The organism is Algoriphagus resistens (assembly GCF_001442615.1).
In the GTDB taxonomy this organism is placed as follows: Bacteria; Bacteroidota; Bacteroidia; order Cytophagales; family Cyclobacteriaceae; genus Algoriphagus; species Algoriphagus resistens.
In genome coordinates, this window is sequence record NZ_LMXN01000022.1 from 1 (window position 1) to 57,671 (window position 57,671).

Annotated in this window: 47 protein-coding genes and 1 pseudogene (1 of these 48 running past the window's edge); 16 read left to right on the top strand and 32 right to left on the bottom strand. The window is 42.4% G+C overall.

The window, feature by feature from the left end:
- The 6 genes and pseudogenes from AS141_RS27495 to AS141_RS24375 all read right to left on the bottom strand — a co-directional run.
- The coding region (locus AS141_RS27495) for a zinc ribbon domain-containing protein (protein ID WP_157243580.1) at positions 1 to 159 on the bottom strand (159 nt) is incomplete at its 3' end.
- Positions 107 to 841, bottom strand: a pseudogene (locus tag AS141_RS24355) (RNA-guided endonuclease TnpB family protein); the annotation flags it as partial. The gene AS141_RS27495 and the pseudogene AS141_RS24355, both read right to left, overlap by 53 nt.
- Positions 842 to 856: 15 nt before the next feature.
- On the bottom strand, positions 857 to 1,015 hold the full coding sequence (locus AS141_RS27500; RefSeq protein ID WP_082632426.1) for a helix-turn-helix domain-containing protein: 159 nt from the start codon (positions 1,013 to 1,015) through the stop codon (positions 857 to 859).
- Positions 1,016 to 1,875: 860 nt separating this feature from the next.
- Entirely contained in the window at positions 1,876 to 2,340 is a 465-nt protein-coding gene (locus AS141_RS24365; protein ID WP_198293611.1) for a VOC family protein, read from the bottom strand.
- A gap of 339 nt (positions 2,341 to 2,679) precedes the next feature.
- Positions 2,680 to 3,399, bottom strand: coding sequence for a sugar transferase (locus tag AS141_RS24370; protein ID WP_057940331.1), 720 nt, complete (start codon positions 3,397 to 3,399; stop codon positions 2,680 to 2,682).
- Positions 3,400 to 3,774: 375 nt separating this feature from the next.
- Positions 3,775 to 4,605 (bottom strand): DeoR/GlpR family DNA-binding transcription regulator, encoded by an 831-nt coding sequence (locus tag AS141_RS24375; RefSeq protein WP_317043082.1) that lies wholly within the window; start codon positions 4,603 to 4,605, stop codon positions 3,775 to 3,777.
- Positions 4,606 to 4,648: 43 nt separating this feature from the next.
- Here AS141_RS24375 and AS141_RS24380 point away from each other — a divergent pair, with 43 nt between their 5' ends.
- Entirely contained in the window at positions 4,649 to 5,908 is a 1,260-nt protein-coding gene (locus tag AS141_RS24380; RefSeq protein WP_082632427.1) for an MFS transporter, read from the top strand.
- A 267-nt stretch (positions 5,909 to 6,175) separates the two neighbouring features.
- Here the strand turns inward: AS141_RS24380 and pbpC are convergent, their stop codons facing one another.
- The 9 genes from pbpC to AS141_RS24435 all read right to left on the bottom strand — a co-directional run bounded on the left by pbpC (position 6,176) and on the right by AS141_RS24435 (position 21,148).
- A complete protein-coding gene (pbpC, locus tag AS141_RS26445; protein ID WP_057940332.1) occupies positions 6,176 to 8,545 on the bottom strand; it encodes a penicillin-binding protein 1C in 2,370 nt (789 codons plus the stop codon).
- Entirely contained in the window at positions 8,546 to 14,101 is a 5,556-nt protein-coding gene (locus AS141_RS24390; RefSeq protein ID WP_057940333.1) for an alpha-2-macroglobulin family protein, read from the bottom strand.
- 734 nt (positions 14,102 to 14,835) lie between these two features.
- The gene (locus tag AS141_RS24395) at positions 14,836 to 15,858 is read right to left on the bottom strand and encodes an LLM class flavin-dependent oxidoreductase (RefSeq protein ID WP_057940334.1); all 1,023 of its coding nucleotides are present in this window, start codon (positions 15,856 to 15,858) and stop codon (positions 14,836 to 14,838) included.
- A 614-nt stretch (positions 15,859 to 16,472) separates the two neighbouring features.
- Positions 16,473 to 17,393, bottom strand: coding sequence for a helix-turn-helix domain-containing protein (locus tag AS141_RS24405; protein ID WP_057940336.1), 921 nt, complete (start codon positions 17,391 to 17,393; stop codon positions 16,473 to 16,475).
- A 60-nt stretch (positions 17,394 to 17,453) separates the two neighbouring features.
- A complete protein-coding gene (locus AS141_RS24410) occupies positions 17,454 to 18,308 on the bottom strand; it encodes an SDR family NAD(P)-dependent oxidoreductase (RefSeq protein WP_057940378.1) in 855 nt (284 codons plus the stop codon).
- A gap of 252 nt (positions 18,309 to 18,560) precedes the next feature.
- A complete protein-coding gene (locus AS141_RS24420) occupies positions 18,561 to 19,295 on the bottom strand; it encodes a GNAT family N-acetyltransferase (protein WP_057940338.1) in 735 nt (244 codons plus the stop codon).
- Entirely contained in the window at positions 19,295 to 19,744 is a 450-nt protein-coding gene (locus AS141_RS24425) for a DMT family transporter (protein ID WP_057940339.1), read from the bottom strand. The genes AS141_RS24420 and AS141_RS24425 overlap by 1 nt, the downstream gene beginning before the upstream one ends.
- A gap of 22 nt (positions 19,745 to 19,766) precedes the next feature.
- The gene (locus AS141_RS24430; protein ID WP_057940340.1) at positions 19,767 to 20,465 is read right to left on the bottom strand and encodes a dienelactone hydrolase family protein; all 699 of its coding nucleotides are present in this window, start codon (positions 20,463 to 20,465) and stop codon (positions 19,767 to 19,769) included.
- Between the two features lie 53 nt (positions 20,466 to 20,518).
- On the bottom strand, positions 20,519 to 21,148 hold the full coding sequence (locus tag AS141_RS24435) for a Crp/Fnr family transcriptional regulator (protein WP_232425000.1): 630 nt from the start codon (positions 21,146 to 21,148) through the stop codon (positions 20,519 to 20,521).
- 252 nt (positions 21,149 to 21,400) lie between these two features.
- Here AS141_RS24435 and AS141_RS24440 point away from each other — a divergent pair, with 252 nt between their 5' ends.
- Entirely contained in the window at positions 21,401 to 23,737 is a 2,337-nt protein-coding gene (locus tag AS141_RS24440) for a GH92 family glycosyl hydrolase (RefSeq protein ID WP_057940342.1), read from the top strand.
- A gap of 320 nt (positions 23,738 to 24,057) precedes the next feature.
- Here AS141_RS24440 and AS141_RS24445 read toward each other — a convergent pair whose 3' ends face one another.
- Positions 24,058 to 24,762: a hypothetical protein gene (locus AS141_RS24445; RefSeq protein WP_057940343.1), complete on the bottom strand. Its 705-nt coding sequence runs from the start codon at positions 24,760 to 24,762 to the stop codon at positions 24,058 to 24,060.
- A 407-nt stretch (positions 24,763 to 25,169) separates the two neighbouring features.
- The gene (locus AS141_RS24450; protein WP_057940344.1) at positions 25,170 to 25,910 is read right to left on the bottom strand and encodes an SDR family oxidoreductase; all 741 of its coding nucleotides are present in this window, start codon (positions 25,908 to 25,910) and stop codon (positions 25,170 to 25,172) included.
- Between the two features lie 102 nt (positions 25,911 to 26,012).
- On the opposite strand from AS141_RS24450, the gene AS141_RS24455 reads away from it, so the two are divergent.
- Positions 26,013 to 26,432, top strand: coding sequence for a winged helix-turn-helix transcriptional regulator (locus AS141_RS24455; RefSeq protein WP_057940345.1), 420 nt, complete (start codon positions 26,013 to 26,015; stop codon positions 26,430 to 26,432).
- Between the two features lie 232 nt (positions 26,433 to 26,664).
- Here AS141_RS24455 and AS141_RS24460 read toward each other — a convergent pair whose 3' ends face one another.
- The 5 genes from AS141_RS24460 to AS141_RS24480 form a co-directional block, all read right to left on the bottom strand.
- Positions 26,665 to 27,498, bottom strand: coding sequence for an endonuclease/exonuclease/phosphatase family protein (locus AS141_RS24460; RefSeq protein WP_082632428.1), 834 nt, complete (start codon positions 27,496 to 27,498; stop codon positions 26,665 to 26,667).
- Positions 27,499 to 27,552: 54 nt separating this feature from the next.
- A complete protein-coding gene (locus AS141_RS24465) occupies positions 27,553 to 29,193 on the bottom strand; it encodes a RagB/SusD family nutrient uptake outer membrane protein (RefSeq protein ID WP_057940346.1) in 1,641 nt (546 codons plus the stop codon).
- Between the two features lie 22 nt (positions 29,194 to 29,215).
- Positions 29,216 to 32,563, bottom strand: coding sequence for a SusC/RagA family TonB-linked outer membrane protein (locus AS141_RS24470; protein WP_157243582.1), 3,348 nt, complete (start codon positions 32,561 to 32,563; stop codon positions 29,216 to 29,218).
- Positions 32,564 to 32,717: 154 nt separating this feature from the next.
- Positions 32,718 to 33,749, bottom strand: a complete 1,032-nt coding sequence (locus tag AS141_RS24475; protein ID WP_157243583.1) for a FecR family protein — start codon at positions 33,747 to 33,749, stop codon at positions 32,718 to 32,720.
- A 39-nt stretch (positions 33,750 to 33,788) separates the two neighbouring features.
- Positions 33,789 to 34,331: an RNA polymerase sigma factor gene (locus AS141_RS24480; RefSeq protein WP_057940349.1), complete on the bottom strand. Its 543-nt coding sequence runs from the start codon at positions 34,329 to 34,331 to the stop codon at positions 33,789 to 33,791.
- 459 nt (positions 34,332 to 34,790) lie between these two features.
- On the opposite strand from AS141_RS24480, the gene AS141_RS24485 reads away from it, so the two are divergent.
- From AS141_RS24485 to AS141_RS24535, 11 genes are all read left to right on the top strand, one after another.
- Positions 34,791 to 36,278: a glycoside hydrolase family 32 protein gene (locus AS141_RS24485; RefSeq protein WP_057940350.1), complete on the top strand. Its 1,488-nt coding sequence runs from the start codon at positions 34,791 to 34,793 to the stop codon at positions 36,276 to 36,278.
- A gap of 64 nt (positions 36,279 to 36,342) precedes the next feature.
- The gene (locus AS141_RS24490; protein ID WP_057940351.1) at positions 36,343 to 36,687 is read left to right on the top strand and encodes a hypothetical protein; all 345 of its coding nucleotides are present in this window, start codon (positions 36,343 to 36,345) and stop codon (positions 36,685 to 36,687) included.
- A gap of 66 nt (positions 36,688 to 36,753) precedes the next feature.
- Positions 36,754 to 37,248, top strand: coding sequence for a hypothetical protein (locus AS141_RS24495; RefSeq protein ID WP_057940352.1), 495 nt, complete (start codon positions 36,754 to 36,756; stop codon positions 37,246 to 37,248).
- A 292-nt stretch (positions 37,249 to 37,540) separates the two neighbouring features.
- Positions 37,541 to 37,975: a (4Fe-4S)-binding protein gene (locus AS141_RS24500; protein WP_057940353.1), complete on the top strand. Its 435-nt coding sequence runs from the start codon at positions 37,541 to 37,543 to the stop codon at positions 37,973 to 37,975.
- A 13-nt stretch (positions 37,976 to 37,988) separates the two neighbouring features.
- Complete coding sequence (gene kefF, locus AS141_RS24505) at positions 37,989 to 38,549, top strand: glutathione-regulated potassium-efflux system oxidoreductase KefF (protein ID WP_057940354.1); 561 nt, start codon at positions 37,989 to 37,991, stop codon at positions 38,547 to 38,549.
- Positions 38,550 to 38,560: 11 nt separating this feature from the next.
- Positions 38,561 to 40,441 carry a monovalent cation:proton antiporter-2 (CPA2) family protein gene (locus tag AS141_RS24510; RefSeq protein WP_057940355.1) on the top strand — a complete coding sequence of 627 codons (1,881 nt, stop codon included), beginning with the start codon at positions 38,561 to 38,563 and terminating at the stop codon, positions 40,439 to 40,441.
- 66 nt (positions 40,442 to 40,507) lie between these two features.
- A complete protein-coding gene (locus AS141_RS24515) occupies positions 40,508 to 41,119 on the top strand; it encodes a TetR/AcrR family transcriptional regulator (protein ID WP_057940356.1) in 612 nt (203 codons plus the stop codon).
- Between the two features lie 58 nt (positions 41,120 to 41,177).
- Positions 41,178 to 42,533 carry a TolC family protein gene (locus tag AS141_RS24520; RefSeq protein ID WP_057940357.1) on the top strand — a complete coding sequence of 452 codons (1,356 nt, stop codon included), beginning with the start codon at positions 41,178 to 41,180 and terminating at the stop codon, positions 42,531 to 42,533.
- 2 nt (positions 42,534 to 42,535) lie between these two features.
- On the top strand, positions 42,536 to 43,588 hold the full coding sequence (locus AS141_RS24525; RefSeq protein WP_057940358.1) for an efflux RND transporter periplasmic adaptor subunit: 1,053 nt from the start codon (positions 42,536 to 42,538) through the stop codon (positions 43,586 to 43,588).
- On the top strand, positions 43,588 to 46,620 hold the full coding sequence (locus AS141_RS24530) for an efflux RND transporter permease subunit (protein WP_057940359.1): 3,033 nt from the start codon (positions 43,588 to 43,590) through the stop codon (positions 46,618 to 46,620). Before AS141_RS24525 ends, AS141_RS24530 begins: the two co-directional genes overlap by 1 nt.
- Positions 46,621 to 46,935: 315 nt before the next feature.
- Positions 46,936 to 47,184 (top strand): hypothetical protein, encoded by a 249-nt coding sequence (locus tag AS141_RS24535; RefSeq protein WP_057940360.1) that lies wholly within the window; start codon positions 46,936 to 46,938, stop codon positions 47,182 to 47,184.
- Between the two features lie 87 nt (positions 47,185 to 47,271).
- Here AS141_RS24535 and AS141_RS24540 read toward each other — a convergent pair whose 3' ends face one another.
- Entirely contained in the window at positions 47,272 to 47,520 is a 249-nt protein-coding gene (locus tag AS141_RS24540; protein WP_057940361.1) for a hypothetical protein, read from the bottom strand.
- Positions 47,521 to 47,742, bottom strand: coding sequence for a hypothetical protein (locus AS141_RS24545; RefSeq protein ID WP_057940362.1), 222 nt, complete (start codon positions 47,740 to 47,742; stop codon positions 47,521 to 47,523).
- A 154-nt stretch (positions 47,743 to 47,896) separates the two neighbouring features.
- On the opposite strand from AS141_RS24545, the gene AS141_RS24550 reads away from it, so the two are divergent.
- Complete coding sequence (locus AS141_RS24550; RefSeq protein WP_057940363.1) at positions 47,897 to 48,112, top strand: YwbE family protein; 216 nt, start codon at positions 47,897 to 47,899, stop codon at positions 48,110 to 48,112.
- A gap of 5 nt (positions 48,113 to 48,117) precedes the next feature.
- On the opposite strand, the gene AS141_RS24555 is transcribed toward AS141_RS24550, so the two are convergent.
- The 7 genes from AS141_RS24555 to AS141_RS24585 all read right to left on the bottom strand — a co-directional run bounded on the left by AS141_RS24555 (position 48,118) and on the right by AS141_RS24585 (position 55,385).
- Positions 48,118 to 48,582 carry a YehS family protein gene (locus AS141_RS24555; protein ID WP_057940364.1) on the bottom strand — a complete coding sequence of 155 codons (465 nt, stop codon included), beginning with the start codon at positions 48,580 to 48,582 and terminating at the stop codon, positions 48,118 to 48,120.
- Between the two features lie 360 nt (positions 48,583 to 48,942).
- Entirely contained in the window at positions 48,943 to 49,380 is a 438-nt protein-coding gene (locus AS141_RS24560) for a VOC family protein (protein ID WP_057940365.1), read from the bottom strand.
- 61 nt (positions 49,381 to 49,441) lie between these two features.
- Positions 49,442 to 49,603 (bottom strand): hypothetical protein, encoded by a 162-nt coding sequence (locus AS141_RS26735; RefSeq protein WP_157243584.1) that lies wholly within the window; start codon positions 49,601 to 49,603, stop codon positions 49,442 to 49,444.
- Positions 49,604 to 49,791: 188 nt separating this feature from the next.
- Positions 49,792 to 51,171, bottom strand: coding sequence for an MATE family efflux transporter (locus AS141_RS24570; protein ID WP_057940367.1), 1,380 nt, complete (start codon positions 51,169 to 51,171; stop codon positions 49,792 to 49,794).
- A 135-nt stretch (positions 51,172 to 51,306) separates the two neighbouring features.
- Positions 51,307 to 52,020 carry a 6-phosphogluconolactonase gene (locus tag AS141_RS24575; protein ID WP_057940368.1) on the bottom strand — a complete coding sequence of 238 codons (714 nt, stop codon included), beginning with the start codon at positions 52,018 to 52,020 and terminating at the stop codon, positions 51,307 to 51,309.
- Positions 52,021 to 52,419: 399 nt separating this feature from the next.
- Positions 52,420 to 53,808, bottom strand: a complete 1,389-nt coding sequence (locus tag AS141_RS24580) for an MATE family efflux transporter (RefSeq protein WP_057940369.1) — start codon at positions 53,806 to 53,808, stop codon at positions 52,420 to 52,422.
- A gap of 101 nt (positions 53,809 to 53,909) precedes the next feature.
- Positions 53,910 to 55,385 carry a calcineurin-like phosphoesterase C-terminal domain-containing protein gene (locus AS141_RS24585; protein WP_057940370.1) on the bottom strand — a complete coding sequence of 492 codons (1,476 nt, stop codon included), beginning with the start codon at positions 55,383 to 55,385 and terminating at the stop codon, positions 53,910 to 53,912.
- A 394-nt stretch (positions 55,386 to 55,779) separates the two neighbouring features.
- On the opposite strand from AS141_RS24585, the gene AS141_RS24590 reads away from it, so the two are divergent.
- Positions 55,780 to 57,390 (top strand): amidohydrolase family protein, encoded by a 1,611-nt coding sequence (locus tag AS141_RS24590; RefSeq protein WP_157243585.1) that lies wholly within the window; start codon positions 55,780 to 55,782, stop codon positions 57,388 to 57,390.
- 150 nt (positions 57,391 to 57,540) lie between these two features.
- Here the strand turns inward: AS141_RS24590 and AS141_RS24595 are convergent, their stop codons facing one another.
- Positions 57,541 to 57,671, bottom strand: the final stretch of a protein-coding gene (locus AS141_RS24595; protein ID WP_057940372.1) for a tryptophan 2,3-dioxygenase family protein. The gene runs 829 nt beyond the window's last position; 131 of the gene's 960 nt are visible here — the last part of the coding sequence; the start codon falls outside the window, past its right edge; its stop codon occupies positions 57,541 to 57,543.

Sequence of the window (57,671 nt, forward strand, 5' to 3'; positions counted from 1 at the left end):
CTCACCACAAGATCCACAGACCCACGCCCTTATGGAAAGGGTTAAGTCTTGTTTTATCCATCCACAGGTTGAACAGCTTTTGCTTGATGGGAACCATCGGTCGATTTTAACGAATGGCCTTATATTTAAGCATACTGTAAAATGCACCCAACGAAACATCGCCCATTGCCTGTGCCAGGCAATGGTTCTTCATTATATTCTTTACAGCAAGGTCTTCAACTGATATCATGTCGTGGTTTTTGACAATTTCAGTTGATACCTTATGCAGGTAATCCTTTCTGATATCCGTTAGTTGTTCGTGGACAGCTGCAAGTTTTTGTTTTTGCCTGCCCCTTGATCTGCTTCCTTTTGTTTTCTTCGAAAGCTGTCTTTGCCCAAACCTGAGCTTCTTTAATTTGGTTTTAAGTGATCTGATATTTTCATAACAGCTTCCATCTGAAAGAATGGCAAGCTTTTTTATACCCGTATCAATGCCTACTGGTTTACCAGTTTTGTCATAGGGTTTATGTTCTGTTTCACACGTAATAGAAACATAATACTTACCGGTTGTTGATTTTGAAACAGTGGCAAACAAAGGTTCACCTTCCAACTTTCTATGAAGGTTTATTTTAATCCCTTCTTTGAATTTGGGTATCACGAGTTTGCTGTCTTGAACGGATACATTTTGTGGTATTCTGAAACTTTGCCTGCCGTACTTTGATTTAACTCTTGGGAACTTGTTCTGCTTGTTAAAAAAGTTCTTGTAGGCGGTATCCAAGTTTCTTATAGATGCCTGTAATGATTGGCTATTCACCTCTTTTAACCAGGCAAACCCCTCCTCTTTTTTCAGTTCAGTTAAAGTCCTCGCATTATCATACTAGTTAAGAGAAGTCTTTTCGTTTAAATATTTCTCTTTACGTTCATTTAAGAACCTATTGAACACAAACCTACAATGCCCAAAATGTTTGGCCAACAAAGATGCCTGTTCCTTTGTCGGGTAGATCCTAAACTTGTATGATTTGTATATCAACTTCATTCTACTGACCAAATAACCTTGTTTTTTACTGACAACCAAGCTATTGTCACCAACTGTCAGTATATAAGCTACCCGCAGGATTCCCTATATCCCTATTGAGTAAAATCCCATCTGATCCCTGTTACCACGTAGCCGAGAAATAGCTTGGCAGGCCAGTTAAATGAGGAGTTAAACCTTATTTTTCACCATAGCCCCTAAAGCAGGTTTTGAAACTGAAGTAAGGGGGCCAGAGGTAACCCCTATCCATTTTCTTATCCGGTACATTCCCCCCTAGCTGTACTGTATGGTCCGTAGGTTAAAACAAGGATCATCCGTCAGTTATGGTTTCTGCACCCATCTACACTTCGTAAACACTATGGGGATCAGCATCTACTTTGGTCGGATGGAAATTTCGTTTGTTCAATAGGTGAAGCATCACCAACGATCCATCAGTACATTCTTTCACCAGGTTAGTGTTTGTCGCTTACATCCCACCCACGCTAAGGCGATGGGTGGGTTTTACGCTCCTATTTATAAAGACTGAAGAGGACCGACAATTTGTTCTATGGATCTGAGTTCAGCAGTCCAAGGGTTGTTTTTTCCGGACAGTTCTTGGAATGAAAAGCCCCGCAAGACCATTCTCCAAAAACCATTGGAATTTTTCAATTTCTTCTCCAACACAAAATGGCACAGGTCGTGAATAAGATAGGTTTTTGTTTCTAGCACTGTTTTTTTCAGTTGAACCATCCTTCCTGAGAACGGTGTATTCACATCTGAAGTTTGAACGTTTCAGGATATAGATTCTCATTATTCCAGTTCAGGTACTTAATTGTAGTGCGGCATCTATGGGGAAGAGAGTTTGACCTGCTTCCATCTCACCGTTACTGTGCTGAATAGCTAACAATATCAATCCCAACCCCATTTGGGTCAACAACCGCAAAGTGTCTATCTCCCCAAGGTTCGTCCCTAATTTCAATTTTGATTTCAACACCTTTTTGTTTGAATTCCCGGTAAATGGCATCCACATCCTCTACTTCAAGAGTTAGATACATTCCCTGATTTTGAAAAGGCTGTTGAAAAATAGGTTGTTGACTGGGATGATCCGGAAGCAAAAAACTAATTTCTGCTTCATTGTTTGGAGTATGGAGCAAGAGGTAAAATTCGTTTTCGAAGGTGACTCCAAAGTGTAATATGTCCGTATAAAACTCCTTCGTTTCAGCCAATTTATCTGTTATAATCCCAGCATTAAGTTTCATTCCTCTGTAGATTTTAGCTAATGAATCTGTTTGTGAAAACGCATTTACCGATAAGCAAGCAACTATAACGGTAATTATTAATTTTTTCATTCCTTTTGCAGTTTTAGAACATAACAAAGGTCGCAAAACTGAATTTGCTGAAATTGTAAAAAACAGACAACTATACCCTCCCAAATGCCCATTTTGGAGTGGCAGCTTAAAAAGAATTTAAAATTCTTACTATCTGAGTAAATCGGGACTGTTACAGGAAGGTGTGTTCCTATTCCAAAACTCATTATTTCAGAGGCTACCAGGTTGGAAGGTTCCTATATCTACCCAAAAGCCTATTGATGTAAACAGCATTTATATAGGAGCTAAACCTGCAGGAGGATGCCACCCAAAAGTTCAGGTTGTCCTGAATATTCCATATACCGTCCAGTTTACCAAAATCTATTTCCCTTTCTTATTGATCATGGTCAGGATTGTACTGCCTATTATCTTAAGGTCGGTAAGTAGATTCACCTGCGTAAGGTATTGTAGGTCCAGCCTCACACGCTGACACATTTCCTGTACAGTCTCTGCGTATCCATAATCTACCTGGCCAATAGAGGTAATCCCTGGACGTAAGGCAAGCAGCTGGACGTATTTTGGTTGTCTTACTACAATCTGTTTGATAAAGTGCTCCCGCTCCGGACGGGGTCCTACTACAGACATATCCCCCATGAGTACATTGAAGAACTGTGGAAGCTCATCCAAATGCGTTTTTCTCATAAAATTACCCCACCCAGTAATTCTCGGATCATTATCGGTAGTCAGCTGCGGTCCATTCAACTCAGAGTCCACGATCATACTTCTGAACTTCAGGATATGGAATGGTTTACCATTCCTGCCGATTCTTTCCTGACGGTAAAACACAGGTCCTTTGGAGGTAAATTTGGTGATCAGCATCAGGGAGATAAATACCGGTAAACCGGCGAGAATGGCTATTGCTGAAAATATAATATCAAAAGCTCTTTTGGCGACAGCTGTAGTAGCTTCAATCCCCGCATTCATCGTTTGGGTAAATGCCCTTGTTGAACCGTCGGCAAGAAAGAAAAGATCAGGAACCATGCTTCCCGATTGGTAACCTTTAAAAACAATTTCCTGGTGATAAGTGCTGTTGGATTTCATAGATCTGGAAGTTTAAGTTAAGCGTTCTGCTGATAACTATAAACCAATCCGGATGCCAGGTCAAAACAGGGCTATTCCCTGGGGTTTAACAATAGATTAGGAATACTACTGTGGCGCCTCTCCGCAGATTGAGATAAGAATTGCCTGATCGCGGTATCTGCCTTACGCTGTTGTTTAAGTATTATAAGGGATACTTATGACTCCATATGAAACAGAGCCTAAATAAGGTAAGCCCGCTGCTGCAAAAGTCAAATAATGATCACTGCTTGCAATAGCCCCGGTATGAAATATCACAGTACAGCCCATACCCATCCTGTTTTTATTCACAACATCCAATTCTCCATAGTCACAGCGCGATGCAAGAAATGGAGTTTGCTATAGAATGGAGATCCCTGAATCTTTCAGGAGTTCCGCAGTCGATTCTTTTCCTTCATCATCTGTGATAACAGTGTGCACGGCCGAGGTTGGACAAATAAAAAATACCTCAGCTGTGTTTATCCTTTGGTGTGGTGTCAATGCGACAACGTTCTTGGATACCTGGACAATTGCTTTCTTTACTTCGCTTTCTTCGTAGTCTATCGTAGTTACTCCAATGGTAGGATGAATGCTGCAGATCCCCATAAAGTAAATATCGGCACGTATATTTTGAAAGAAACGTAAGGTGTCGTGACCGATTGCCGTAAAAGCGCTTTTATGAAGACGTCCCCCGGCAAATAAAACATCTACACTGGGATGCGACTCCAATACATTTACAATGGGGAAGCTGTTTGTCACTACCGTAAGATTCAGCTCATGGGGCAAAATACCCGCAATTGCCAGTGCAGTAGTCCCGCCATCAAAAACCACTACCTGACCGGGCTGTAAAAGCGTGACAGCTTTTTTTGCAATTTCCTGTTTTGCCTCGCTTTGATAAGTGAGCCGATCTGAAAAATGATGGGGCGTAGGTGAATTTGGAATGGCGCCACCCCGCACAGCTTTCAAAAGCCCTTGATCAGTTAGTTGCTTAAGGTCCCTTCGAATTGTATACTCGGATACATTCAATTGCTTGCTTAGGGTTTTCAATGTCACTTTCTGATCCTGAGACAATGTTTCGAGGATCTGCCGAAATCGTTCTTCTTTAAACATCGCTTGCAATATTATGTCTTTTTGATCAATAATTTCTACATAGAATAAAATTATTGCAATATCAGGCGCAAAAAATTGCAATATATTGCAAATTATGATTTACTTTATGTCAAAATATTGCAATATGGAGCAAAATAAAATTCAGAAATCTCCCCGCCCCCTATATCTACGGAGTGATGTAACAACTGCTTATAAAGAATTTGCCAAAGCAATTTTTATTGATTCGGCATCACCACACCCGGTATCTCCACGCTTAAACCGGATAGCGGTGGGGTTAATGTTCTTTATGCACGGTCTGTGCTTTGCGAGCTGGGCATCACGCATCCCTACAATCCAGGATAGTCTCAAGCTCTCTGCCTCTTCACTTGGCGGAGTGCTCTTTGCCCTGCCCGTAGGCTTTTTCATTTCCCTCCCACTTGCAGGCTGGCTGGTCAATGCGTTTGGAAGCAGAAGAGTAGTCATCATCGCTTCTATGTTTTATAGCGCTGCCCTGATTTTTATTGGTATCTCTTCAACGACAGTTGCACTTGTTCTCTCATTGCTGGCATTCGGGCTAACCTCCAACTTACTCAACATTGCCATCAATACACAAGCGGTATCAGTTGAGCGATTATACTCTAAAAGGCTGATGGCATCTTTCCATGGACTATGGAGCCTCGCTGGTTTTGTAGGTGCAGCATTTGGAGCGTGGATGATCGCGCAAAGCACCGCCCCTGCGATCCACTATGCCATGATTTCCGCACTGTTTCTATTGCTTACGGTTTCCTGCTCCCGCTTTCTGGTCGTAACAGATGACGTAAATAAGGAAAAAAGACCCGTTTTCGCCATACCCGACAAGCCATTGGTCGGTCTGGGAATAATTGCCTTTTGCTCTATGATGATTGAAGGAGCGATGTTTGACTGGAGCGGTATCTATTTCATAGAAACAGTGAAAGTTGACACCAAATTGACCGGAGTCGGATACAGTACATTCATGATCGCTATGGCTGCCATGAGATTTCTTGCAGATGGTATCTCAGGGAGGTACGGACTGCAGAAAATACTTCAGTTCAGCGGAGTATTGACCACTGTTGGCCTTCTTCTGGCTGTGCTTTTCCCTTCACTCCTACCTGCTATACTCGGATTCTTTTTTATCGGACTGGGCGTATCCTCTGTGGTGCCTATGGTCTATAGTGCGGCGGGAAAATCAAACACCTTATCACCCGGAACTGCATTGACCGCAGTTTCTTCTTTGGGGTTTATGGGACTTCTTATCGGCCCGCCGCTTATAGGTTTGCTGGCTGAGGCTACCAGTTTGAGAATCTCTTTTCTCGCCATCACAACAATGTCAATTGCAGTAGTTGTCCTGTCTTCTCTTATACCATCCAAGACAGGGTCTGATTAAGAGGATAAGTGTGCCTAATGGATCTGGTGTTTACCTAATCGTGAAAGCAGGGGGGATTTATGGTTTGTGCTAACCAGGGACTTTTTCAGCATGCTTCAATTAGACAGGGTTGTCTTTCAGATTCTTTACAGGATCAATACCTCGGTTATACTTTTCACGTAAGCGCTGTTCGAATCCCTGGAAATGGAAAAGCAAAGACTGTTTGGCTTTAGTCCATCGCTTGCTAATGTCACTGAATGATTAACATTAGGCAGCAACCGGAAAACTTTAATGTGTTGGAACCACTTCAATTTTCTCCATTATGGAATTCCCCTGCTGATCCGTAGCAGTCAGCAAGTAGCCTCCGGGAGCTATTACTATTGCCAGTTCGTGAAAAGTTTTTGTTGTTCCTATAAAAGTCTCGTCGAGGTACCAATAGACGTTGGTGTCAGGATTGCGGTGAGCAAGCCTAAATACGACATCATTAACGGTTTCATCAAAATCCTTGGGCAAAATCACCTGTTGATTTCTACGAGGATAGATAAATGCCATCAGCGGCTCATCTTCTGCAACACAGTCAGGAGCCAGAGGCGGCATTTGTTTATACTGCGGGTTGACTGAAGCAAAATAATAAGCCATCACCGGAGGTAAATCAAACCAATTGACGGCCTGCATATCCTCCATTGGATAGCAGGAAGAATTGACCCGGTAAGTTCCTGAGGCATTCAAAAACACCGGCTTATGGTAGGGACAAGAAGCCGTTTTGATACCCTGGGCCGGTAACCATTCCGTAGTAGTGGCATCACAATATAATCCCGCGCGATGCCCACTGAGGGGACATACTTCATCCTGCACCAAATCATCATAGGGCATATCGAACCACAGTTTTTTGACAGGCAATTCCTTTAATACATCAAATAAGACAGGAGCGGCTGCCAGAACTCCCGTTAGCCCGGGACGTCCTTCTCCATCCGCATTGCCGACCCAGACACCGATTGCGTAATCAGGAGTGGTCCCCACAGCCCAGGCATCTTTGAATCCATAGCTTGTTCCCGTTTTCCAGGCAATAGGTCTGGCATCTTGATAGAATCCCCAGGATTCATCCGCATTGGGACGGTTGGTCTCCCGAAGACTCTCAAATGTTTTATAAATTGCACCGGCTCCAAGCACCGGAGGATCAAACTGTAATTTACCGAAATCCACCTCTTGTCCCAGCTCATAGATGGGAGCCATAAACTCATCAGTTCTATATTGACCGGAATTAACAGTATATTCATTCAGCGTGGAAGCTAATCCTGCATAAACCTTTGTCACATCCAGCAGGCTGCTCTCCGCTCCTCCAAGTATCAGGGTAAGCCCGTAGTGGTCAGCAGGCTTAGTCACATGGCCCAGTTTCATTTTTTTCAGCTGATTATAAAATCGCTGCAGTCCATAGTTCTGCAATAGTCTCACGGCAGGTACATTCAAGGATCGGCTTAATGCACTGCCCGCACTGACGGCACCATGGAATTTCTTGTCGAAGTTTTGCGGGCTGTATCCATTGATCGAGGTAGGCACATCTGCAAGTAGTGTCTGCGGTAGCAGTTCTCCCGCATGCATCGCAGAAGCAAACAGCAGAGGCTTCAGAATGCTCCCTGTACTTCTGGGTTTATCGACTATATCTACATATTTCCCATGCTCGGTTTCTGTTGGGCTATTGCCCACATACCCAATGATCTGCCGGGTATGTACGTCAAGGACCACGATGGATAAGTTGTGGATCTGGTTTTGTTTCAGGCGGTAGTGATGATCTTGGGCAATCTGATTTAGCTTGGATTGCAGCAGTGAGTTCAATGTGGATTTTACCCGTTGTCCTTCACGCTTTTGCCTTACTTTTTCAGTAAAGTGCTCTGCTGCATCAGGTAAAGCCAAAGGTTTGCCCGGCAGGGGCTCTAACAATGCCAACTCATACGTCATCTCATCAATCACTCCCTTTTGATGAAGCTTGAGAAGTAGTCTATCTCTTTTTCCCCTGAGCAAAATCTCATTTTTCCCGGGGTAAATCAATGCAGGGGCATTAGGAAGGACAGCCAAAGCAGCGCTTTGCCCCCAGCTCAGATCTTGCGAAGACGTCCCAAAATACCGCCATGCTGCAGCCTCCAACCCAACCACATTTCCTCCAAAAGGTGCGTGTGAAGCATACAGGTTAAGAATCTCTCTTTTGCTATACCCTGCTTCCAGCCTAGTGGCCTGGATAAGCTCCAGTAGTTTTTCGAAATAAGTCCGCTTTTTATTTTTCCGGGAGAGTCTGATTACCTGCTGTGTCAGGGTGCTTGCCCCCCTGCGTTGGCCTCGGGTCAGGTTATCAAGAATTGCTTTCGCCATAGCCACCGGATTGAAGCCGGGATGGCGAAAGAAATACTCGTCTTCAAAATACCGGATAGCATACTCAAACCGCTGCGGGACAGAATCCTGAGCAGGAAAACGCCATTGTCCGTCCATAGCGATACGTGCACCTAGAAGCTCTCCCTCACGGCTTTCCACCACAGTGGACATAGGGTCATCAAAAATCGGTTTAGGCAGAGAAAAAAACCAAACCAGAAAAATCAGCAGCCCCAGTAAAACTTTTACTTTGTGTTTTACCAGGACGGCTTTTATCTGTTCCTTTTTCCGGATCATTTACTTTTCCACAACGACCCATTGGCCTTTGGTTCTGGCAAAATACGTATTATCATACATTCCTTCTGCCTGGGAACCCGGCAAATAATAGCTCCCCAAATAAGAAGCGTTCAATTTGACAGTAAATATCCTGCTCTCCTTGCTGTTGAGATCAAAATAGAAATAAACCCGATCATCACGGATATCGGTATAACTGGCATTGCCCATAGCTCCCCCGCCCATCTCAGTGAAACTGGTATTGACGATCTCCCAGCCACTTGGGAATAACTGCGATAAGGCCACATTAGCTATAAAATCAGCCGACGTATTTTCCACTCGGATTTGTGCGGTGATCTGAGATCCCTGTCTGAGAGAAGCTGGGTCCAGCTTCTTCCCTTCTCCATCGAAATAGGTAGCTACAACCTGTAAGTTGCGGCGCTCATCCAGCTCCTCTCCCACAGGAAGTTTTCCGGATTGGATCAGCCGTACATAGACAAGATTATCCTTGGCGTTTTTGACCATGACTGTATTTTCCCCCAGGGAAGTTGCCAGCTCCCGCTGCGAGATTGCCTGATGTGTCTTTACCGTAGCCGTTTTACCGTTTTGCTTGAAACTGACTTCAAGCTCCTTTCCCCCATTTTTCTCTACCATCTTGGACAGCGCAATCAGCGCATAAGAAGTCTCTTGTGTGCTGAACCATCTGGAAGAGGAAAGATCTTTTGCCAAGGAAGTAGCCAAATCCCGCTGTTTTGCCTCACCTAGCATCACCATGGTTTCCAATGCCAACGCACGGTTTCTGAAAGGAGAACCATAGGTATAGTAATCATAAGTGGACGGCTGGAAATCAACCACAGCAGTAGCGATCAGTTCTTTGGCTACACGCTGCTGACCAGCCAGTGAGTATGCGGCTGCCAGCCTCCATTTCGCATCATTGCCCAATTTATCAGTCTCCCGCAACCGGTTCATCGCCGCAAGCTCCGGCTCACCTGCCAAAGCCAAGGTATAAAGTCGGTACGCCTGAATGAGGGTAGTGTTGTAAGGCTTGCTCGTTGTCCGCCATTGTCTGGCAGCAAGCTGCTGAAAACGCAGCCAGCTGCTTAAGAAAGTCAATGGTAAAGCATAGCCTTTACGCTTTGCTTCCAGCATGAAATGCCCCACATAGTTGGTACTCCATTCATCTGCCTCCCGGGCCCCAGGCCAGTAGCCCAATCCCCCATCAGGGTTTTGGTACGTACTTATCTTACGGATAGCAGCTTCCACATTTTTTTGGATCTGCTGCTTCCGGTCCAGGGTCACATCAAATATATCTGCAAGAAACAACTGTGGGAACGCAGCAGAAGTGGTCTGCTCCACGCAGCCATGAGGGTATTGAATCAGATACTGCATCCTTCTGGTGAAATCCATCGGGGGAAGAGTTGAAAATTCGAGGAAAGCGGCATTGCTGCCTTCCTCCCCAAACGTGCTGAATGAGAAGGTCTGGGTCGCATTGGGCTCCAGGTTCAGATCTTTTACAGAATGGGTAACCGGATTTGGATTTTCCACATCTATTTCCACCTGATAACTGGCCTCTTCACCAGATCCTGAAGCACTTATTTCAACCGTCTGGATTCCGGTATCATTAACCTCATAGTCAAAATTCACGATTTGCTCACCCGGAGCAGAGAAGCTTACTGTCTTGCTGTTTCCTCCAATGGCTTTCAGGCCTTTTGAGGTTTTGACAGTTATTTTCGCCTTTTTCACATTATTCTCCATAGCAAAAACGGTCACAGGCAAGGTTACCTTTTCCCCGGGTGAAAGCTTCCGGGGTAAGGAAGCCAAAACCATGAGCGGTTTTCTTACAGGTAAAGTTTTGTCCGCCGACCCATAAGCAGCTATGGAATTGTCTGCCGCCACTACCATAGCCCGCACCGAACCGACATAATTTGGCATCCTCAAAGTATGTGAAACCTTCTCTCCCGCCTTCAGCGTAAAGGGACCCAAAAAAGTGACTACCGGCTTAAACCGGTCAGCTTTCCGATTCTTAGCTCCGGCGGCATCGTCACTTCCTCCTATGGCATAGATATTTTCCACACTTCCTGAATAGGCCCCGATCACATCATCATACATATCGAAGGTTTTCACCCCAAGAGCTTCTTTGGTATAAAATGCATTGTGGATCTCAGGGGTTTTGAAGCGTGTCAAGTCCAACAATCCTTCATCAACTACAGCAATGGTATAGCTCATTGGCTTTCGGTTTTGCTCGGAAACCTTAACCACATAATTTTCCTCAGGCTTCAGCACCTGCGGCAGTTCAAGCACGGGAGACAGCACCGTGGAAGGATCCTCTACTAAAATGGGGATAACCCCATAAAGACGTATTGGAAGGTCATTGGCTGTTTGCTCATGGGGCTGGAGCAATGAAATATTCACAAAGATATTCGGAGCCATTTCTTTAGTGATTTCCAGCGTAGTTTGGGTTTCTCCCTGTTGGGTTTCTACCCATTTGGTCTCAAGGACTTCCGTGCCGTTTTCGATGCTCAGTAATGCCCGTCCTGCAGCTCCTGAAGGAAATTTAATGACTGCTTTATCCCCTACATTGTATTTTTCTTTGTCAGCTGAGAATATCAGCATCTTAGCACTTTCCGCATCATCAGTACCCGCACTTGCCCACCAATTTCTATAGAAATAGGTTACCCGACCGGTGGCATGCCCACTCGTAGGATCTATGACCCTAATAAGGTATCGCCCACTCTCTTCCTCCGGAATAGATAAGTCAAAATTTGCCTTTCCTGTAGCATCGGTACTGACATTGATGTCTTTGAATGGTGTGTGTAAACTGGCATTTTCATAGGTCGAGAGGTTATCACCTCCACGGCTCCACCACCAGCGCCACTCAATACGGTAGACCTTAACCTGCAAATCGCGATTACCCGCAGGTTTGCCATGTTCATCCACAGAGACTACTTCAAATCGGGTATTCTCATCTGTGAAATACGATCCATAACCTTGTGTTTTTGGCGATTTAAGACCCACAAAATGGCTAAAAGGAGCAATGTCTTTAGTAAACACGTCCAACGAAAAATCACCTCCTCCCTCAAACACTTTGGTAAGGATGCTGGCCCGGAGCATTCCCGGGGCATTTTTGTTAAGTTCCAACTCCTTGAAAATGGAAATCTTACCGGCAGCATCCACTTTGCCTTTTAAGATAGAGACTTCTGTTTCTTCAAAATTCCTGATGGGGTCTGTAAATATATAATTCGGAAAATCCTTAAAGGCAGTCGATGTACTTCTGATCGTTGCCTCCATTTCTATATCCAGATTTTTGGCTATGGCACCATGCAGCCAGTTTACCGTAGCAGTTCCTTTGATAGGCTTTGCTGCTGAAAGCACTTCTTCATCAAAATCCAGGTTGATTTTCAATCGGTTAGGCTTGACGGTTGCCACCCGCAGCAGCTCTGTGAAATTAGCCCCTCCTACATGAACCGTTGCTCTCCAGTTACCGGTGGGCGAATCCGTCTCTGTACTGATGGGAAAGTAATAAAGATTCGATTCAGAGCCCTGCGACACAGTTTTCTGCACGATTTTACCCTGGGCATCCGAGACCTCCAGTGTCACGGGATGTCCTGCAGGCAAAGGATTCCCCAAGTCATTCAGCGCAAATGTCAAGTGGATTGTATCTCCCGGTCTATGGACACCGCGGTCTTTATAGATATATCCCTTGAGGCCTTTTTGGAGCTCTTTTCCGGAGATATCAAAATTACTAAGGGACAACATATTCCCGTCGTCCAGTTTTAAATATGCATAGTTGTTGTTCTTCTGAGCCACTGCAAATGCAATATGCTGCTTCTCCTCATGCGTGACCATACCGTCCGCTTCCGTGGTCAGTTCACGGATGAGCTGCTTCTGAAAGTTGTACAGGGAAATCTTCACACCTCCCTCAGGATTGGTTGTCAGGAGATTTGTCGTAATAAAACGATAGGTTTTATTACCGCCACTCTTGGCGATGAATCCCAGATCCGAACCGAGCACGTTGGTAGACAACACTCTTTCTTCATTGTAATAGGCCGCATGGCATGGATTATCCCGCTGTTCCCAATTGTATGAATAAGTCCTCCAGCGGTAAATTTTATTGTTCCAGTACTGCTCTTCCCGCTCTTCTTCATCCAAATCCTGAGAGGGGCTATCATATTCATCGTAATAATAATCATCCTCGAACTCATCAGAAACAGTACTGTCCACTGTCTGCTCACAATTGTAGGCGGTATGTTCTTTTTTAAAGCTCAACTCCACCCGGTATATAGCTCCGGGGTCAGCCTTAAAATATTCTGACAGGTTTAACCCATAGGCTTTCCAGACCCCATCATTACCCAGCTCGGTACTTTCAAGCTGAATGGTTTTCTTGGCAATTCTTCTGCCTACTGTATTCAGATTGTAGGAGGATTGATCACCGAGATTGGAGGTCTGCAGGTACTGTAGTATGTTGTTTTGGAAGATTTTAATAATCCGTACTTCCACCGAGTTGAGATTAACCGCTTCAAAATAAAAGGGAGTAGAAGCCGAACCGGGAAGAATTGCCCCTTTGGAAACAGCTCTCAATGCCGGCTTCAATTGCTCGAAAGCAATCAGCTCAGAAAAGTTTTTTTTCAGTTTATAGCCATAGATACTGGAAATCCCTTCAAAAATCTCCACGGGTACGGCTCCTGTGATCCTCTCTTCCGGATAGACACTGAGCACATTTCCATTCACTTCAAACCTCAGGTTATTTCTGCCCTGTATGCTGACCAGTCCGTTGAAGTTTTGGTTTTCCACCAAAGGATCCGAAAAGTTGATCTTCAGAAAAGTCCCCTGTACCATAGAGGAGCTTACAGATAAAATAGAGAAGTTGCTTTTGCCCGGAATAGGAAAAACAGCTTCTCCGTTGTTTTTGGATTTGATGGACTTCCCGTCCCAAGTGATAAGAAGCTCCGAGTCTTCATTGAAACGTTTGATGCTGTCAATAACAAAGCTGAAGTGTCTTGCAGCAGGAAGAGCTTCAGTAAATCTGACTTTGAGGTTTTGTTTGTTTTGACTTGCCCATATAATCCCGGCAGCTTCTTCTTTGGTGAGGATATCATTGGACTCCAATGTACCGTTGATATATTGCCAATCCTGTGAGTAAGACTGAAGATCCTCTGTCTTGATTTTGAAATTTGGCGTAAGCGTCTTGAAGCTAAAAGAAAATGTTCTAAAATCCTTGCTAAGATCATCATAGAGCTTGTCGAGTTTAAGGGTGACAAAATATTCTGTGTCGGCCTTCAGTTTTTCATCAGGTACAAACATCAGGTTTGTGCCATTCTCTATCACCAGTTTCCCTGATGTTTTAGGAGAGATTTTCAGGTAATCAGCAGGCAACTCCTGTGTCAGATCATATTGATCCAGTGGTTTGACCAGTTCAATTACAATGGGGTCTATCACAGATTGTCTTCCTGAAGTATGGTGCCGAATGTACTCTCTGAATCTATAGAGACTATCCCCTTCACTGCTTGAATCACCGGCTCCGCAAGAAAATATGCCAGCTATAACTGCTGCAAAAATCAAAAACGTAACTATTCTTTTCATCTGTTTATAATAGTTTTTCAAAGGTCATATGGAATCTCGCATGCATTATAATCATCCCAGTGTGTGACTCTTGAGTCATGCTCGATTTCATCTGATTATAATTTGCTTTTTAAAGTCCATATGGAATCTCGCATGGTAGATAATCATCTCTCTGTGTGCTGCCTGCAACATGCTCGATTTCATATGATTTTAAGTTGCTCATAAAAGCCACATGGAATCTTTTACGATTAAAATAATCATTGCCCATTGAGATTTAATGATGGTTTTAACCGTGTCGATTTCATGTGTTTATAATTGATTTTTTATCACATGGAATCTAGCATTATGGATAATCATCCCTCTGTTGTCGTTTTCGAAATGCTCGAGTTCATATAATTTAGACTTTCATGAATCCTGCCTGTTGAAATTTTTAGATCTCAACTTCATTTTTTTCCCCATAGCCTTGATCAGGGGCCTTCTTTTAAAATGGGCTTATCCTCAGGATCTAAAAGCAACTAAATTAAAACTAAAAACAATCAGAATATAGGTTTATGATTAATCAATTTGTACGATAAGCTTTTTTAACGTTCTTCACCATTGCCTATCCACATCGGCTCAGTCTGTCCTGCCCAAACAAAACCGGCTTTTTTTAGAAGTCAACCGTCTCGCTGTCTACGGTTTCAGAAAGTTCGGCTGAACCGCTACTATGCTTGAAAATTTTGTATTACACCGGATTTTTATTGCCATTGCCCCACTTAACGCCAGCCCAATTCCGGTGCCACATAACTTAAAATTGATTCGAGCACATGAACATTGTATCTTACACCCAATGTATTGGGAATGGTCAATAATATAGTATCAGCCTCCTGAATAGCTTCATCTTGGGCAAGTTCTTTGATCAATTGTTGCGGTTCGGCAGCATAACTTCTACCGAAAATTGCGCGCTTATCGGCTTCTATCATTCCGATCTTATCGGTTCTGTCTGCTTCGCGTCCGAAATAATAGTTATCCTGATCGTTGACCAATGCAAAAACAGATCGGCTCACCGAAACCCTCGGTTCGCGTTGATGTCCCGCTTTTTTCCAGGCTTCTTTGTAGGCTCTGATCTGTTCTGCTTGCTGAATGTGAAACGGTTTTCCGCTCTCGTCGTATTTCAGTGTAGAACTCTGCAGGTTCATGCCGATTTCCGCCGCCCAGACAGCGGTAGCATCCGAAGCAGAACCCCACCAAATACGCTCGCGCAACCCTTCTGAATGCGGCTCTACCCTCAATAATCCGGGTGGATTCGGAAACATGGGGTTCGGGTTAGGCTGCGCAAAACCAACTCCTCTTAGTTTTTCAAAAAATTCCAATGCTTTCCTTCTTCCCATATCGGAATCGGTTTCATCTTCTTCCAAACCGTAGCCGAAATACTTCCAACCATCAATTACCTGCTCCGGGGAACCTCTGCTGACGCCTAACTGCAATCGCCCTTCAGAAATCAAATCTGCAGCTCCTGCATTTTCCACCATATACAGTGGATTTTCATAGCGCATATCGATAACGCCAGTGCCAATTTCAATTTTTTGGGTTTTAGCCCCTATAGCAGCCAATAAAGGAAACGGTGAAGCCAATTGTTGGGCAAAATGATGCACGCGAAAATACGCCCCATCAATTCCGATTTCTTCGGCTGCCACTGCCAGATCAATGGACTGAAGCAGGGTATCACTTGCTGTATTTGCCTGATAGGAAGGATGATTCGCCCAATGACCAAAGGATAGAAATCCTATTTTTTTCATGTGTTTATAATTGTTTTAAATGGTCAGATGGAATCTCGCATGCATTATAATCATCCCAGTGTGTGACGTTTTCGTCCTGCTCGATTTCATCTTTTGCTTTTCTTAAATACCTGTTCGGTAGTGTAAAATGCCTATATAATAAAGCTGTCAAACATGTTTTTATCAAAATCTGTTCAGCTACCTGCATTTAATATCAAAACAATTAACTAGTATTTGCGTCTCCCATTTACCTAAATACATCCTTGATTTCAGCTATGAGTGAAAAAGACTCCTCAGGAGTTAACAGCTGCCATCATTCTCTTTCAAATCAAGAAATAAATTAAATTCAGCACTTTTTGGATGTAAGCTTAGGATATTCCACTGCTAACCGTTTGTTGAGTTCATTTTTCCTACAACTCAACAAACTGCAGATTGCTACCATCGGCAGATTTAAACGAGTAAGACAGAATGGGAATCTTTAGTTCATAGATTAGTATTTATAAATGGAATGCCCATTACAAAAAAAAACTAAGTTATTAATTTATTCTGATTTTTATACCTGTTACTTTCTAAAAATGCGTTTCCTAATAAAATATAAACCATTTCAATTCATTATGTAAACCACCCATTAGGATTTAATTAAATGATCTCCTGAATTCAAGGGGAGACATTTCCATCTTGGTTTTGAATAGTCTGCTGAAAGATTGTGAGTAGTCAAACCCAAGCTGATAGGCAATTTCGCTTACCGACAGATTGGTAGTGGAAAGCAAATCCTTAGCTTTTTCGATTAATTTATCCTGAATGAGTTGCTGGGCATTTCTGCCGGAATGTAAACGAAGCAGGTCACTTAGATAATTTGGGGACAGATTGACCTGTCCAGCCAATGACTGAACACTGGGAATACCACTTGTCAGCGGATTACCCTGGCTCAGATAATCATCGAGATAGGCTTCCACCTGAGCTAAGACATCATGATTTACTACCTTGCGGGTAATAAACTGGCGTTTGTAAAAGCGGTTTGAGAAATTAAGCAGAAGTGCAATCTGGGAAATCACCACATCCTGACTGAAATCATCAATACGGCTGTTCAGCTCAGTCTCAATCATGTTGAACAGCGAGACAATGGTGTCTTTTTCCTCCTGCGAAAGGAGCAATGCCTCCCGGGTAGAATAGGAAAAGAAGCCATACTGTTTGATTTCCTGGGCCAGTGGATAACCAAGCAGGAAATCCGGATGGATTATCAAGGTCATCAATGAACACTCAGCAGGAGTTGGCTCATCTTCATCACTCCCTACAATCTGATGAGGTGAGGCGAAGAGCATTCCTCCCTCATTGAAATCATAATATCCCTGACCATATTTCACCCGGGAACTTAGTCTGGGATTGAACGAGATCTTATAGAAATTCAATACATGGGTTCCTCCGGGTGTCCTGATATTCTCGCCCATCACTCCTGAGATCAGGCTGATCAGTGGATGCTTAGGCTCAGGCAGGCCAAAGGCTCTGTGTGCTTCGGCAATAGAATCAAATTTGAGATGGGCGGGGTCTTTTTTCATATCCAGACAACAAGGTAGGGATGGCCTGATCTGATAATCTGCCGGCCATCCTCCTCAAATTTAGTGTATAACATTAATTCCCTGTGCAGCTGTGGATAATTCATCCCACTCCTCCCATTCTTCCAGCCGTTCCTTGTATGCAGCTTTAACCCCCGATAAATTATGACTGCCCAGGTTAAATCTCAGCGGTGGGTTTTCTGAATCGACCATGGAGAAAAGTGCATCAGGAGTAGCCTCCGGATTTCCCCGCTCCATGGTGCTGAGTTCTTCAAAAAAATTCTCTTTAAAACCGGCATATATTTCCATTCCTTCAGCAAACTTTAAGGACTGCTGGCTCCCAAATTCTGTGGCATAGGCACCCGGCTCTACGATGGTCACCTTAATATTGAATTGGGCTATTTCGGTGGCCAGGCTTTCATGGATGGATTCAAAAGCCCACTTGGATGAGCAATAATAGCCTATCACCGGAAACGTGATGTGCCCCAAGTTGCTCGATGTGCCCAGAATATGTCCATAACCCTGCTTTCTTAACAGTGGCAATGCAGCCTTAATTACTGACAGTGACCCAAAAATATTGGTTTCGTAAAGCGCCCGGACATCGTCTGGATCGGATTCCTCAATGGTTCCTACCAGAGAATATCCCGCATTGTTAAAAACTATATCCACCCTGCCAAAATAAGCAAATGCACGCTCCATAGCCACCTCCACCTGCTCAGGCCTGGTCACATCCAAGGATAAAAGCAACACATTATCCCCGTAGCGCTCTTTAAAATCCGCGATGCTTTCCATATTTCGTGCAGTGGCTGCCACTTGATCGCCCCGCTTTAAAGCAGCTTCAGTCCATACCCGTCCAAATCCTCTGGAAGTACCGGTAATGAACCACACTTTTGATTTCTTTTCAATTTGTGATGTCATCGTTTTCATGTTTATCGTACCCTACAAAGGTCTGACCGAGGAAACTGAAGTTTGTAACCCAAACAGGGGGAACTGTAACCAAATCGAGGGCAAGGATACAATGGGCAGTTGCAAATGGAAGGAAATTGTTTTGTCCCCTATCCCATGCATTTTAAAATTAGCTATGCAGAAACTACAACTCATGATCTCAGTTACTTCACATAAAGCACATAACTAAGCAGATTTTAAACCTGAACAGAAATCCATACATTATTATAAGTCAAACATTTTATAAGTCGTCATTAAAAAATCTTCCGTGAACCCCAACTTCAGGTACATATTTTTCCCCATACTTGAGGATTGAAGTGTAGCCCACTTGATATTATGGTGAAGGGCGTTATTTATCAGAATCCCCATAGTTTCTTCGGCAAAACCCTGTTTTCTAAATTGGGGAAGAATACCCAACCCATGTATCCCGATTACGTTTTCCGTCGGGTATACGATTACCGTACCTATGGGATGCTCGTCTAGGTAAATGAGGTAATAAAGTATACTGCCCTTGGTTTTTAAAAGTGTTGCTGCCGAAATGGTATAGCCAAAACTCTTTGGGTAAATTTCCGACCAAAGCCGGGCATCATGTTCTGAGTCCACTCTCCTTAAACGGATGCGGCCGAGGGATTTAAATTCCTGCTCAAGTCTTAATGACATTCCAATTTGCCCGCTCTTTTTCACAAATCCTTCGGCTTCCATAGCCGATTGAAAAGTGTCGCTCTCTTTCCCCCAATAACTCACCGATAATGGTACAGATGTGCTTCGGACGGTTTCAATTGCCGCTTTCAGAGTTTCCTTTTTATAACCCTCCCCATGAAACCAAAGCCGGTTGGGCCATTCGGAACCCGGTACCTGACAATAGCTAAATCCCTTCCCACCAGTCATGTTCTGAAAGGAATCCCCAACGGTTTCCCATAAAGAAACAAGGTTGTTTATGTTTACCTTATTGATGTCCATTATTTTAGATTTATTAAGAATATTCCCACAATCATTGCCAATACCCCCATTAGCTTTTTAAAGGTTATGGGATCTCCGGGAAGGTTCAACCAACCGAAATGTCCCGCCACCACAGAAAACAAAAGCTGCCCGCAAAGCCCCATGGTTATCATTTTGGTAATTCCGATTTTGGGAATTAGGAAATAATAGAAAGTAATGCCCGTGACACTGAACAGCCCTCCAATAAACCATAGGTACCAGGGTACTTGCCTGGCGTTCTGAAGATTGATTCCTTCTTTCGAGAAAACAACTACAAAAGCGGTAGCCAGCAAAGCCCCTGTGGCATAGGTGCAGGCAGAGGCCAATATAGGTTTTTTAAGTAGTGCACCCAATTGGGCACTAAAACCCGATTGCACAGCCAGCAACACCCCGGCAATCAGCGCAAATGCGGATAGTAAAGATTGATTCATAAATTCACGGCATTGTGAGTTTTCACTTTAGTAATTCTTGTAAGAACAAAAGCATATGTTGCCAAGCCCGGTTGGCCATCTGTTTGTTATAGTCCACTGACTGCGGATTGGTAAAGGAATGCCTGCAATGGCCGTAGCAGAGCAGTTGCCAGTCGGAATTGGATTCGTTCATTTCGACGATAAGCTTATCAAGGTCGTCCTTCCTTACCGTTTGATCATTGGCAGGATGCTGTATCAACACCTTGGCATGTATGGGATAGTTCTTCCTTTCGGGATCTTTATACAGTCCTCCATGGACACATATCGCCCCGGCTACCGGAAAATTCCCCCGGAGGGTTTCCAGTGCCCCCGTTCCGCCAAAGCAATATCCGATGACTGCTATTTTATTTGGAATGGTACCGCATTTGGCAAGTTGGTTCAATGCAAGGGAAATCCTTCTTTGGTAAACCCTAAAATTTTGTTTGAACCAAGAGGCGCTTTTAAAGGCTTCATCACGACTTTTAGGAGTGTTTCCTTCCCCATAAATATCAGCAATGAAGGCGATGTAACCTTCCTTTTCCAGATTCAGGGCTGCATTGGCCGCTTCCTCATCTATGCCATATATAGCGGGCAGAATAAGGACAGCCGGCAGGGATTTTCCTGCATTTTTGGTTATAAAGCCATTCAGTTTTTGACTTGCATCATGATATGAAACAGAGTCTAAGCGTTTTGAAACGTTCATAATCTTTGCCTTTTTTATAAGACAAAGTAAATGACCCTGACAGGTTTGGTCCTTTACATAGGTTGAGTGGGGCTATTTTTTTTAAGGCTTTTACGGATACGGCTCAACTGCGTAGGGGTTATGCCGAGGTGTGAAGCAATGTGCTGCAAAGGGATTCTTTGATCGATTCCGGGATTTGCGGCAAGAAGCTTTTCATACCGTTCAGTGGCATCTTCCATAACTATTGAAATCTCCCTTTGCTCCTTGTCTATCACCCAGTTTTTTTCAAGATAAGCTATGTAGAAATTAATAAGCTCTTCATTACTGTAAATCAATTCTTTGTATCTACGGTAATCAAGGCTTATCAATAAACTGTCCTCAATAGCCTGCAGGGTAAATTTTGAAGGGATTTTCAATAAGGCGGAAACTTTGGAACCGGCAAACTGCTTTTCCAAAAAGATGTTTTTGTTGTAGGTGTTGCCTTGCTCATCTACAAAATAGGCTATTACTGCGCCTTTACATATAAAATACAGCTGTTTCGAAATTTGCCCAATGTCCAAAAGTATTTCATCTTTTTTGATGGTTTTGAACTTAATGAGGTCTTTTAACTGATGAAATGCCTTGTCTGAAACAGGGTAATAACCCCGAACAGTTTCTTTGAATTCAGTGATATACTTTTCTCCGGTCATCCGTATTATGCTCAAGCGATTTTAATATTACCCAAAACGATTTATTAATGGTGAATTTTCTCGCCTCAGGGTAAATTTAAATTTTTAATCAATAAGTCCATATGTTTATACATATTGCCTTTTTATCTTTGATATGCAAATCCTGCGAATTAATATTGAAGGGCAAGCCTATCAAAATAATCCTACAACTATTTAAAATTCAGGGAAAGTTCTTCAGGAATTCGGACAGTGGAGCATCCTGCATTCATCATTAAACCAGACTAATCCATGAGAAAAATCATAGGTTCAAGTTTTTTACTTTTCAGCACCCTTTTAACTACGCTTTCTGCCCAAGAACCCGTTAAATCCGTTGACCCCTTGATTGGCACCGCCCACGCAAGATATTTTCATTTTGCTCCCGGGGCTATGCCTTTTGGTATGGCCAAGCCTGCCCCATCCACCAATGGTAGCTTGGGAAATAAAAGTGGATGGGAAGCCACCGGATACGATTACCGGGATAGTTCTATAGAGAATTTCCCAAATTTTCATGAGTTCCAGATAGGTGGGGTAGCGCTCATGGCTACCACAGGTGCACTGCAGACCGTTCCCGGAATAGCTGAAGATCCGAGCTCAGGATATCGCTCAAGGTTTGACAGGAAAGATGAAGTTGCCGAAGCAGGATATTATAGCGTCCTTTTGAAAGATTATGGAATAAAGGCCGAACTCACTGCTACTGAAAGGGTTGCTTTTCATCGCTATACATTCCCAAAAAGCGAGCAGTCCCATATTCTTTTTGATATAGGAAATATGATGGGTGAGAGTGGAAAAGTGAAGGATGCCGAAGTCAAAATCAATCCTGACGGGACAGTTGAGGGCTATGTGATTACTGCTCCGGTGTACGTCGAGAAGTATCAGACAGGAGCGGATATCAGCATGTATTTCTATGCGGTACCCAGCAAACAGAGCCAGAAGTTCGGAGTATTCAAAGGAGATCAGATTACAAATGATGCAACCGGTGTTAATGGAATTTCAAGTGGTGCATTTTTCACGTATTCTACTAAAAAGAATGAGGCAATTGAGCTAAAGATCGGCTTATCCTATACTTCTGTGGATGCTGCTAAAGCAAATTATCTCTCGGAGGCAGAAGGTTTGGATTTCGATACCGCCAAGAGTAGAAACCAACAGGCCTGGAATTCAATGTTGGGAAGAATAAAAGTGGAAGGCGGAAAAAAAGAGAACAGAACGAAGTTTTATACCGGGCTTTATCATGCCCTGCTGGGAAGAGGATTGGCCAGTGATATTACGGGAACATATCCTAAAAATGACGGTTCTGTAGGTCAGATCGTATTGGATAAAAATGGCAGGCCCATTCACCATCATTATAATACGGATGCGATATGGGGGGCATTTTGGAATCTGACGCAAGTCTGGGCAATTGCCTATCCTGAATATCTTTCCGAATTTATCAATTCCCAATTGCTGGTTTATAAGGATTCCGGTTGGCTGGCAGATGGAATTGCCAACAGCAAATATGTATCCGGTGTAGGGACCAATTTTGTGAGTCTGGTAATAGCAAGTGCCTACCTTCAGGGTATCAGGGATTTTGATGTGGATCTCGGTTATGAAGCTGCTTTAAAAAATGAACTGGAGGGAAAGGATAGACCCCGGGGTGCGGGAAAACTGGACGTAGATAGATTTGTCCAAAATGGCTATGTCGCCCATATCGATGAATCAGACAATGAGATTCATGAATCATGGATGTTCTCAGCTTCACATACCTTGGAATATTCTTTTAGCTCATATGCGGTCGGACAATTTGCAAAGGCTTTAGGAAAGAGTGAAGATTACGAAAAGCTCAATAAACTCGCCAATGGATGGAAGCATTTATTCGATCCGCAGCTCAAATTAATCCGTCCAAAATTAGAGGATGGTACTTTTATTGGAAACTTTAAACCAAGCCAGGCGTGGCGTGGATTTCAGGAAGGCAATTCTTATCAATATACTTTTTATGTGCCCCATGATGCCAAAGGGTTAATTGATCTCATAGGTAAGGATGAGTTCAATACAAGATTGGACAGTATATTTATTAAAGCTGAACCCTTAGAATTTGGTGGTGGAAAGACTATTGATGCATTCAGTGGTCTGGAAGGTATGTACAATCAGGGAAATCAACCGAATCTACACGTGGCCTGGCTGTTCAATTATTCTGGAAAACCATCCTTAACACAGAAATGGGTCCGGGAAATCTGCAATAAATTTTATGGAACTGAAGGAGTTCACGGGTATGGATATGGACAGGATGAGGATCAGGGACAGTTAGGTGCATGGTATGTTTTGGGAGCAATAGGGCTATTTGATGTGGCCGGACTTACAAAACCAGAGGCAAAAATGGGATTATCCTCCCCGTTATTTGATAAAATAACCATCACTTTGAACCCCAAATACTATCAAGGCAAAGAGTTTGTGATCAAGAAAAAATCCGGTAAAGCTACGGGCACATTTATAGAGAAAATTATGCTGAACAATAAAGAAGTACACGAACCTTTCATTCCATTGAACGCCATCACTTCGGGAGGGCAACTGGAATTGGAAATGGGAAATGCGGCAAAAGATTCTTATAACTGATTTCCGCCTCGATCCTGGCTATAGACTAGGTAGAAACAATTTTATCCTAAAAGGAAAAAAGCAAAATGCCCCTCAAAAGTGGCATTTTGCTTTTTATGCATATCCGCTTTTCCGCCGGTAACAAGACAAAAGCACTATAGGAGTTGGTTAACAATGGCATTCAGGCCAGTTAGGTCACCTGTCTGAGATCTTCTGACAGGGCGAACAAAGAAATTTGGTTACGCGTATAACGGTGGAAAATCATTTTACTTTTTTAAGTAAATCAGCTTCTGCTATACCGTATCCAGCTCCTGCTCAATCTGAGAATGAAAAATTCAGGGCTATTTTTCAAAGCTCAACATACTAAATGGAGCATCTTTAAAAGAACCACTTGCTTCACCCTTTTTTGGTTTGGAGGCATTGGTATTTATTCCGGCTATACTAAAGTTACCGGAAACAGTACCTTCAATTATCCCTCCTTTATTACTTAAAATTTTCAGATCAGAAAAGGTAATTGTGCCACTTTCGGTATGGATATCATCATCTGCCCCTGCCAAGCTGTTCATTCCGCCATCTGGGGAAGTCCCTCCTACCAGTCCATAACCAAGACCTATACAACCTTCCGGATTATTTCCGCAATCCCTCTCTTCCCAAAATGTATGGGGATGGACCAAGTTCGCAGTGAATGCACCCCCCTGTTGGGTTATCAGCTTATCGGAATAAAAGGTAAAGGTGGCAGAGGTGCATTTCCCTTTCGCTTCAGTAAGTAATCCCATACTGATTCCGGTGGTATAAACGCCTTCAGCATCTGTAGGGAGTTGACTGAAGCTGAAATCAACTTCTTCCGGATCCCAGGTGTCAGCAGAGCCGTTATGGGTAAGTTTGTATTCAGCGTTCAGGACCAAATCATATTCCTCGTCGTCTGAAAAATCCTCCTCAATCAAATCCTCCTCTTCGTATTCTTCTTCAGAATTGTTTTTTGAAGTACATGATACCAATACCAGAAGGCATATACATGCCAAATAAGTTAGCTTGATAGTTTTCATTGTTAACAGTAAATAATTTGACTATAAAATTAATAAACAATTCTGAAATCAGAACCCCCGATACCAGACCAAAAAATCACCCTATCTAATACTAAAATCAAGAGGAGAATTGAATTAACAGACTGACTTTAAAAACAATCAATAGTAACGAATCCCTGCTCCTTTTTCTGGAAGTAGGCACAGAAAAATCATCACTTAACTTCCTCATCTGAATACTTGATCAAGAAAGGTCATATGAAATCTCCCATGCATTGTAATCATTCCAGTGTGTGACGCTGGAGTCATGCTCGATTTCATATGATTATAATTTGTCTTTTAAGGGTCATATGGAATCTCGCATGCATTATAATCATTCCTCTGTGTGTTGCCTGCAACATGCTCGATTTCATCTGTTTAAAAATTCTCGGTTAAACTTCAGAATCCACCGCAAGCTTAGCGGCAACTTCGGCAATTAGCGCATGAATTTTTTTGGTATCTCCAACCGGTACCTCTACCTGGTCTTTCCCCAGAGCAATAAACAGTTCGTCGGCCACCTCAGCAGGTGGAATCCCATTTGCCCCTCCTATTTCAGCAGAGAATTCTGTATTGACTAAGGGCGGATATAATTCATATACCTTCAGGTTTTTGTTGCCCTCGAAAGTATCTCTCAAACCTTGCGTGTAGCTATGCAGCGCAGCCTTACTCGCGGAATAAGTCGGCAAATATTGGTTTCCTCTGAAAACTGCAATTGAAGTCACATTTACGATTGCAGCATCTTTTTGCTCCAGAAGATGGGGCAAAAGCAAGGAAGTAAAATGAATTACACTGATATAATTTGTATTGATTTCCTGATAGGCTTTGTCAGCCGCGTTATTAGTTGGGTCGTTGAGGAGGTTCATAAATGCAGCTCCAGCATTGTTAACAATGATATTGACTGCTGGATACTTTTCGGTCAATTCCCTGGCAATTCGAGCACGCTCAGATTCCAAAGACAAATCACCTTGAATGGCTACAGCATTGTCTAATTCATTCAAAGCATGTTGTAATCGCTCTTGATCGCGGCCATTGATAATTACCTTATTTCCGGCCTCGCTAAAACGCTTTGCGATAGCTAAGCCTATCCCGGCACTTCCACCGGTTATAAAGATGGTATTTCCTGTAGTTTGCATGTTTCTTGCTTATTTTAATTAATTGCCTTAAATTTGCTTGCAATTTGCAAGCGCAAATATACTTACTCACTTTCATTTTGCAAGTGTTTTAAAAAATTTTCTATGACTACGTCAAAAAAAAGATCTTCTTGTCCGGTAAGCAGTACCCTTGATATCTTTGGAGACAAGTGGTCTCTACTGATTATTAGGGACTTAATATTCTCCAAAAGCTGCACTTATGGTGACTTTCAGAAATCTGAAGAAAAAATCGCAACCAATATCCTTGCTTCCAAGCTTAAGGCATTAGAGGAAAATGGAATCATTAAAAAATCCCGTCATCCCGAAAGCAAGGCGAAAGTACTCTATCAACTCACTCAAAAAGGGATAGATTTGCTTCCGGTCCTTATAGAAATAAATCTTTGGGGACAAAAGTATTTTGAAGTTCCAAAAGAGCTGGAACCCATCATCAATGCAATAAAGAAAGATAAGGCAGCCTTTATCGAAGTACAGTCGAAAGAACTGATGGAAGCCAGCGGACTTTAAAATCCGCCTCCTCCCCCCTCTTATAAAAGACCACTAACCGGAATATACCAATCAATGCCAATAGCCCATATCGAGTAGCTTACAGGTCACCATTGAAGCATTTGATCAATATCCACTCTGATCCCTAGTTGAGTATACTAACTATTAAATAATGGGCCAGGGGCCTCAAAGCATGGAAAGTATCAAACCAAAAAGCATATTTTCATACCTGGTAGAAATCTATGTTCATTTATCACTTCTGTTTTAGAAGGATCAGTTCAGCAGCTACAGGCAAATGATCTGACGCATACGTCTCCTGAATCACCCGATGGTTTTCCACCTTAAAGTCCTTTTCACTACTGAACATGATAAAGTCAATAGTTTTATTAGGATTAATGACTGGAATGGTAGGTGCGCAATCATTTTTACAAGTCCTGGTAAAACTACCATCCAGTTTTAGGATAGGGGCACTATTCGGAGTGGAATTAAAATCTCCTACTAAAATCAACGGGCTCTTCTCCCCTTCAAAATAATCGACTATACTTTCTGCCTGAGAAAGTGCATTAGTAGCGCTGCTAAAATCCAGGTGTGTATTGGCAAACTTATACCTTGAACCATCTTCCAAAGAGACTGTGGCGATGGATATAGTTCGCTGTTCTGTACCTTCCTCGGCAGGAAGCAAAACTGTGGCTGTCTCCGAAAGCGGGAATTTTGAAAGTATAGCAGTACCATATTCACCTCCTTTATAATCTATGCCTTTGCTAAAATAGTAATAAGGCATTCCGCTCATTTCGGCAAGTTCCTTAGCCATATCCAAGTCAGATCCGGACCGGGAAGTAAATACATCTACTTCCTGAAGTCCTACAATTTCGGCTCCACTCTCCACTATTACCCGAGAAATTGCCTCAAGATCTATAAAATCAGGTCGGGAAGGCGGATTACAGTGATGGATGTTGTATGAAAGGACTTTGATTGGCCTGCCCTCATAAACAACTGGATCTTGTAGGATAGGCTTGGTTGGTTCTTCTGAATTGGCGCAGGAAGAAATGCCGAAAAACAAACTGAGAAGTAACAGAAATTTGTGCATGATTGGTTGATTATAAGGAAATCCTGACCCCATAAGGGCCAGGATAAGGTCAATTTACCAGTTAGGGTTTTGTGAAAGATTAGGATTGAGATCCCGCTGAGCCAATGGAACTGGCCACAGATAATGTTTGGACTCATCAAAGGTATTACCGCTCAAAAATACAATATACCCCTCTTCATCGATAGGAACATTTTCTACATCTCCCTGACGAATGATAAAATCCTTTTTAATCCCCTTTACATCTTTTGCAAGCAGGTCACCCCTTTTCCATCTGAGAATATCAAAATATCGCTGGCCTTCCAGTACCAATTCAACCCGCCTTTCTCTTCTGATCTCCTCCCTGAGATCCATTCCCCATTCCTGTAGTTCAGAAATAACCATGGGATGCATATTGACTCTCTCCCTCAACAGGTTAACGGTATTATCCAAATCCTCCTGTGTAAGCGTTCCCTGCTCCAATCTGGCTTCAGCATAGTTGAGCAATATTTCAGCATACCTCATGATAATGATATCATTTTCATCCCGATTGTAGGTTGGAACAGCATTCAGATCACAGTATTTACTGAAATAATACCCGGTAGGAGTTACAGAACCCTGTCTGTTTTGGTTAAACTTTGGAGCGGTAAAAACAGAATTATCCGTATTTTCAGGATTCCCGTCCTGCCTGCCTCCCCAAGGACTGCCAGGAGAAAGAATGGTCATTTTCATCCTGGGATCCCGGTGTTCAAAAAGGCTGTCGTAAGTGGTTTCATTATATAACGGGGAGTCCTGGATTGTTTTACCATCCACGCACAAATAAGCATCTACCAGAGATTTTGTAGGATTCCACCTGGCTGACTGGTCAGGAACCTGAATTTCCCGGCTCAGGTTATGCATGCTGATATCGGTTGTATAAATCCTGCTAAACATGGTTTCCCTATTTGTTGGGGATTTGGATGCATCACTTTCAATCATAAAAAGTTCATGGTAATCAGGATAAAGCTGGTAGACCCCAAGATCCATTACCTCTTTGGCAGCAGCCTCCGCCACATCAAACTTCTGATAAAACAAGGCTACCCTGGACTTCCATCCCAACGCTGTTCCTTTGGTTATCCTTCCATAATCCGAGGAGGAATAACTTTCCGGAAGATCTGCGGCTACTGCGGTAAGTTCTGCCAAAATCCATTCTACAATTTCTTCCCTTGAATTCCGCTCCCCGTAAATTTCCGGGTCACCCACATTCAGTGCCTGGGTCACGTGGGGAACATCTCCGAACAGAAAGGTCAGATAACTGTATAAGTAGGCCCGTATGAATCTTACCTCACCTGCATACCTGTTTTTGAGCTCTTCATTTACCATTTCCGCCTTTTCATAATTTTCAAGGAAATGGTTGCATCTTCTAATTCCCGCATAGGCTTGCGTCCATTCAGTATTTAAGGTTCCCAAATCATTGTTATAATTCCCACTGGAAATCAGCCGATAGGAAGTCTGTGTAGGCCATACGGTGTTATCCCCCATATTTTCCATGTCCACGGTATTTTTCCCTTTAACATAGGCATAGGTACCATTGACCGCCAATAGCAATTGTTCCTCATTTTGCCAAAAATTGGCATCAGAAATAGCATCCAAAGGCTCCCTGTCAAGAAAGTCATCGTTACATGCCTGAAGAACCAAGACAGTAAGCAGTAGTGCTAGGATAATTTTGATATTTTTCATCGTGTTAATGTCTTAATGAATATTACTGAAGCCCAATGTTTACCCCTACTGTAAAAGTCTTCGCCTGCGGGTAATACCCTCCGGCAGAAAGCGGGGATTCAGGGTCATAAGCATAATAGAAATCAGTTTTGGTAAATAAATTATCCCCGGAAAAATAGACCCTGAATTTATTCACCCTCAATCGTTCCAATAATTGGACGGGCAGAGTATAGCCTATTTGGAGATTTTTTAACCTGAGATAGGAAGCATCCTCAAGCCAATAGGAGGAAACTCTGGAATTGTAAGTCTCTCCGAAGGTAAGTCTTGGGTAAGATGCATCGGTATTTTCAGGCGTCCATCTGTCTCTGTGGGTAGTCTGGGGATACATGGAAGAACTTTTATAGGCATGTCTGGCATTATCGTACAGATAACCCACAGCCTTTCCTACCCCTTGGAAAAAGAAAGAAGCATCAAAACCCTTCCATCCGATATTCCCTCTAAAAGAATAGGTATAGCGTGGAAATGGATTTTCGAGAACTGTCCTATCCCCTTCCGCGGTGATTTCTCCGTCTCCGTTCAAATCTTCGTAAACCAAATCACCCGGCCCAAACTTGCTTAACTCACTGGAGGTCACCGGAATATTGGGAACCAGCTCACCATCAACCCTATCAAAATCGCTTTCCTGCGCCAAACGGGTGGCAACAAAGCCATAATAGGACCCGCTTGCATAGCCCACCAAGTTCACATCTGTTCCGTATGCAGGAGGTGTATCACCCATGTCCAGTATTTTATTCTGAACATCTGAAAGCTGAAAATTTGCCCCGTATCTAAATTCCTTGATTTGGTCCTGCCAGTCCAGGCTCAGTTCCCAGCCCTTATTCTCCACCGCTCCCGCATTGATGTCACTTGGCGTGATTCCCAGAACAGTAGGCTGCGGAACCCTTAAGAGGATATCTTTGGTCTGTTTGTTAAACCAGTCCCCGGTAAAGGAAAGCTTTCCCTCGAAAAAATATAGATCCAGACCAATGTTCAGCATCTGTACAGTTTCCCAGGAAAGGTTGGTACCAGCAGAAATAGTCTGAGCAAACCCATTGGTTCTCTGATCTCCAATCGGCATAGTCCCCACATCGTTGAGAACTGGCAGATAGGCATAATATTCTGCAAATCCTATCATGTCGCTCAGGTACTGGTTGCCCAATTCACCGAATGAAACCCTGGCTTTCCCGTCATAGACCACCTTCTTGAGACCTTCAAAAAAAACCTCATCTGAAAATCTCCATCCGGCAGAAAGAGAAGGGAAAAACTTATAGCGGTTCTCCTCGGACAATCTGGAGGAACCATCGTATCTGCCATTCAATTCGAGAAGGTATTTCCCTTTATAGTCATAGTTTAATCGTGCAATCCCGGACCTCAATGCCCAATGATACCCGTCGCCACTGTTATTTTGTACAGGATTAGTACCTAAATCCAAGGCGGGAACATCCTCTGAGAGAAAATTTCTGCGGTTGCCGGAAAAAGATTCATATCGTTGCCACTCCTGTTGAAAAGCCAAAAGTCCGCTGAAATTATGCTCACCCCAGGAGTTTCTATAATCCAGCTGTGCCAAGGCATTTTGGTATCGGTTGACATAATCCACAATTGTCAGGGAATTTTCCTCCACATTAAACCAAAGGATATCTCCTGAGTCAGGGTGCCTATGTACCACTTTTTTCACAAAGGTCTCTCTTCTTGAATTACTCATAACCTGGCCATACTGCCCCTTAAGACTCAGATTTTTATGAAGGTTGAGCTGGCCTGTGATATTGGCGGTAAATTCCTGCGATGAAAAAACATTACTGCCTCCATCGGTAGCAATGGCCACCGGGTTGTTGGCACCGCCACCATAGCCCCATTCGCCGTTGGTATACCTGACAGGTACCAAAGGAGAAATATTCAATGCTCCACGGATAACACCACCGGAGGCAGTGGTGGACCATTGCGGTGAATGATAAACCCGATCGATATATCCAATATTTGCATTTAGATCCAGTATATCCAGTAATGTCGTATTTAGCTTAAATCTTAAATTGTTCCGCTTGGAAGAATAGGCATCCCCAACTACGAGTCCGTCCTGGGTCAAATTCCCATAAGACACCAGATAACTTAGATTTTCAGCACCTCCTGAAACGGACACATTCGTCTGATACTGGGGAGCCCGCTCTTTAAAAATTTCTTCTATCCAGTTAGTGCTTGCCGAGAAGTTAGGATCGGTCCCATCGATTACTTTTTGGATATCCTCCTCCGAATACGTTTCAGACTGGCCTACATTCCGGAGTGCCTCGTTTTGGAGTTGCATCATTTCCACGGATCCCAGCATTTCCGGGAGCTGGATAGGCTTCTGGATACCGAAATAACTATTGATGCTAATCTGCGGGGCGCCTTTTCGCTTACCGGATTTTGTGGTAATCAAAATTACACCATTTGCACCGCGAGAACCATAAATGGATGCAGACGCGGCATCTTTTAGGACTGAAACAGACGCTATATCATCGGGATTAAGGATATTCATATTCCCTTCAATCCCATCAATGATCACCAATGGATTGGAATTGTTGATACTGCTTACGCCCCTGATTCTTATAGAACCATTATCTTGTCCGGGCATGGCTGTATAATTCTGGACTACCAAGCCGGGCATCAATCCCTGTAACAAATTGGATGTATTGGTAGTGGGCCTGTTTTCCAGATCCTCACTGGTAACCATTTCAACCGCACCGGTAACATTCACTTTCTTTTGTTCCCCAAACCCTACGATCACCACTTCATCAAGTGCTTTGGTATCCCCTCCCAGATAAATGGTAATAGTCTCATTGTCTCCGAGAAGGATTTCCTGCGACTCATAGCCAATGAAACTGATCACCAAAACCTGCCCGGACTCGGCACTGATCTCAAACGCCCCATTCACATCAGTCACAGTGCCAGTAGTAGTCCCCTTGATCTGCACCGTTGCCCCCGGTAGGGGTACATCACTATCCCCATCCATCACGGTCCCGGAATACAACTGGAATTCGGCTTGTTTTTTCTGCAGTTCCGTTTTCTTTTCCTTAATGGCAATCATTGAGTTTACCTGCTTAAAACTCAGATTAGTAGCCCTTGATATATCTTCCAACACTTTCAACAGACTCCTTTCACCAGGGCCAATCTGGATAGCTATTTTTTTGGGGTGAATAGCCGAATTGTAGGTAAAAAGAAATTCAGTCTGTTTTTCAATAGCTGATAACACCTGATCCAGATTTGCATATTTTGAACTAAACTTTACCTTAGTCGTTTCCAGGTCTTGCCCGGTTACATTGCCTGCCAGCAATGTAGTGGTGAGTAAGCATGAAATAAATACACTGTAAAATAGCCTCATAAGCCAGGGCTTTACTTTTTTTAGTAAGCGTGAATCCATAATTTTGAATTGTTTAAATGTGAGTTTAGACAAAAGGAAATGTTCCTGTAGACTTATCTATACAGGTCGTTTCTACCAGAAATGCGGGGGTGCTGCAACACTCCCGTTTTTTCTTTTAACAAGGCTTCCCTTTGATGATGATCATTTGGTTCTCGGTGAATTTGTAGTCTACATAGCTGGCATATTTTAGGATTTCAAGAATATTTTTTAAGGTTTCATCACGTTGTTTTAATGTCACTCTACAGTTTAAAAGCCTTGGATCTTCCACGGAAAACTCCACCCCATACCACCTGCTAAGACTTTTCAGTACCTGTCCCAGCCTCTCATTTTCAAAATATATGTATCCCTGGGTCCATAAGGCGATAGATTCAGGATCAACTTTTTCTAATTCCACTGTTGAACTGGCATGGTCATATATAACAACATCACCAACCTGAAGCTTGACCGGATCCAGAGCCTGCACCGGAAAAGTCACCTGCACTGTTCCTGACTTTACTGCCACCTCCTGATGCTTTTCATCCGGAAATGACCGGATATTAAATGATGTGCCCAAGACTTTGGTTTCCAATTCCCCAGAGGAAATAATAAATGGGCGGCTTTTATCAGGGGTTACTTCAAAAAATGCCTCACCGGACAGCATGATTTTTCTTGTGCTGTCAGAAAATTCTACAGGATATGAAACTGATGAAGATGAATTTAATCGGACTGTGGTTCCGTCTGCCAGCGTAATTGTCGCTTTCTGACCTTCTACTGTAGATTTGGTTACCATTTCAACACTTTTTTCAGGGCTAATCCCATAAAGCCAAAACGCCAATAATCCTAAACACATGATAATAGTGATGCTTGCAGCCTTGCCCCAATTCCAGCTTTTTTGGGTAATCGGTTTTACCCCTGAAGAAGGAATATAAATACCGGTAGTTACTTTCTTCCAGGCAGAATTTTTATCGGCAGAGTCACCCCCCTTGGCCTCAACAGTATTGTCAAGCTGAATTAAAAAGTCTCTATAGCCCTGGGCAAACTGAACGTCGTCCCTAAGTTTCTTTTCAAACTCATCTATCTCATCAGTAGACAACTCTTCAAGTAAGTATTTTTCAAAATATTCAAAATTTTCTAAACTCATATCTCCCTGCATATACAGGTATGACACAGATTCAAATGAATTTGACTATTGTCCTGCTGAAAAATATCAGGAAAGATTGTTCTTTTCTTTAAGACTGTTTATTACAGCCCTCATCTGGTTTTTTACAGTGCTTTCAGAAATCTGTAACGTTTCAGCGACTTCCGAATTTGAAAAGCCTGATTTTAGTTTTAGCTGAAGAATCAATCTCCTTCTATCTGGTAGGGAATCGGTAAAAAAATCCAGCTTATCCTGAAATTCTTTGAACTCCATCTGTTCATCCGGTGAAAGCTCAGTACTGATAAATACTTCGGAATAGTCCTCGTAATTCATCATTTCCACCTTTCTTCCCCGAAGGTGATTGAGGCAGGCATTTTTTACGGATTTATACAAGTATGCCCTAAGTGAACCGGTGATCTTAATCTGATGACGTTGGTTCCAAAAGCGAATAAAAAAATCACTTACCAAATCCGATGACATATCAGAAGGACGTACATAGATGGCCGCAAAGTCACAGAGATCATTATAGTACTTGTCAAAAATAAACTTTAACCCAACCGCATCATTACCGGAAACCTGGGATAAAGCATCATTATCTTCCTTATTCATCATAATGTAACAAATATACCTTTGCAAACCATAGTTGACTGATTCTGGAGATTAACAAATAGTTAAACTCCAAAATATAAATTATATCCTACGAAACCCCACTTTACTAAAATTTTTGTAAATGTGTTCCATCACCTGAGAGATTTAATTCGGCAATTAGACCACTAAATGAAAGATACATTCGCCGTAACCCATTGTTTTTTTTGTGAGGGAATAGTTAAAAGCAAGACATCCTGTAAATTCGGACGATGTCCATATCCTTTAAATTTAACTTCCCAAACTTCTCTTATATGAGGCCACAGCTATCCATTACTTGGATGTGGGCAAATTTGAAATAGCTTTAATGTACTTTTGGAAGAACAGGCAATATGCTTTCTATACAACTCAGCTCGCTGTAAATTCAACTATGAAGCTCAATGAAATACAATTCTAACCCGATAGTGAAGCCAACCGCTTAAAAACATGAATCGAACACTACTTTACCTATCCATTTTCGGCATTTTTGCGCTTTTCTGTTGCAAACCCAAGCCTCAAATCACCTTCGAATCCATTGTGACAGAGGAATTTAGACCATCATACCATTTTACCCCTGAGTCGGGTTGGATGAATGACCCAAATGGTTTGATCTATTTGGATGGAGAATACCACCTCTTCTATCAACATTATCCTGACAGCACTGTCTGGGGCCCTATGCACTGGGGACATGCAGTTTCTACTGATTTGATCAACTGGGAGTCACTTCCAATAGCGCTTTATCCCGATAGTCTAGGGTACATTTTCTCAGGAAGCGCAGTCTTGGATGCAGAGAACAGTTCAGGATTGGGCACTGCAGAAACCCCTCCAATGGTCGCTATTTTCACCTATCACAATGCTGAAGAAGCAAATACTTCATCCAGCACATTTCAGAGTCAGGCCATCGCTATCTCTTTGGACAAAGGCAGAAGCTGGGAGAAATATGAAGGAAATCCAGTCTTACCCAATCCAGGAATCCGTGACTTCCGGGATCCAAAGGTCTCCCAGATTACAAACCCTGACGGTTCCAGGTCATGGATCATGACCTTAGCTGTCCTTGATCAAATCAATTTTTATAGTTCTACAGATCTGAAAAACTGGACTTTACTTAGTGAATTTGGAAAAAACACCGGTGCCCATGGTGGAGTATGGGAATGTCCGGATTTACTACCTTTCAAAACTCCCGCCGGGGAAAGCAAATGGGTTTTGCTTGTCAGTATTAATCCGGGAGGTCCTCAGAACGGGTCAGCAACCCAATATTTTATCGGTGACTTCGTCAATGGGCGATTCTCGCCGGATGACACCATGATCCGTTGGCTGGATTATGGCCCGGACAATTACGCAGGGGTAACTTGGAGTAATCTCCCTACCGCTCAGAACAGAACACTGTTTATAGGCTGGATGAGTAACTGGCTCTATGCAAATGTGGTTCCAACCACAACCTGGAGATCAGCAATGACCGTACCCAGAGAATTAAGCCTGTTCGATGTGGACGGTACTTTACTGCTGAAGTCTGCTCCTGCGGATGAACTTGAAAAACTTCGTTCTGAAGAATATGAGGTGGATAAACAAACTTCTGAATTACCTTCTGAAGCAGTGGAAATCACGGCCAATGTAAATTCAGATTCTTTTTCGATAACCTTCTCAAATGAACTTGGGGAAAGTCTTGTACTCTCAAAAGAAAATGGTCTTGTGAGCATAGATCGGAGAAATGCTGGCAAAAGTGATTTTCAGCGGGATTTTGCAGCAATGCATTCTGCACCTATGAGCTGGGAGGCAAAAGATATCAGGATATTTTTAGACGCATCATCCATAGAACTATTCGTAAATGATGGGGAATTAGTAATGACTTCTATCCTATTTCCAAACAGTCCATGGAAAAGCGTAACGTTTTCTGAAAACCTGAATTCCTTAAAAATCTATAATTTGAAAAAATAAGGGTGGCTTGCTATTGACTTCACAAAACATTTTGTCATAAATTGGTATATCAAGCCATAAAAAAATGAAAAAACGGTTACCAATCCTTATGATTTCCCTGAGTTGGGTGCTATGGTTTGTGTCTGTTTTTTCATTTCCGGTTACTATAGATTCTTCCGGAAATGGCTTCGCTCATGATTCGGTTTCGAATCTCGCTCAGCTTACTAAAATCCAGTTTAATGCTCCACCGGAATTGCTGGAAATCCCGGAATTCAAGGTTGATTGGACTCTTAATGCCAAACTTAACCCTAATTGGTATTTTGACTTTCTTAGTCCCTATAAAGTCTGTTTACCTCCTTCATTTTTCAAAAAGTCAATTCCACTTTTCGATATAAAGGACATTTTTATACATTTTTTTTACCCTTGGTAAAATAGAATAGAACCTTTCCTGGCGACCTTATATCGCACAAAATCTATTCATTTTATCCTAATTCTTATGATCTCAATTGATTCTGTCACTCTTGTAGTGACATCTTTTGCCCTACTGGCTTCTGCCTCACCGTTTGTATACTACAGTTACAAGCTCAGAAAAATAAGCAATGAAAATCTTGCGACATTTGAAGAGTTTTCTTCTACTAATAATGTCATTCCAACCCAGCATGAGCGTTGGAGAAACCACTATCATTTAGGTTTGGATAACCAATCCAAAAAGCTGATCTACCACCGGTTCGGCAGCTATCCTGAGCAAAGTCTGATAGACTTGGGCGAAGTGGCCAAAGTCAGCATCCAAGAGAAAATCCGCAGGGTGCTGGTAGGAAAAGAGAAGCGCTTTATATTAGATTTTCTGGCTTTGCAGTTCCATTTCAAGGATGCCTCCCATTCTCCCAAAACAATTGAAATCTATGATGGGGAGCTCTTTTCCGATATGGCGGGCGAACGTGGAATAGCTCAAAAATGGCGAAAAATCCTGGAGAACCACCTGAAAGATTAAATCTACTTAGATACTATATGGTCTGATTCGCAAAAGGTCCAGTTTGTTAACTGGGCCTTTTTTTTGGTCCCTTACCCGATAACCCAATTGAAAGTTGATTATTTTGTATCATTATTTTATGTGTACCCTTGTAACTACGCATACGGGCTGTGCAGAAACTATGGAAGTATAAATTGACAACTCCCTCTTTTTCAAAGGGTGTAATGAGATTTCCACTGGTTATACACGCTACAAATTCTGTTACTTGTATTTATTAGGACATATATTACATTAAGGTCAAAACTCAAACATCATGTCATATACCCCAATTCATAAGGAATATACCAATGGAGAAGTTACCATCACCTGGGAGCCACATAAATGCATCCATTCCAAGAAGTGCGTTTCGGGGTTACCTTCAGTCTTTGACTTTGAAAAAAGACCGTGGGTCAATTCTGAAGGGGCAAGCACAGAAACAATTGTCAAGCAAATAGATACCTGTCCCAGCGGTGCGTTAGGGTATTATTTTGCGGAGCACAAAGAAGAAAACACAGCAGATATTACCTCAGAGCAATTAGTAGAAGTGATTCCCAACGGACCACTGATGGTCTATGGAAACATCCAGGTCAAACTTCCCGACGATCACATCATAAACCAAAGTAAGGTTTCTGCATTCTGTAGATGTGGGTCCAGTCAGAACAAACCTTTTTGTGATGGCACACACAAGAAAATAAATTTCCAAGGCTAAAGCCTATACATGCATGCGTAAAGTACTCGTTCTTTTTGCTCACCCAAAATTTGAACATTCCAAAGTAAACCAAGCTTTGATCCAGGCTATCTCTGGATTGAAAAATATAGAAATCAGGGACCTATATGAACTCTATCCCGATTTCAATATCTCTATTCAGGCAGAGCAGGAGGCACTGTTTGAAGCAGAAGTGATCATCTGGCATCATCCAATTTACTGGTATTCCTGTCCACCTCTCATGAAGCAGTGGATAGATCTGGTTTTGGAATTTGCATGGGCTTATGGACCAGGGGGAATTTATCTAAAGGGGAAATATGTGATAAATACGATCACCAGCGGAGGATCCCAGGAAGCCTACCAAATTGAGGGTAGAAATAACTATAAAATTGAGGACTTCCTTCGACCATTTGAGCAAACAGCCAGGCTCTGTAATATGGTTTATCTACCTCCATTCCATGTAGCAGGAACACATAAAATCACGGATACCGAATTGAGCCAAAAAGCAAAATCTTACAAAGAATTGCTGCTTGGTTTTCGGGATCAGACAGACATTGCCAATTATCGAACCAGCTAAAAATTGAGCTTATGAACGGATTTTTGGCAAATGCCATCATATATATCTTAGCTGCAATTGTCTGCGTTCCCATTGCCAAAAAACTCGGAATGGGTTCTGTCTTGGGCTACTTGATTGCCGGCATTCTTATCGGCCCCTATTTGCTTGGTTTTATTACAAACGAAGGCCAGGGCCAGGATATCATGCACGCCACAGAATTTGGCGTGGTAATGATGCTGTTTCTGATCGGACTGGAATTAGAACCAAAAAACCTTTGGAAAATGCGTCAATTGATTTTACAGATCGGATTGAGCCAAGTCTTAGTTACTGCCGCATTGATTTTCGTAATTGGGGTACTTCTCGATGTTTCCTGGCAGATATCCCTTGCCATTGGCCTTTCTATGGCACTGTCCTCTACGGCTATCGTATTGCAATCGCTCAAGGAAAAGAATCAGATGAACAGCCCAAACGGGAGGCTTTCATTTGGAGTTTTGCTGATGCAGGACATCGCCGTAATTCCGATTCTGGCTCTTTTGCCACTCTTAATCACGGGGGATGCTACCCCTACAGACGAGGCGACAGGGATACATGGGTTGATAGACAGCTTGCCTGGCTGGGCACAGACCCTATCGATTGTCGGGGCTATCGGGATAGTAGTTGTCCTTGGGCAATTTGGTTTTGGCCCCCTTTTGAATTGGGTTGCAAAAAGTAGGTTAAGGGAGTTGTTCACAGCATCTGCCCTACTGATCGTAGTGGGAATATCGTTCCTGATGGAGCTGGTAGGCTTGAGCCCGGCATTAGGCTCATTTTTGGCAGGGGTCATCTTAGCCAATTCACCCTATAGGCATGCGCTGGAATCTGATTTAGAACCTTTCAAAGGCTTGCTTCTTGGGCTGTTTTTTATGGCCGTCGGGTCAACGATCAATTTCAATCTCATCTTTACCAATGCCCCGGTTATAATTTCGCTGACGCTGGGTATTATCATTTTGAAAACAGTCATACTATTGATTATTGGCAAAACCAAGAAATTAAGACTGACAAACAATCTCAGCTTTGCCATAGGTCTTTCCCAAGTCGGGGAATTCTCTTTTGTCACCTATGCTTTCGCTCTTCAACTTGGTATTTTTGCTCAATCGACCTCAGATACATTGATGGCTGTGACAGCTTTGAGCATGACCATCACCCCTATCCTTATAGTATTGCTGGATAAGGTAATCAATCCTGCGATTAGCAAAACCCAAAAGGTGCTAGAAAAAGAGATGGATAGCATTGACGAGCACAATAAGGTAATCCTGGTTGGATTCGGCCATTTTGGTTCGACCCTCGGACGGTTTTTGCGGGCAAATGGCGTAGAGGCTACTATTCTGGATTCGGATCCAGATCGGGTAGACTACCTGAGAAAAATGGGATTCAAAGTGTATTTCGGCGATGGGACACGGGGAGAATTGCTTCACTCGGCCGGAGCAGGCCAGGCATCCATCCTGATTTCTGCCATCGACAATACCGAATACAGTATCAAACTTGTAGAGCTCTGCAAAGAAGAATTTCCACATCTGGAGGTGATGATCCGGGCCAAGAACAGGTACGATGCTTTTGAACTCATGGAAATGGGTGTGAAGAACATTTACAGGGAACATCTGGACACCTCGATTAGAATGGGAGAAGATGTATTGAAAAAACTTGGCTTCAGGGCTCACACCGTACACCGGCTGGCAAAGCAATTTCGGGATTATGACGAAAATGCATTGAAAGTACTGGTGAATTTCAAAGACAATAAAGACGAGTATATTTCCAAAAACCGTCAGCAGATTGAAATGCAGGAAAGCCTATTATCAGGAGAATTGATGCGGAAGTTTTCTGTAAATGATCATACGTGGGACAGCGATTCTATCAAAGAAGCTGATAATTCATGAAATAAACTTCAATAAATTTGGAATATTAAACAGTGTTTAATTAATTTTAACCATTCAAAAATTATAATGGGAATTACAGACCGCAAAGAAAGAGAGAAGGAAGAGCTGAAGGAGACTATTCTGAAAGCTGCAAAAACATTGTTTTTGGAAAAAGGTGTTGAAAAGACTTCTATGAGAAACATTGCAGATAGAATTGAATACAGCCCCGGAATAATCTACCATTACTTTAAGGATAAAAACGAGATTTTCCATGCGCTGCACCAAGAAGGATTTAAAACTCTCAGTGAGAAAATGGAAGTCCTTTCCGTAATCCAGGATCCTTTGGAGAGATTGAAAGCAATGGGAAAAATCTACATAAAATTTGCGATGGAAAACCCTGACATGTACGATCTTATGTTTATAAAAGAGGCTCCACTTTGCCATGTATTTGATTCAGAAAAGGAAGAATGGATAGAAGGAGGGGGCGCATTCAATGGGCTTCGTATGACTATCAAGCAAGCGCTAGCTGATGGGTACTTCCCCGCTCATGAGTCAGAATCATTAGCTTATATGGTATGGTCCACTGTGCATGGCCTGGTTTCTTTAAACATCAGAAAACGATGTGAAGTCATAGACATTACACGCAGAGAAAACATTGTGAGCGATGGCTTAGACGCTTTCTTTAAACTCTTGGGATAATTCCCATTTTTTTTGTCTTAGTATTAAACAGTGTTCATAAAATAGACAATGTAATAAAATGAAAATCAAGACTAGTATTTTACTAATCCCACTTGGCTTATTAATGAGCTATTCTTTGCCTGCCCAGGAGATTTTGAAAGAATACATCCAGCTTGGGATTGAAAACAATCTGGTTCTGAAGGAAAAGAATATTTCGATAGAGCAAAGCATTCTGGCCCTGAAAGATGCCAAAAGTTTCTTTATACCAGCGGTGGAATTTGGAGCGAGCTACACGCTGGCAACAGGAGGACGCACGATCGATTTCCCGGTCGGGGATCTGCTCAACAATGTATACAGCACATTAAATGAGCTGACTCAGTCCCAGCAGTTTTCACAGTTGGAAAATGTCAACGTGAACTTCCTGGCCAACAACTTTTACGATGCGAGATTCAGGGTGAGCATGCCACTCATCAATCCAGATCTATCCTATCAAAAAGACATGCGCGAAAAACAGGTACAAGTATCCCAATACGAGCTGGCTATCTACAAAGCAACACTTATCCAGGACATCAAACTTGCCTATTTCGACTATTGCACCGCCCACATGGCCATAGATGTGATCAAAAGTTCCAAAGAACTGGTCGTCCAGAACTTAAGAGACAACCAATCGCTTCTCGAAAATGGCAGGGGGCTTCCTGCATCAGTATTACGTGCCGAGAGCGAAGTTGAAAATATAAATGCCTTGTTGATTGAAGCCGGGAACAGACAAAAGAACGCAAGTTATTACCTCAATTTCCTCCTCAACAGACCATTGGAAACAGAGCTTATTTTCGAAGAACAACCGCTCGATTGGGAATTGATCAGAAGTCTCACACAGGAAGAAAACCTCTCGTCCAGACCTGAACTTTTGCAGCTTGCCACTCTGCATTCCATTCAGGAAACCCAATTGAAATCAAGCAAAAACTACTGGATCCCCAGACTTAGTACGTTTGCTGATCTAGGAAGCCAGGCTTTCAATTTCGAATTCAGCAGCCAAAACACGGCATACCTGTTTTTTGGGCTGAATCTATCCATTCCCATTTTCCAGGGAGGGAGGAACAGAACCCAGATACAGCGTTCACAGCTGGGTTTAGAAAATATAGCTGTACAGCAAAGCCTCACAGAAAACAAGCTAACCCTTGATCTCAAACTTGCAAAAAACCAATTGAAGACAAGTGAAGCCACTTATCGCTCAGCTGAGAAGAAGACCGAATCCTCGGGCACTTACCTCAGATTAGTCAATCGGGGATTCAAAGAAGGCACCAATTCCCTGATAGAATTTATAGATGCCAGAAACCAATACACGCAAGCTGAATTACAAAAAACGATTACGGCCTATGCACTCTTAAAAGCACAGGCCACACTCGAAAGACAACTGCTCACAGATACATACTAACTATGAAAAATTTCACAAACCTCTTCTCCGTTCTTTTGCTGGCAGGAATAGCTTACAGCTGCAGCCAGGCGGAGACCAAAAGTCTCCTTCCCTCCAAAGGAGAAGTAATCCCGGTAAACATACAACCCCTTGAAAAAGGCAGCTATTCTATTCCGATACCTACCAGTGGCAATTTTACCACCAAAAATGAAACCATTCTCTCCTTTAAAGTTGGGGGAATTATTTCTAAAATCAATGTTGAAGAAGGGGAGAAAGTAGTGAAGGGACAATTGCTCGCGACCCTGAACCTGACCGAGATCCAGTCAGGATTAGACCAATCTAAAATCGGGCTGGAGAAAGCAAAAAGAGATTTTGAACGAGTGGCCAGGCTTTATACAGACAGTGTAGCCACATTGGAACAAAAGCAAAATTCTGAAACAGCGCTAGGGATAGCAGAGCAACAAGTCAAAGCTGCAGCATTTAATCTTGAATATTCACAGATTAGAGCAAATCAAAGCGGGTTTGTCCTGACAAAATTTGTGAACGAAGGGCAGCAGGTCACTTCCGGGGCACCTGTTTTGCAGATCAACGGGAACAATGCTGATGCTTGGGTTTTTCGGACCAGTGTAAACGATCAAAACTGGTCTTCTATATCTCTTGGAGACTCCGCTAGCCTGACAACAGACACAGAAGAAAACAGAAGTTTTTCAGGAAAAATTGTTCGCAAGAGCCAAGCTGCTGACCCGGCCACCGGGGCCTTTTGGATAGAGATTTCCCCTGACAATCCCGGAGAGATAAAATTGGCTTCCGGCATGTTTGGCAGAGCTACTATTTTCCCAAGTAATCAAATAGAGGCCTGGGAAATCCCCTACGAGTCACTTCTCGATGCCCAAGGAGATCAGGGCTATGTCTTTGTATCCAAAGACAAAAAAACAGCTGAAAAAGTATCTGTCAAGCTGGGAAAAATCTCCCCCCAATCAGTCCAGGTAACCGAAGGCCTTGCAGGATATCCCCATTTGATCATTTCGGGCTCTGCCTACCTCACTGACCAGTCCCAAATCAAAATCCAGAACTAATGAAAATATCAGATTTTGCTGTTAAAAATTACCAGTTTACGTTAATCATTTTTCTGATGACCGTGGCGGTCGGTTTAACTACATTTTTCAATATGCCGCGTAGTGAGGATCCTGTGATAGAAGCTCCTCAGTTTCCTGTTGTGGTAGTCTATCCGGGGGCCAGCCCGGAAGATATGGAGGAGCTGGTGGTAGATCCATTGGAAAAGGTGATTTACGGGCTGGAGGACATTAAACGGATAAAAACAGAGATACAGGACGGGGTGGCAGTGATCTTCGTGGAATACAACTACAACGAAGATGTCAATGAGAAGTACCAAGAATTGGTAAGGGAGGTAAATTCTCTTCGTCCTGAACTCCCACAGGATATTTATAGCATAGAAATCAGAAAAGTCAGGCCGTCCGATGTGAATATATTGCAGCTTGCTATGATCTCAGAAAATGCTTCTAAGGAGCAAATGAAACGCTACGCGGACAGGCTTCAGGATGTTCTGGAGAAAATCAACGAGTTGAAAAAAGTGGAAATCCATGGGATTCCAGATCAAATCGTCCGTATCGAGTTGAGTTTGGATAAAATCTCAGAAATGAATATTCCCGTCAATGCCATCATAGGGAGCATCCAAAGTGAACTTGCAAATATTCCGGGTGGATCGGTAGAAGCTGGCACCAAGACCTTCAATGTGAAGACAAGCGGGAATTATACTACCGCAGCCGAAATTGCTGAGACGATCATATTTTCTTACCAGGGAAAAAACATCGCACTTAAAGACATAGCAACTGTCCATAATGACTTTGAAGACCAAAAGCATCTAACCCGGCTAAATGGCTATCGATCCCTATTCATCACTGCTGCAATGAAAGAGGGGAACAATATATCCACCCTGCAGGAAAAGTACCTTCCTGTACTGGAATCTTTCAGAGCTGAACTGCCGGAAAATATTGCCCTGGTAACTGCTTTTGATCAAGCAGACTATGTAAACAGACGTCTAAGCGGATTAGGAACAGATTTTCTAATTGCAATTGGATTGGTATTTATCACTCTTTTACCGCTAGGAAACCGGGCATCTCTGATAGTAATGATCTCTATCCCCCTTTCCCTTGCCATAGGCTTGGTGCTTCTGAATGCATTCGGATTCGGCCTCAATCAGCTAAGTATCGTGGGCTTGGTAGTTGCCCTGGGTCTTTTAGTGGATGATAGCATTGTGGTAGTGGAAAATATTGAACGGTGGATCCGTGAGGGCCATTCCAGAATGGATTCTGCACTTTTGGCCACCAAACAGATTTCTGTTTCCGTGGTCGGCTGTACAATTACGTTGATCATAGCCTTTATGCCACTGGTTTTCCTGCCCGAAGGTTCCGGAGATTTTATCAGGAGTCTTCCGCTGGCGGTAATTATGAGTGTGTTAGCCTCGATGTTGGTATCACTCACGATTATCCCCTTTCTGGCCTCCAGGATTCTAAAGGAGCATGGCGACAATGAAAATCGCGTTTTACTATTCGTTCAAAAAGCCATACATAATAGCTATGCCCCTATTTTGGAAAAAGCATTGAATAAGCCTGCCCGCACATTGGCAATTGCAGGTAGCATATTCGCAGTTTCACTTGTTCTATTTCCAATTATAGGTTTTAGCCTTTTTCCCCCATCCGAAAAACCGCAATTCCTGATCAATATCACTACCCCACTGCAATCCAATCTGGCCACCACAGACCTGGTGGCCAGAGAAGTGGAAGCTGAACTCAGCCAGATTCCGGAAATGATGAATTTCTCCACCAATGTAGGAAAAGGAAATCCAAGGATTTATTATAATGAAATCCCAGAAAACGAGCGGACAGACTATGCACAAATCTTTGTACAGCTGAATCCGGCAACTACTCCTCCCCAAAAAATGGCTTTAATCGAAGAATTGAAAAGTAAATTCATCGACTATGCAGGCGCAAAAATAGAGGTGAAAAACTTCGAACAGGGTCCTCCGGTAACGGCTCCGGTGGAAGTAAGGATTAGCGGGGAGAATCTTGATACGCTCCGCAATCTGGCCACTCAAGTGGAGACCCTGCTCAAAAACACCGAAGGGACACTGTATATCAACAATCCCATTGCCAATCTCAAAACAGACATTAGGGTAGAAATCCAAAAGGATCAGGCACGGCAACTGGGAATCAATATCGCAGATATTGACCGAACGGTGAGACTGGCCATTGCAGGATTGAACCTGGGCTCATTTACTGATGAGCTTGGATCTGAGCGGGACATTATCATCACAAGCCCACGGGTAGCAAAAGCGACCTTGGCAAATTTCAATGGCTTGCATATCAATAATCAGCAAGGAGCTGGGATCCCGCTTTCGCAGGTAGCAAATCTCCAATTAGAAAGCAGTAATCTTTCCATAGACCATTATAATAAAATCAGATCAGTCTCTCTATCTGCTTTCGTAGATCCTAATTATCTCAATGACCGAGTGATCAGTGAGGTAATCTCCAGAATGGAGAAAATGGATCTACCCGACGGCTATAGTTTTACCATGGGAGGAGAATATGAAACCAGACAAGAATCCTTTGCGGGATTTAACACCGTAATAATTGTCACAGTTTTCCTATTTATCGCAGTATTAATTTTGCTATTCAAAACATTTAAAAGCACCATTATTGTACTGTCAGTCATTCCGCTGGGCATGGTCGGGGCACTAGTTGCACTTTGGGTGACGGGAAACTCTTTATCCTTTGTTGCAATAATCGGTCTGATTGCTCTTGCGGGGATCGAAGTCAAGACATCAATTTTGCTGGTGGATTTCACAAATCAATTACGATTGGAAGGAAAAGCACTCAATGAAGCTATTCGCGAGGCTGGAGAAGTCCGCTTTTTGCCTATCGTACTTACCACGGTCACCGCAATCGGCGGATTGATCCCGATTGCGATTTCTACAAACCCACTCATCTCTCCACTTGCGATAGTTTTGATTGGCGGACTAATCAGCTCTACTGTCCTTTCACGAATTGTCACTCCTGTCATGTACAAACTACTTCCACCAAAATTATGATCCTATGACCTGCATGTCTCCCTATCAAAAGGCCATTGAGGTTTTCTAGTTATACGGCTAAAGGAAGAATTGATCCGTCAAATCCCACTCCCTGTCACCTCACCAAAAGCCACAGACATCACTAACTGTCAGATGGTTGGTTAGAAAAATTAACAATCCTATTAATTGTTAATTTTTAGTTCGTCTGTAGCGAATTGAAAAGTAATAACGTTTTTATCTAGTACTTTGGAACTAAGTATTTGATTTAGTGTTCTTCAAGACGGCAAGTATAAAATAACCTATTGAATTTTTCTTTTTACCTAAAAGACTACTACTATGAACCAACAATTTACACTACTGAAAAAAGCCATCGAAGTCTTCCACTCGTATGGTATTACCTTAATCGGCCAGCATAAAAATGCTGACTTTATTGAGCAACTTCGTATGGATCCTGTGTTTATAAACGGACTGATATTCGAGCTAGAGTATCAGCTGCAGATCATTTTCCAAGATGAAAAACTCGGTACTGTGCATACGCCTAAGGATTTGATAGTTCTTCTTTTCAATATCCCGCAGGAAAATTGAAAAGAGTTTTGAAAATAAACCAACTATAAAGGGGCAGATTCTAAGTAAGAAAACTGCCTCTTTTTTTAAGCTAAAAACAAAACATTTTTAATCTACCCTATAATAAATCATTCCCAACGAGCTCGATAAGGGTGGCATAATGGTATGAAGCTCCGTGTTCTTATTTCTAAGCACAAATACTCTAGACAGATTTTCTCCATCGACTATACTTAGCTCCTCTTTGCCTAGATACATATCATCACTCCCTTGGATCGTATAAAGTTCTAGTATAGACACCACTATATTTCCGTTAATGATTTGAAAGCTTCCGGTTAAATATTCTCGAAATCCAATCAATTAATTTGTTTCCAAGTCTCTGAAAAAGGATTCGGAATACACTTTTCCATTTGGTTCAAATTCAATGGAAAATACATGCTCATACGGTCGATCTGCAGTGGTACCCTCAACTACATTCATCCATTGACTCTGAGTCAATACCTCCGGGTCGATATCCTCTTCAGTAGTGCAACTAAAAAAAAATAATCCAAGAGCGAACAGAGTAAGTAGTTTTACCTTCATAATAAATTGATTTATCTGAGGAGAATTTCGGTTTAAACAAAAGAAAATCAAAATCTTACCCAATACGGATAGTAAATTCAGATTGCTACAATCCAAAAACAGTTTTTTAAAAGCATATCTGAAGTAAATTGTAATCTCGAATCAACCGACTCCAATGGAAAAGAAAACGCTCACCGGCACCATCCGAAAAAATATACAAATCGACAGTGAGGTCACAATCGTGCAGAAGCACCATCAGCGAACAGGTGAACTTACAGAAGGCTTTGTAAAGAGAATTCTGACCTCCTCTCCCACGCATCCGCACGGGATTAAAGTAATGCTCGATACCGGTGAAGTGGGAAGAGTCGTAGATGTATTTGTTGAAGACTAGGTGATCTATTCTGTAGGTCTGTATTTTTGCTGTAATCCCTTTAGAAAATTCCTCAAAATCTGATCCTTGCACGGACGGAATTGGGCTTGGCCTGGCTTTCTGAAAAAAGCGCTCAATTCATGCTTGCTGATCTTTCTGTCTACTGACTCCAAAATACCCAAAATATCCTCGTCTTTTAAATTTAACGCTATCTTAAGCTTGCGTAGGATAATATTGTTGTTCAGTCTTTTCTCCGCCACGGGCTGCACTCCGTCTTTTTTGCCTCGCTTGAGGATAATAAAGCCATTCAAGAAAGTCGCCAATTCCTTATCGTACATTTCTTCAAACTCCGGATCATCGTCCCGCTTAAGCCAGTTGGCCACCAGTTCCCGATCTACCGACTCCCCACCTGATTTGATGATTTCTATCATCGTAAAATCATTGAAATCAAACGTGTAGCGAAGGCTACGGGCTACATCATTATTGGTCATCGAAGGTCCTGGATCTTGGTTGAAGAATCAAAATTAGCTTTTTTTAGAGAAGTCTTTATTCAAAGGGAGCCTAAAGGTGTCGCAAAGGACGTATTTGCTTAAAGTTGTCCTCCCTCTCCAGAAGCTGGATCTCTGTGTATACCTAAAGCCACCGTCCGGGTCATGAGAACGGTGGATTTAGAAATTAGTTCTGATACAAATCAAAATCAGGCGGGAATTGAATTTCCCGCCTGTTTAAATGCTATACGTAATTCAAGTCTTCATACCTGCCTAAAGTATCGGTAGGCAAGCTTGAACCTAAACCAATGCCGTCTTTAAACTGCTATCTATCACGACAAATTCTTGCCTTCCGATTTCATATCAACTCTGAGAAGCTGCTTCATTAAAACCAATCATCCAGTTTATTCCAAATTTATCCGTGAGCATTCCGAAATAATCACCCCAGAACGTATTATCCATAGGCATCGTCACTTTCCCGTCAGCAGATAGCTTTTCAAAAAAAGTATCCGCTTTTTCCTTAGAATCGGTACTTATAGAAATAGAGAAATTATTACCGAAAGTCAGTGGACCGCCGTGTCCCCCTGTATCACTTCCCATCAGTACACATTCTTTGCTGATTGGCAAACTAATGTGCATGATTTGATTTCGAACCTCATCTGCAACCGGATAATTAGGATCATCTAGCATGTCAGAAAATCTACCTACATGAGCAAACTCGCCTCCAAAAACTGAGCGATAAAAATTGAAGGCATTTTCACAATTCCCCTCAAAGGTCAAATACGTGTTTAAAGTTGTCATAGTGTTATGGGTTTATAATGGTTGTGTATAAGTCTATTTTATGGTAAAATTTATAAGAAATTCACAATTCTAAATCCCTAACCAATTGATCAATATGTTCATCAATCCCCTGCATTAACTCAATTTTATACTCTTGCTGAACTTCATCACCCCTCGCAAAGCAAACCGGAGAATAACTCTCATTGACTTTCGTAGGACCAGATATTCCGGTTTGAGTTTTCATTGATTGAATTTCATGCATTTTGGTACTTATTCTCTCAAGCAAAAGATTGCTGTCCGGGATGGGCGAAACCCCGGCACTCCTCAAAGTTTCCATTACTTTTTCTAGAATAGCTATCTCGGATATCCTCACAATAACCCTGGTTATTTACAGGCATTTAAGTTAGTAAATTATGATTTGAAGTCTATTGATTAGACTTCCTTTAGCTTCCATTTGCCCTTTCTGAAGAAATAAAGAGCTACCAAGGAATGAAAACTGTGGCTAAATGAAATCGAAATAAATATCCCCAGATGAGCCAAACCAAATGTAAATGCGAGTAGGTAAGCCAACGGAATCTCGATAAACCAAAGCACCCCGATATTAATCCAAGCTGGGGTTTTGGTGTCTCCTGCCCCATTAAATGCCTGGGTCAGCACCATGCCTACGGCAAAGAAAACATAGCCCAGAACAACAACCCAAAGACCTTGGGCTGCCACTGCCTGAACCTCTGGAATATCAGTAAAGAAACCTGCCAGCTCCTGATTGAACAATAAATAAATGCCTGTCACCGAAGCCATGAAAATCACGGTGTATCTGGTGGTCAGCCAAACTGCTTTTTCAGCCCGGCCTGGTTGTTTGGCTCCCAGATTTTGACCAACCAATGTGGATGCAGCGCCAGATAAACCCCATGCAGGTAAAAGAGTGAAAATCAATATCCTAAATGCAATTGTAAAGCCTGCCAATGATGCTGATCCAAACTCGGCATTCATTCGGGTTAGCGCTATCCATGAAACAGAATCGATAAGGAATTGTCCCATACCGCCTACCGCGATCTCCATGATTTTCTTGATAATTTCCCAAGAAATCACAATATTTTCCTTAAGGATTTGCAGCTTATGCTTGCCATTAAACAGATGGTATAATTGGTACACAACGCCAACTCCTCTACCAAAAGTCGTAGCTATCGCAGCTCCCTCCAGTCCAAAGCCTGCCCAGTTTCCAATCCCAAAAATCAGAACCGGATCCAAAACCATATTCAATCCATTGGCAATCCAAAGTGAACGCATAGCATGATGTGCCTGACCTGCTCCTCGGAACGCCCCATTTAAGAGAAATAAGAGCATAATTGCCGTATTGCCAGCAAAAATAATCCTTGTATAACTGACTCCGGTTTCGATCACCTTTGCCTCTGCTCCCATCAACCCCAAAATATCCGGAGCGAATACCCAACCCAATATTCCAAGGATAATTGAAATCACCCCTCCCACGATTAAGAGTTGAAAAGCAGCCGCCCCAGCCTCTTTGTATTCTTTTTCACCGAATCTCCTTGATATCAATGCCGTAGCAGCCATACTGATACCAAACCCCATCGCATAAACCAGTACAACCACAGATTCTGTCAAGCCTACCGTTGCAATCGCGTGCTCACCGAGCTTTGCCACAAAGAAGATATCCACCACAGCAAAAGCCGATTCCATCATCATCTCCAAAATCATAGGAATGGCTAATACGAAAATGGCTGTTTTAAGGGGAAGACTGGTAAAATCCTGCTCCTTGCCCTTAAGAGCATCTTTAATTAATTGCCAGGTCATTGTTAATAGGAAAAATTTTGAAGGTCGAATAAAGTGAAATTTCCAATGATTGGAAAACGCTCCGGGTTAATAAAGAATTATCAAACGCATATCAGACACATTTTGTCGCTTTTTGCCTCTTTCCTTCCTATTCATTCAGCCCATTGACCTCCTATCCACAATCACATGTGCATTCTGATGTAGCCAAAGTAGGGATGCAGGTAAATCAGTTCTTATTTTTCCTTCTAGCAGCAAATCCAGTGCTTGCTTTTTCCCTTTTCCGGTAATAAAGAGAATGACCATTTTCGAGTCTAAAATATTTCCAATCCCCATCGTCATACCATGCGTCAGCGGTATTCCAACATTCTCAATCATCCCGCTTGCCAAGGTTACAGCATGTAGTTTGGCAACATGGCAAGTGGGCTGAAGATATTCTGAAGGTTCATTTAAGGCGATGTGCCCGTTGATCCCAATACCTAGAATACAAATATCTATCCCATGGGAAGTCTCTACCAAATCCTGAATTCTTCTGCATTCAGCTTCCGGATCCGGAGTTTCTACTTCAAATGAAATGTACCGGTTTTCATTAATCCCCAGCTTTTTGAGAAGCTTTTGTTGAATATCATACTCGGATGTAAAAGTTGATCCATTGCTCAACCCTACCCATTCATCAAGCTTGATCACTTTCATCCAGTCGAAAAACCCATGTGAATGTTGATGTTTTTCAACCATCAATTCATATAGCCCAGCCGGAGAATTCCCACTGGCTGCGCAAAAAAGCAGGTCCGGCTTCATCTCAAGCTCAGCATGCACCAGCTCTGCTCCAAGTAGTGACATTTCCTGATAGTCTTTGCAATAGTGTATTTTCATATGATTATAATTTGTCTTTTAAGCGCCATATGGAATCTCGCGTGCATTATAATCATCCCAGTGTGTGACTCTTGAGTCATGCTCGATTTCATATGATTATAATTTGTCTTTTAAGGGCCATATGGAATCTCGCGTGCATTATAATCATCTCAGTGTGTGACTCTTGAGTCATGCTCGATTTCATCTGTTAATAATTGTTTTAAGATGGTCAGATGGAATCTTTGACGATTAAAATAACCATTGCCCTGTGTGTTTTAATGATGATTTTAATCGTGTCGATTTCATATGATGGTAATTTGTCTTTTGAAGGTCACATGGAATCTCGCATGTATTATTATCATCCCAGTATATATCGTTTTCAACATGCTCGATCCGCATAACTTGAATTAGTGCAGGTTTTTATCCTAGGCCCGATTCCATCCACTCATTTCTATTCCTAAAGGTCCGGATTTTCCAATAGCCGGTTTTGTAATAGGAAAATGCAACCAACGCAGCGACTAAGTTGGAAATCGGAAATGCCCACCAAATACCCTCGAAGCTCAGCTCTGTTTTGTTTGAAAGGATGAAAGCGACCGGAAAACGAACTATCCAAAGACTAAAGATGGAAATAAGCATGGAGGCCTGGGTAAAACGGGTTCCGTTAAATACTCCGTTGAGCACTTGCTGCACCCCCAAAAGCCCAAAGCTTAAACTCATAATTTTGATGAACTTGGCACCATCTTTTATGACCTGGGGATCATTTGGAACAAAGAAAGCTGTCAGGGTTTCTGCGAACAAAAATAAGATCAATCCTATCGCAGTAAGACCAAAAAAGGCCATTCTTGTGCTTAGATCACCTATTTTTTCAGCTCGCTTAATTTGTCCTGCCCCTATGTTCTGGCCTACCAAGGTAGTGGTAGCTATACCCATACCGATGGACGGTACTATAACCAAACTTAGAATCCTGGCCCCTATTCCATAGGCAGCCACTACTTCACTTCCATAGCTGGTCACCAGCATCACCATCACAGTCATTGCTGCTGCCCGTGAGGATTGCTCCAGACTGGCAGGTATTCCCAATTCAAACATCCTTTTCACCCAGCGGAACTCAAGTTTCATGCAACGCAACCTGATCTTTATTCCCTGTTTTCCCCTGAATAAAATATACAGGCCGGCTGCTGCTGACAAACCCTGGGTGATGATGCTGGCGATAGCTGCACCTGCCACACCATATCCTTCAATGCTTCCGTATCCAAAAATAAATAAGGGATCAAGCACCAGGTTTAAAATCACCGTTCCCAATACGATATACATGGGCAACAGCACATTACCGATTCCTCTCATCAAAGATTGGAAAACAAAAAACATAAACAGAAATACAAACCCAAAGGATGAAACTTGAAAGTAAGTGACCGAGTCATTTAATATCTCCGGTCCTGCCCCTACCAGATTCATCAATGGAGATGCAGCCACAAACCCAAGAAAAGCCAGAAAAATTGAAATTAAAAAGACAATAACGACAGTTTGCGAAGCTGTAAAATCAATCATTTTGGAGTCATTGGCACCTTTGTACTGGGATACGATCACCGTTCCGGCCAATGTCAATCCCGCACCCAAAGAGAGCACCAAAAACAATATCGGGAAACTTATACTTACCGCGGCCACTGCGTTGGCACCTAGCCTTCCCAACCAGAACGTATCAATTAACTGATAGGCCGTTTGCAGGATATTGGCCATAATAATCGGCCAGGCCAATGTGAAAAGGCTGCGGACTATACTGACCTCTGCTGTTTGATTTTTCTTACTCATGCATCATACTGTTGAGATGGATTGACCAATCACTCCAAGATGCCAGTAAAATTTGAAAATCAGAAATAGAAGGCTGTCAATTACATTAAAAATTGAGATTCTTAGATTTTTTTAGCGTAAACATTTCCGAATCTGTCCTTCACTTCTACTACCAAATTCTCCTTTGACCCAGGGTTAAAAAAGAACATGTGATCATTTAACTGAGGCTCTACCCACTCCCTTCGCTGAGGAAGCTGAGGGCCCAGATGCAATTCCACACTTAAAGGGTCTACGGCCATAATCTTCTCAGGAACACCCTTCTTGACACCGTCTTCAAACCAGGAAATCTCCCATGCAGGATCATAATTCCAACAATTCAAACTCATCCGGTCAGGAAAATCCCTATGATATCCTTTGTCATAAACTCTGAACTGCTCATTGATGTCCATACCAGTGCCTTTATACTGCCATTTCAGCTCAGAGCCTTTAGCCTCATAGACAGCATAACCATTTGGGGTGCCATCATAGCAAATAGGCCCTGACCACCAGGCTCCGCAGACAGTACCATGACAATGTTCATATACATGCCCCATGATCATATTATCATTGAAATGGGTATGTCCTGAGAGCAAATGTGCATTATATCCCTCCAAAACCTTATATAAATGATCCCGGTTGCTGACTGTGCCTCCAATAGTATCTCTATCCGGATAGCGGGTCACTGCACCTGTGTATGTCGGAATGTGAAGGGCTATTACTATTGTTTTTCCCTTTTCCACATGAGCCAGATCCTGTTCTAGCCAAGCCAATTGCTCCTCTCCAATGTAACCTATGTACTTATTGCCTATATAAAAAACATCATCCAATACCACGTAATGCACTTCTCCTCTGTTCCATGAATAATAAGTTGGGCCAAAGTGGCTGCTAAATGTCTGATTGCTTAATGCATCCGACCTGACCCCTAAATCCATATCATGGTTTCCGATCACCTGGAAAAACGGTGTGTCATACATTTTTACGCTCTGGTTGTATTCCTTAAACAATTCAAGATGGTCAAAAACCAAGTCCCCACATCCAATCCCAAAGAGGTTTGGATCATTGAGTGATCTGATCGTCTGCTGCACGTCCGGAGCGGCTATTGTCAGCAGTTGGTTAGCTTCAAACTCATTTTGGATCTGTGTATCGGAAAGTAATAAGAAATGATGATTCCCGTCACTTGACCTAGACTTCATGAGATCAAACCCAATAGCCTGATCTGTTTTTGCTTTATCTATTCTTTGAAAAAAATCAGCAGAACCATTTGCAAGCTTTTTTATCTCAAAACCGGAGGGTGTGGAAATAAATACAAAGTCACGGTCAGAACCTGAAACCAAATCAAATTCCCCTGATGAATTTGTCAATACAACAGAACGGCCATCTGAAACTGCCACTTGAGCAATACCTTTTCCCTCATTCGCCACTCTTCCCCTTATTCTAATGGGTTTAAAAGCCCTGTTTCCGGCCTGCTTCTGCGGATTTGCTAAAAGTGTTTCCTGAAGGCCAAAATATCCTACCGAAGTAAGGCCTAGTGTTTTGATAAAATCTCGTCTATTAAACATGGTTTGTATGTTTCGGGTCTGTTAAAGCTTGATTTCTTAAAAATGCGAATTAATCCAATTTTCGATTGATCATTTATCAAACTTCTTTATTTAATAACCTATAGTCAATCTGGAATTTAAGAATTCAACCTAAGGACTAGTTGCATTTTATCCTAATAATCAGGAAATTAAGTCACAATTCTACTTTCTATTTTTCTAAATTTTTAGGCGATGGAATCGGGCATGTTACAGGTAACCCACAGAGGGATGATTATCCGGAATGCGAGATTCCATGTTACCAATAAAAACCAAAATATAAACAGATGAAATCGAGCATGACGAAAACGTCACACACTGGGATGATTATAATGCATGCGAGATTCCATATGGCCCTTAAAAGACAAATTATAATCATATGAAAAGGAAATTTTCGGATTTGCACTGTCACAATCACATGCGGGCACATCTACATATGCAGGAAAAAAGGGGGATTTACGAGAAAAAGGATGAATTCAGTCCCTGGACAGTAATTTCTTCCAATAGAACAGGGTATGTAAAAGGCAAAATGGGGGCTTCGTATAGTCAGTGTGATTTGGTGAAAGCCTGGAATGGAAATGTACGATTAACATTCAATTCTTTATATCCGCTTGAGCGGGAGTTTGTTCTGGGCTTGAAAAAAATCAACTCAGTTGATTTGTTGAATATTGCAATCGGAGTAAGTACCCATCACAAATTACCGCTCCGTGATCTGATTCAGACTTTTTACATGCGCATTCCCCGCAAAACAGTGAATTATGTACAATCCAAAAAATATGATTATTGGGAATCTCTGAAGCGGGAATTTGAATTTGTGCTCATGGATTCAGGGAAAACAATTGCATGCAATAAAATCCATACTTCGGGTGTTTTGCGGAGAATTTTTGAAAATGAAAAGAAGCGGGCAACCAAATTCAGAAATGAACTTTGGGCGGAGAATGTCCGCTATTTGATTCCGGACTCCAAAGTCACATTAGAAGAATCTTTGCAGAAAGACGATGAAATTACGATGATTCTTACCATCGAGGGGTCGCATGCACTGGGAACAGATCTTTTGGAAAAAGAAAAAATTTCAATTGCGGAAATCTCAAAAAGAATTCAGGAAATCAAAAATGACTGGCAAGTCCCTGTCTTCTTTATCACTTTTTCCCATCACTTCAACAACAATCTTTGTGGACATGCCCACTCTATTCCTGACAAAGGGAAAATCCTATTGGATCAAGCACATAATATGAACACAGGCTTTACCGATCATGGGAAAAGGATTGTGTTGGAGTTATTAGGTCTGGACAAAAACCTCGAAAAAGACCCTAAATTTGGATACAGAATTCTCATTGATGTCAAGCATATGAGTGCTTGTGGCAGAAAGGAATTCTACGATCAAATCGTTCGGCCTTGTCTTGCAAAAGGAGATAAAATTCCTGTAATAGCATCGCATTGTGGATTTTCCGGTATCCAGTCCTTACAGGACCATATAGATTGCTTTCATAAAGAAAAAGATGACTACTGTGACGATACTGAGAAATTCAATGCCTGGAATATCAATGTCTGTGAAGAGGATATTGAGATGATCGTGAAGACAGATGGGCTTTTCGGACTTTCATTTGATCAACGCATTCTTGGAATTACCAAAAAGAATAAAAAATCCAGACGAAATGGGATTGAACTTCTATGGGATAATATTGAAGGAATTGCAAAGGCTGCTTATAACAATCCCAACCTCACTGACGTGGAAAAGACCAAGATCTGGAAGTGCATGACATTAGGTACTGATTTTGAAGGCTTAATCGACCCAATTGACCATTATCCTACGGTATTGGAATTTGAGCTTTTTTCAAATAATCTCATTTTTGAAATAGAACAAGCGCGGAAAGACCCAACTGCCAAACATCTTGCCCATCTCACATCACGGGAAGATACAGAAGCCCTTGTAGACGACTTTTGTTACAATAATGCGGAGGCATTTGTGAAAGCGAATTATCCGAAATAAGACCAGTAACCGAAGACGGGTGACCGACCTACCCTTGATGATATAGCCTGGCACTAATTCTATTGCTTTTGTCTCATTCAGGATAAACCGAAATCCTACATAGTACAATAGCTAACTACTTGTATCTAACGTTTTGCTACCCCAAAAAAGCTATTCTTCCCCAAAAATTTCCTTCACTACCCAGCCTTTGCCCCATTCTTCTCTTTCGTGTTCTGTCCATAATTCAGGATAGAAAATAACCTTCTGAAAGCGCGGAGGCAAATATTTCTGCCAGTTGGTAC

What these genes read in the sequence shown, in the direction of transcription:
- AS141_RS27500 (WP_082632426.1), bottom strand. Translation starts at nt 1,015, where the DNA reads ATGAAGTTGATATACAAATCATACAAGTTTAGGATCTACCCGACAAAG.
- AS141_RS24365 (WP_198293611.1), bottom strand. Translation starts at nt 2,340, where the DNA reads ATGAAAAAATTAATAATTACCGTTATAGTTGCTTGCTTATCGGTAAAT.
- AS141_RS24370 (WP_057940331.1), bottom strand. Translation starts at nt 3,399, where the DNA reads ATGAAATCCAACAGCACTTATCACCAGGAAATTGTTTTTAAAGGTTAC.
- AS141_RS24380 (WP_082632427.1), top strand. Translation starts at nt 4,649, where the DNA reads ATGGAGCAAAATAAAATTCAGAAATCTCCCCGCCCCCTATATCTACGG.
- pbpC (WP_057940332.1), bottom strand. Translation starts at nt 8,545, where the DNA reads ATGATCCGGAAAAAGGAACAGATAAAAGCCGTCCTGGTAAAACACAAA.
- AS141_RS24390 (WP_057940333.1), bottom strand. Translation starts at nt 14,101, where the DNA reads ATGAAAAGAATAGTTACGTTTTTGATTTTTGCAGCAGTTATAGCTGGC.
- AS141_RS24395 (WP_057940334.1), bottom strand. Translation starts at nt 15,858, where the DNA reads ATGAAAAAAATAGGATTTCTATCCTTTGGTCATTGGGCGAATCATCCT.
- AS141_RS24405 (WP_057940336.1), bottom strand. Translation starts at nt 17,393, where the DNA reads ATGAAAAAAGACCCCGCCCATCTCAAATTTGATTCTATTGCCGAAGCA.
- AS141_RS24410 (WP_057940378.1), bottom strand. Translation starts at nt 18,308, where the DNA reads ATGACATCACAAATTGAAAAGAAATCAAAAGTGTGGTTCATTACCGGT.
- AS141_RS24420 (WP_057940338.1), bottom strand. Translation starts at nt 19,295, where the DNA reads ATGGACATCAATAAGGTAAACATAAACAACCTTGTTTCTTTATGGGAA.
- AS141_RS24425 (WP_057940339.1), bottom strand. Translation starts at nt 19,744, where the DNA reads ATGAATCAATCTTTACTATCCGCATTTGCGCTGATTGCCGGGGTGTTG.
- AS141_RS24430 (WP_057940340.1), bottom strand. Translation starts at nt 20,465, where the DNA reads ATGAACGTTTCAAAACGCTTAGACTCTGTTTCATATCATGATGCAAGT.
- AS141_RS24440 (WP_057940342.1), top strand. Translation starts at nt 21,401, where the DNA reads ATGAGAAAAATCATAGGTTCAAGTTTTTTACTTTTCAGCACCCTTTTA.
- AS141_RS24445 (WP_057940343.1), bottom strand. Translation starts at nt 24,762, where the DNA reads ATGAAAACTATCAAGCTAACTTATTTGGCATGTATATGCCTTCTGGTA.
- AS141_RS24450 (WP_057940344.1), bottom strand. Translation starts at nt 25,910, where the DNA reads ATGCAAACTACAGGAAATACCATCTTTATAACCGGTGGAAGTGCCGGG.
- AS141_RS24455 (WP_057940345.1), top strand. Translation starts at nt 26,013, where the DNA reads ATGACTACGTCAAAAAAAAGATCTTCTTGTCCGGTAAGCAGTACCCTT.
- AS141_RS24460 (WP_082632428.1), bottom strand. Translation starts at nt 27,498, where the DNA reads ATGCACAAATTTCTGTTACTTCTCAGTTTGTTTTTCGGCATTTCTTCC.
- AS141_RS24465 (WP_057940346.1), bottom strand. Translation starts at nt 29,193, where the DNA reads ATGAAAAATATCAAAATTATCCTAGCACTACTGCTTACTGTCTTGGTT.
- AS141_RS24470 (WP_157243582.1), bottom strand. Translation starts at nt 32,563, where the DNA reads ATGAGGCTATTTTACAGTGTATTTATTTCATGCTTACTCACCACTACA.
- AS141_RS24480 (WP_057940349.1), bottom strand. Translation starts at nt 34,331, where the DNA reads ATGATGAATAAGGAAGATAATGATGCTTTATCCCAGGTTTCCGGTAAT.
- AS141_RS24485 (WP_057940350.1), top strand. Translation starts at nt 34,791, where the DNA reads ATGAATCGAACACTACTTTACCTATCCATTTTCGGCATTTTTGCGCTT.
- AS141_RS24490 (WP_057940351.1), top strand. Translation starts at nt 36,343, where the DNA reads ATGAAAAAACGGTTACCAATCCTTATGATTTCCCTGAGTTGGGTGCTA.
- AS141_RS24495 (WP_057940352.1), top strand. Translation starts at nt 36,754, where the DNA reads ATGATCTCAATTGATTCTGTCACTCTTGTAGTGACATCTTTTGCCCTA.
- AS141_RS24500 (WP_057940353.1), top strand. Translation starts at nt 37,541, where the DNA reads ATGTCATATACCCCAATTCATAAGGAATATACCAATGGAGAAGTTACC.
- kefF (WP_057940354.1), top strand. Translation starts at nt 37,989, where the DNA reads ATGCGTAAAGTACTCGTTCTTTTTGCTCACCCAAAATTTGAACATTCC.
- AS141_RS24510 (WP_057940355.1), top strand. Translation starts at nt 38,561, where the DNA reads ATGAACGGATTTTTGGCAAATGCCATCATATATATCTTAGCTGCAATT.
- AS141_RS24515 (WP_057940356.1), top strand. Translation starts at nt 40,508, where the DNA reads ATGGGAATTACAGACCGCAAAGAAAGAGAGAAGGAAGAGCTGAAGGAG.
- AS141_RS24520 (WP_057940357.1), top strand. Translation starts at nt 41,178, where the DNA reads ATGAAAATCAAGACTAGTATTTTACTAATCCCACTTGGCTTATTAATG.
- AS141_RS24525 (WP_057940358.1), top strand. Translation starts at nt 42,536, where the DNA reads ATGAAAAATTTCACAAACCTCTTCTCCGTTCTTTTGCTGGCAGGAATA.
- AS141_RS24530 (WP_057940359.1), top strand. Translation starts at nt 43,588, where the DNA reads ATGAAAATATCAGATTTTGCTGTTAAAAATTACCAGTTTACGTTAATC.
- AS141_RS24535 (WP_057940360.1), top strand. Translation starts at nt 46,936, where the DNA reads ATGAACCAACAATTTACACTACTGAAAAAAGCCATCGAAGTCTTCCAC.
- AS141_RS24545 (WP_057940362.1), bottom strand. Translation starts at nt 47,742, where the DNA reads ATGAAGGTAAAACTACTTACTCTGTTCGCTCTTGGATTATTTTTTTTT.
- AS141_RS24550 (WP_057940363.1), top strand. Translation starts at nt 47,897, where the DNA reads ATGGAAAAGAAAACGCTCACCGGCACCATCCGAAAAAATATACAAATC.
- AS141_RS24555 (WP_057940364.1), bottom strand. Translation starts at nt 48,582, where the DNA reads ATGACCAATAATGATGTAGCCCGTAGCCTTCGCTACACGTTTGATTTC.
- AS141_RS24560 (WP_057940365.1), bottom strand. Translation starts at nt 49,380, where the DNA reads ATGACAACTTTAAACACGTATTTGACCTTTGAGGGGAATTGTGAAAAT.
- AS141_RS26735 (WP_157243584.1), bottom strand. Translation starts at nt 49,603, where the DNA reads ATGAAAACTCAAACCGGAATATCTGGTCCTACGAAAGTCAATGAGAGT.
- AS141_RS24570 (WP_057940367.1), bottom strand. Translation starts at nt 51,171, where the DNA reads ATGACCTGGCAATTAATTAAAGATGCTCTTAAGGGCAAGGAGCAGGAT.
- AS141_RS24575 (WP_057940368.1), bottom strand. Translation starts at nt 52,020, where the DNA reads ATGAAAATACACTATTGCAAAGACTATCAGGAAATGTCACTACTTGGA.
- AS141_RS24580 (WP_057940369.1), bottom strand. Translation starts at nt 53,808, where the DNA reads ATGAGTAAGAAAAATCAAACAGCAGAGGTCAGTATAGTCCGCAGCCTT.
- AS141_RS24585 (WP_057940370.1), bottom strand. Translation starts at nt 55,385, where the DNA reads ATGTTTAATAGACGAGATTTTATCAAAACACTAGGCCTTACTTCGGTA.
- AS141_RS24590 (WP_157243585.1), top strand. Translation starts at nt 55,780, where the DNA reads ATGAAAAGGAAATTTTCGGATTTGCACTGTCACAATCACATGCGGGCA.